This window comes from Formosa sp. Hel3_A1_48, from assembly GCF_001735715.1.
Classification (GTDB): domain Bacteria; phylum Bacteroidota; class Bacteroidia; order Flavobacteriales; family Flavobacteriaceae; genus UBA3537.
Map to the genome: position 1 here is coordinate 1,424,899 of NZ_CP017259.1, position 57,671 is coordinate 1,482,569.

Below are 57,671 nucleotides of genomic sequence, written 5' to 3' on the forward strand. Positions count from 1 at the left end.
AGCGGAACCATTACCCTGAAAGCGGAAGAGGGTGATGCTGTCGAAGTAGGTGCTGTTGTTTGTTTGATTGATACTAGCGCCTCAAAACCAGAAGGGATTCAGCCTGAGGTAAAAGAACCGTCTGCACCAGTTGCTGCTGCACCTGTGCCAGTAAATACCTCAAATACCACATATGCAAGTGGGGCCGCTAGCCCTGCTGCAAAGAAAATTTTGGCTGAGAAAGGAATTGATACTTCTGCAATTTTAGGGACTGGAAAAGATGGACGAATCACTAAAGAAGATGCTGTAAATGCAGTACCATCTATGGGTCAAAAAGTAGACGTAGATGGTCGTGGTGTTAAGCGATCCAAACTATCTATGCTGCGCAGAAAAGTTGCCGAACGATTAGTTTCAGCAAAAAACGAAACCGCCATGCTTACAACTTTTAACGAGGTTGATATGTCTCCAATCTTTGAGCTTAGAAAACAATACAAAGAAACGTTTAAAGAAAAACATGGTGTTGGTCTTGGCTTTATGAGTTTCTTTACTCTTGCAGTTGTTCGCGCCCTTAAGCTTTTCCCAGCTGTAAATTCAATGATTGATGGCAAAGAAATGATTTCTTACGATTTTTGTGATATCAGTATCGCTGTTTCAGGCCCTAAAGGCTTAATGGTTCCTGTGATTAGAAATGCTGAAAATTTATCATTCCGCGGGGTAGAAGCTGAAGTAAAACGCTTGGCTATTCGCGCCAGAGATGGTCAGATTACTGTCGATGAAATGACTGGAGGAACATTCACAATTTCTAACGGAGGAGTATTTGGTAGTATGCTTTCAACACCAATAATCAACCCTCCACAAAGCGGTATTTTAGGGATGCATAATATTATCGAACGTCCTGTAGCTGTAGATGGAAAGGTGGTCATCCGCCCTATGATGTATGTGGCCTTATCCTATGATCATCGTATTATTGATGGAAAAGAATCTGTAGGATTTTTAGTTGCAGTAAAAGAAGCCTTAGAAAACCCACAAGAGCATTTAATGAGTAATGACGTTAAAAAGGCATTGGAACTTTAATGCGCCTCTAACCAATTTGCACCCATATCTATTTCCACATCTAAGGGAACATTTAGTGTATGGGCACTCTCCATTTCCTCCTTGATTAATCTTTTGATGCGTTCTAGTTCAGGCATATAGACATCAAAAACAAGTTCATCATGAACTTGTAAAAGCATTTTTGATTTATAATTCCCATTTTTGAGTTTGTCGTGAATTCGAATCATTGCTATTTTAATGATATCAGCTGCACTGCCCTGAATTGGCGCATTTACAGCATTGCGCTCAGCTGCTCCGCGCACCACCGCGTTTCTTGAGTTGATGTCTTTCAAATACCTTCTGCGTTCAGAAATAGTTTTGACATAGCCGTTATCTCGAGCAAAATCTACTTGATCAGCCATGTATGCACGAAGTTTTGGATAGGTTGCATAGTAAGTATCTATAAGTGTCTTGGCTTCGGTTCTACTTAAATCCGTTTGATTACTTAGACCAAAGGCCGAAACTCCATAAATAATACCAAAATTTACAGTTTTGGCATTGCTTCGCTGCTCTCTTGTGACTTCTTCCAAAGGCACATTAAACACTTTTGAGGCCGTAGAGGCATGAATATCTTCCCCATTCTTGAATGCTTGAATCATGGTTTCCTCTTTGCTCAAGGCGGCAATTACTCGAAGCTCAATTTGAGAATAATCGGCAGCTAATAAAATGTGGTGTTCGTCTTTGGGGATAAAAGCTTTTCGCACTTGGCGACCACGCTCTGTACGAATGGGAATATTTTGCAAATTCGGATTGATACTACTTAAACGCCCTGTCGCAGCCACAGTTTGTAAATACTCAGTATGGATATGCCCTGTTTTGCTCAGAACTTGCTCTGGAAGAGCGTCTACATAAGTGCTTTTTAGCTTTGCTAATCCTCTGTATTCTAAAATGGCTCTAATAATTTCGTGGTCTTTTGCTAAGTAAGACAACACATCTTCTGCGGTGCTGTATTGACCCGTTTTAGTTTTTTTAGGTTTATCAACTAGTTTTAATTTCTCAAAAAGAATTACCCCCAGTTGTTTTGGAGAAGCAATATTAAAAACTTCTCCTGCTTTGTTGTAAATAGATTCCTCTAATGCACTAATATCCTTATCTAAATCTGAGGACAAGCCATTTAGAAAATCAACATTCAAACGAATGCCTTCCAACTCCATATCCGCCAATACCTTGATCAATGGAATTTCAATAGAATTAAATAAATTTAGTGTATTCGCATCGGACATTTCCTTTTTAAAATGTTGAGCCAATTGGAAGGTGATGTCGGCATCTTCTACAGCGTATTCTGCAACCTCTTTTACAGGTACCTCCCGCATTGTTTTTTGATTTTTACCTTTTTTACCTATAAGTTCTTCTATAGATTGTGGGGAATAATTCAGATAGGTTTCCGCTAGAATATTCATGTTGTGACGCATGTCAGGATTGATGAGGTAGTGGGCAATCATGGTATCAAAAAGCGGACCTTCAACAGATAGATTATATTTGCGCAAAACCTTGAGATCGTATTTTAAGTTTTGTCCAATTTTTTCACTAGTATCATTTTCAAAAAAGGGTCTTAACTTATCTATTAATAGCTGTGCTTTTAGCTGATCTTCAGGAAAAGGCACATAAAATCCTTTATGTGCTTCCCACGAAAATGCAATCCCAACTAGTTCAGCTTGCAAAGCATCTAAATGTGTAGTTTCTGTATCGAAACAAACCGATTTTTGTTTTTGAAGCTGTTCAAAAAACAAATCAAATGCAAGATCACTTTCAACAAATTGATAAAAATGAGATACAGATTTTAGAGATGCTCTTTTGAAACTAGGTTCAATACTTTCGTTGTCTTGTGGGGCATCAAAAAGTGAAAACTGTCCTGTACCTGCAGAGTTATTATTCTTGATTGGCACGGCTTGCTTTGTTGGTTTTTCCTCTTGATTTTTTGGTGTATCAGCTGCAAATGTTTTTCTGAAGTTTTCGATTAATCGTCGAAATTCTAGCTCTTGAAAAATAGCATTCACTTTGTCATGATCAGGCTTATCCAATTCAAAATTTTTAGCATCAAAGGCAACAGGGACATCAAGTAAAATTGTAGCTAATTTTTTTGAAAGTAGACCTAACTCGGCATTGGCTTCTACTTTTTCTTTCATTTTCCCTTTCAGTTCATGGGTGTTTTCAATCAATCCCTCCATACTGCCATAAAGATTGATAAATTTTTTTGCTGTTTTATCGCCTACACCAGGAAGTCCAGGAATATTATCTACTGCATCACCTTTCATCCCTAAAAAGTCGATTACTTGTAGTGGGTCTTGAACTTCAAATTTTGCCTTAACTTCCTCAATACCCCAAGTTTCATAGCCTCCGCCAAACATGGGGCGGTACATGAAAATATTGTCACTAACAAGCTGCGCAAAATCCTTGTCAGGAGTTACCATAAAGGTTTGAAAACCTTCTCTTTCTGCCTTTTTAGCCAGCGTCCCTATAATGTCATCAGCTTCATACCCTTCTTTTACCATAATGGGTATGTGCATGGCTTCTAAAATTTTGTAAATATAGGGGACGGCAACTTTTATACCTTCTGGCGTCTCATCACGGTTGGCTTTATAATCTGGAAACATTTCAATTCGGTCCGTGCTACCCCCTTTGTCAAAGCATACCGCTAAATGGTCGGGCCGTTCTCTTTTAATAACATCCAACAAGGAATTTGTAAATCCAAGAATTGCCGAAGTGTCCAGCCCTTTGGAGTTGATTCGCGGGTTTTTGATAAACGCATAGTATCCTCTAAAAATAAGGGCATAGGCGTCGAGTAGAAATAAGCGTTTTTGTTTATCCATAAGAAAGCCTAGGAGTTTTTATTGAAATAATCGGATTGAATGGTTTGATTTCTGCCATTTTGAAAAGCGGTTAAACTGAACCATTGATGAATAGAATAAGCCCCTATTTCACCCTGCTTATTTACGGCTATATAGCCTACTTGAAAATTTTTATAATCGCTATTTGGTTTTTGTACAATTCGTTTTATGGCTTCTTCACAGGCTTGCTGTGGAGTTTTCCCATGGCGCATAAGTTCTACGATTAAAAAACTACCTACAGTTTTTACGATTTCTTCTCCAAGACCAGTTGCTACAGCTCCACCAATTTCATTATCAACGAATAAGCCTGCACCTATTATTGGGGAGTCTCCAACACGACCGTTCATTTTGTAGGCTAAACCACTTGTTGTACAAGCACCAGAAATATCTCCTTGCTGGTCTATTGCTAACATGCCAATGGTGTCGTGATTTTCAATATTGATGATCGGCTTATATTGGCTTGTTTTTGCCCACTTTTTCCATGCTTTTTTTGAAGCGTCGGTCAGTAGATTTTCTTTTTTAAATCCTTTTGTGAGTGCAAATTTCTCAGCACCTTTACCGGCAAGCATAACATGCGGCGTATCTTCCATGACTTTTCGTGAAACTGAAACTGCATGGGTAATGTTTTGCATATAAACAACAGACCCCGTATTTCCCTCAGCATTCATAATACAGGCATCAAGGGTCACATTGCCATCTCTGTCCGGAAGTCCGCCTTTGCCTACAGTCTGTCCGTTTTCGTTTGCTTCTTCCAATCGGCAGCCATGTTCCACTGCATCTAAAGCACTGCCCCCTTTGGTTAGCACTTCCCAAGCTTTGGCTGTGGCAGATTGTACATTCCAAGTTGCAACAACCAAGGGGAGTTGAGCTTTTGATTTGTTTATATTTGCTTCCTCCGAAGAAGTTTCGACGCAACCTTTTAATGAGCCACCTATTGTGATGCCTAAGCCTGATAGTGATGCGTTTTTTATAAACTTTCTTCGTTTCATGGGTTAATCTTGAGAACTTAGCCCTTGTTTTTGAAGTGCTGCTTTTGTTTTGTAGGTGTAAAACAATAAGTATACAAAACATAAAACAGCAACCCAATAAGAGGATTGTATGCTGAAAATATCAGCTAGTTTTCCTTGAAGTGGAGGGATAATAGCCCCGCCTAAAATCATCATAATCAAAAAGGACGAGCCTTGAGCTGTATATTTGCCTAAGCCCGTAATACTTAGAGTAAAGAGGCAAGGCCACATTATAGAGCAAAATAATCCACCAGACAGTAGGGCGAAAAGTGCTATTTGTCCCGAAGCAAAAACGCCAATTATCATTCCGATAATTCCTAGGATACTGAAAAATTTGAGAGTGGCAATCGGATTGTCTTTAGCTAAGAAAAAACCACCAATTTGAACAGCAACACATAAGCTAAATAATAAAATTTCTGTACCAGAATACTTACCAAAGTTGACTAGAAGGATAACGCCAAAAGCAACATAAGGGACAAGAATCAGCAACCATTTTTTCAGCCCTTTACTGGGGTTAAATACGGAAATAGCTCCAACCCAACGGCCAATCATTAAACCACCCCAATAGAGCGAGATAAAGGGTGCAATTTCAGCATCATTCATAACTTTTAGCCCTAGAGGATTCAATTGGTTTACTTTATCTGCAACAGACTTAAGGAGTTCGCCCAAGTTACTCTGAATAGTAACCTCTACACCAACATAAGTAAATATAGCCAGCATCCCCAATACAAGCTGAGGGTATTTCATAGCTCCCCAGCCCTCTGGATTTTTTTTAGCTTTCACATTGGCAAACAATACACAGCCAATAACTGCTGCAAGTGCAATTACTAGCAGTAATAATCTTGTGTTTTCAACAGAATCTGTGTGTACACCCGAAGAAGTATAGGTATTGAAAATCAAACCAAAGCATAAAGCAATAAGGATTGTCAAGACAATAAGTGTGTTTTTTGCTTTTTTTGCAGGCTCAAATTCTTCCTCTGATTTTGTATTTGGCAATTTTTTAGAGAAGTAAAAAAGTGCAGCCGCAGCCAAGAATAATAGACCTACACCTAGATATAAAAACTGAACCGTGGTCAATTTTATTTCATTATTGGCGATCATTTGATTGAGCTCATCTCCTGAGAGTGGGGTCGATCCAAAAATAATTAACGCAATGACTATAGGCCCAATTGTAGTTCCGAATGAATTGACGCCTCCTGCTAAATTAAGGCGTTGCGACCCTTTGTCAACACTGCCCAAAGAAATTACAAATGGATTTGCAGCAGTTTGCTGCAACGAAAATCCTAAACCAACGATAAATAGCGCCACAAGCACAAGGTAAAATACTGGTGTATCTCCTTGTTCAGCACCATCTATAAAAGGGTACATCAGCAAGGCACCTAATGCTGAAATTAATAGCCCGTAGACAATTCCTGTTTTGTACCCCCAGTTATTTAAAACGTCTTTTTTAATACTACTCGACATTACAAAAAGAAAAAGTGCGCCCAAGTAATAGGCACCATAAAATGCAAAATCGACTAATTGAGATTGAAATTGGTCGATGTTGAAATAAGTTTTACAGAAGGGGATGAAGACGCCGTTTGATGCGGCAATAAATCCCCAGAAGAAAAATACAGTTACTAAAGTTGTTAATGCGGATTGGTTATTTTTTGCACTCATGAATTTTGGTTTGTTGTATTATAATTGATAAAAATCGCATAAACCTAGTAATAATGTGTTAATAGTTAAAGCGATCACATAATGCATTTAAACTGCGGTCCTTTTCATTAGTTAAACTAAAATATAATTTTATGTTTTGAGTCTTTAAAATATTAAAGTTCAAAGCTACCTGAAACGGAATCTATATTGATGTAATAAAATTAGTTTCTATCAAAAGTATTGATTTTTTTTGTCCTAAGTCATTAGTTGTGTTTAAATTATTATCGAAAATATGTTCATTGTTTTTTAGTTTCACAATTGTTAGTAACCAAATCCATCAACAATTGTGTAAATTTCCAAACTTGTTTATTGATAAATACTTAAACCTTAGCTATACTTCTGAACTGAGTGTTTATAAATTATTTTATTACTAATTATGTTAAGAAGTTTTATGCTATTTTTGAGGCATATTTTATAATATGGTTCGAATTTTAATTTTTGTAGGGATAGTTCTGACACTTGATTTTTATGCTCTTCAGAGTATTCGAAGTGTTTCAAAAAACACATGGCTTACTGTACTGTATGTGCTCTGTTCTTTATTCGTTTTAGGAAATATTATTTATCAGGCCATGAGTTTAAACCGCTCTTCTGGCGTAAACCACGGCTTCTATACTGCCTTCGCACTTTTTGTCTTGTTCTATGTGCCAAAATTTATATTAATAGCAGCTATGTTTGGCGAAGATGTATTTCGTCTTTTTGAAGGAATTTACAACACTGCTTTCTCAAAATCAAATACAGGTGATGCTTTTTTTAAGGCTAGAAGAGCATTTATTGGCAAGTTGGCTTTGGGTGTCGCAGCCATTCCATTTTTATCTATTTTATATGGCATTACAAAAGGAAAATACAACTATAAGGTCCTGAAATACACACTGTTTTATGACGATCTCCCACAAGAATTTGACGGCTACAAAGTCACGCAAATTAGCGATATACACAGTGGCAGCTTCGATGAGAAAGCCAAGATAGAATACGCAGTTGATTTAATTAACGAGCAAGCTTCGGATGTTATCATGTTTACTGGCGATTTGGTGAATAGTAAAACTTCTGAAATGCTGCCCTGGAAATCTGTATTTTCTAAACTAAGCGCTAAAGATGGAGTTTTTTCTGTATTGGGGAATCACGACTATGGCGACTACTTGCGTTGGCCTTCAGAAGAGGCCAAAATAAAAAATTTTCAAGATATGCTGACGCTTCAAAAAGATATGGGGTTTCAACTGCTTTTGAATGAATCTAAGTTCATTGAAAAAGATGGAGCACGTCTTGCTGTTATAGGCGTAGAGAATTGGGGGAAAGGATTTAAACAAAAAGGAGATTTAAAAAAGGCAACATCTCAGATATCTAAAGACGATTTTAAAATATTATTGAGCCACGACCCTTCTCATTGGCAATATGAAGTAATTGATGACAAGCTACATTACCAGCTTACACTTAGTGGGCATACGCATGGTATGCAATTTGGGATAGAAATACCTGGAGTGTTTAAGTGGAGCCCTATCAAATGGCGCTATAAATACTGGGCTGGGCTTTACCAGAATGCCGGTCAATTCCTTAATGTTAATCGCGGTTTTGGATTTTTGGCATTCCCTGGGCGAGTGGGTATTTGGCCAGAAATTACAGTTATTACATTAAAAAAGGGGGAAAAGCCGTTAAACAACCTGTAAAACCCTTAAATAAATCAAAAAAAAGCGTTGATTTAATTTTCTTTTTTTAATATTGTATTAGATGGCTAATAAAAAAGTTTACTTATCCATCTAAAATAAACGCAATATCATGTCCAAATTTGGAGAGTTAATAGACGTTGAGGTTCCTGTTCTTTTTGATTTTTTCACTGAATGGGATGAGGCATCTAATGCCATGCACGACGTGCTTCGAGATGTGGCTGCAGCTCTTGGAGATAAGGCTAAAGTCATCAAAATTGACGTTGATAAAAATCAAGCACTATCAGAAGCCTTGAGGATCAAAGGACTACCAACTCTGATAATTTATAAGTCTGGAGATATGAAATGGAGGCAAAGTGGAGAACTCGATGCCAACACTATCATTGGCCTTATGCAAAACCATATGTAGTTAGTCTTCAACGCTTATTCTTCAGGCCTTTCTTGGCCTTCCTCTTCGCCAGTAAACAAGCGTAAAAACCCATTAAATATTTCCATTTCTGTTTTGACAAATGCCTCGTCTTCATAAATGCTTATGGTGTCAACTAAGCTCTTATATCGTTCAATATCAAAGTATATGCTTTGGATGTGTTTTTCTTTATTTTCATCTGAAACTCCACTGAAATAATTTAAGCTTTCTTGATATTTTACCACAACTTCTTTGTAAAGCGCTCGTGCTTTGTCGTCTGCTTCAGTTTCGTAATATGCGCCAATAAAAGGTTCTAAGTAAACGTAATATCCAAATATATCTACAGGCATTTTTTGCATTGCCAAATCTGCGATTTCTTCTGCTTTTTCGAGTTTCTCTTCGTTGATTAGTTTTTCTATCAACCGCGCCATATGCCCTCTAAATGTCAAACTATTTCTACGGGTTTCAACATCGTGGTAAACGTCTGGATTTCCGCTGTTGCCCCATTCCCAATCTTTAACCAATTCATACATTTTCTCAGAATCGATTCGGCCCATATCATAGAGATTGTTTTTGTCAAGCGCTGTTTTTATAGGAACAAGTTTGTATGCAAACCCATCTAACTGCAGATAATCTTTCATCCAAATATAATCTTCATCACCAAAGGCACCTCCACTAAAGTATATGGGGCGTTCCCAATTGTTCTGAGCAATAATATCCAGCATTATCATGCGGTTTTTGTAAATCGCCTGATCCTTAATTTTGATATCAATGTAATCTACAATTTTCTCTGCATCTTTGGCTGCAACAACTCCATTTTCAAGTACGGCTTGTTTATTAACGGGAATTCGCACAAATTCGGTTGGGGCGTAATTTGCATTTAAATCTTGCTTGCGTTGTCCGTTCGTTTGGTAGCCTTGCTGTTCCAAAACATATCCGTATTTGGTTCGATCGTCGTCACTTGAAATAAAATCTAAAAATTGAACAATATCAAGAGTGTCTTTGGTCACAACTTCTTTTATGATGTAGTCCCGGGTACCCCATTTATATTTGTCGTGAGTGAGTTTGGAAGGAACAGGTTCGCTATTATATGCTTTTCGCTTCATTTGGTCGATGTACCAATCAGCACTCAAAAGACTTGTACAAACTACCCTAACATCTGTTCGAATTCCTTCAATTTCTTGTGCATACCAAAGCGGGAAAGTGTCGTTGTCACCAATTGTAAAAATAATAGCATTGGGCGCGCATGATTCAAGGTAATTTACAGCCATCGCGTGTGCTGTTTTTCTATTAGAGCGGTCGTGATCGTCCCAATTCTGGCTCAACAAAATACCTGGAACAGCCACAAGACAAAATAGACTTATCACTGGAGCAAGAAGTTTTGATTTAATGTGTATTTGTACCTTATCAAAAAGCGCAAAAACCCCAATACCTATCCAAAGCGCGAAAACATAAAATGACCCAACCAATGAATAGTCTCGTTCGCGCGGCTCAAAAGGACGAACATTGGTATAAACTTGTATAGCAATTCCTGTGAAAAGAAAGAACACCAACATTGTCCAAAACACCTTTTTATCTTTGCTAAACACAAAAAACAAGCCTATTAATCCCAATAATAAAGGGAGCAAATAATAGGTGTTTCTAGCTTTGTTGTTAAGAACATCGCTAGGAAGATTGTCTTGGGTAATGCCCAAGAGGTATTCATCAATAAAGTTGATTCCACTAATCCAATTGCCATGCATATCCATTTTTCCTTGAATGTCGTCTTGGCGCCCAGAAAAATTCCACATAAAATAACGCCAATACATATATCCAATCTGGTAATCTAAGAGGTAATAAATATTATCAATTAAAGACGGTTTTTCGATGTCTAAATAACGCCCATAGGTTCTTAAAAAATCATGATAACCTTCATAGTCTATTTCTCCTTTTGCAACAGATAATCTAAAATTAGCAACTAAGCTTCTAAATTCGTTTTGCATTTTGTATTCTGACTTTATAGAAAATTCTAAAGGGCCAGAGTATATCATGTAATTTTCTGCATGCTCACCGCTCCACATGCGCGGCAACAATGAGCCATGATCGCTATTATAATTTTGAATGGCGTTTTCATAATCATTAACGATAACATAACGCCCCGACTTTTCATCTTTTTCATATTTAGGCTTGTCATCAGTATATGGTTGGTTTTCATCTAAACCAGCGTATTGATCTGTAAATTGTGGTCCATAAAACAAATGTGTTTTTGGGTATTGTTCCAAATTGTAATAAGCCAACAACTCGCGCGCATTTGAAGGGTTGTTTTCATTAACAGGTACATTGGCATTTGCACGAATGGGTAGCATTAGCCAGGTGGTAAATCCAATAATGATAAATGTCACACACAACAATCCTGTGTTGAATACAATATATCCTTTTCTCTTGCTGTAATTCAGCCCAAAATAAATACTAAGAGTCAAAATGATAAACGCAATAATAGACCCCGAATTAAATGGTAATCCAATGTTGTTCACAAAGAAAATTTCCAGCACACTGAAGTATCTCAAAATATTTGGTGCCAGAAGCTTAAATACAAACAACAAAATGGCGACCACTGTTACGTTGGCAACGATAAAATTCTTTGGTGTAATCGTTTTATAATTCTTAAAAAAGTACAAAAGACCAATGGCTGGAATCGTAAGAAGCCCCATAAAATGCACCCCAAAAGAAAGCCCAACGATAAATGAGATTAATATAAGCCAGCGGTTTCCTTTTGGAGAATGCATCTCTTTTTCCCAGCGAAGCCCCAAATAAAACATTACGGCCATTATGAGGGTTGCCATGGCATATACCTCAGTTTCTACGGCATTAAACCAGAAAGAATCTGTAAAAGCGAAAGACAAGCTCCCAACAAAAGCAGCCCCTAGAATACCAATATCCTTATTTGTGTTAAATTCTTTAGCTTGGCCTATAATTTTTTGCAACAACAAAACAATAGACCAAAACATAAACAAAATGGTGAATGCACTTGCGGCAGCACTCATCATGTTAAGCACATAACCAATTTGAGATGGTTGTGATGCAAAAATAGAAAAAAATGCACCGAGCATTTGGAATAATGGTGCCCCGGGGGGGTGGCCGACTTCAAGCTTTGAAGAAGTTAAAATATACTCTCCGGTATCCCAAAAACCGACAGTTGGTTCAACGGTGAGGGCATAGGTCAAAAATGCAACGGCAAATGCAACCCACCCTAGAATTAGGTTCCATTGTTTGAAATTAGAATTTGCCATGGTTTAAATTTAGTTCATGGCGAATTTAATAATAAATCAATTAAGGCTAAATAATTTGAGCGATAGATTCACAACAAATAACCCTTTGAGTACTGCAATTTTCAAAATGAATCGAATCACAGGTCAATATTTTGGTATTTCTTTAAGTTTTTGAAATGATTTTCAAAGGCTAAAATTCCTTTTTTTGTCACGTTACACTTTGTTTTTGGGTAATTGTTTTCGAAACTTTTGGCTATAGAAATGTATCCGCTTTCCGCTAGTTTTTTCAGCTGAACACTTAAATTGCCTTGAGTGCTTTCTGTGATTTTTTTTAAATAATTAAAATCACAACTACTTACTTTCACGAGAACAGACATCACCATCAAACGAATGGGATTTGTCAATAGTTTATCAAGTGGTTCAAACATTGTTTTTACTTAGATAAAGAGATAACCCAGGGATAAAAAGCCCAAAAAAGGTAGCTGCGGCATTAATCAAAAGCACATTTATACTTGGTGAAATAGTGATCAAAACACTACAAGCAACTACGGCTATTCCACCAATTATAAGAGGAGTAAATCGAATTAGAAGTGCCGTTATAAGTAAAATAACTCCAAGAAGAAATAGAATTTCCTGAACAGGGTTTTGTTTTTTAAACACTGACATGATGACAAGTGTAATCCACGCTATATTAAAAACACCCCAAACTAGCTTTAGAGCACGCCCAATATGCGTTTCGTAGCCTATGCGCCCACCAATCTTTATATTGTAAACAATGGTAAAAATCATACCTACTACAGGAATAAGAGTCCAAAATAAAAGAGAAGAATAAGCCGTTTTCTGAATTAACTCAGGAAAAGAATAATGAATTATACTCATAATCGAAATAAGCAACCCCCAAAAAATAAAATTTATGGATGTTGGTTTAAGTTGTTCCTTAGTCTTATTAATAGCGTCATTAATAAGGTTTAATTGTTCTGAATGATTCATAATAAAATAGGTTTTAATTTTTCAAATATAAACTAGTTTATAAAATAAACCAAATAATTGATCAGCTAATTATTTTAAAAAATATTTGTGCAACCAAAGTTTTGTTCTAAATTTGCATCCTCATTAATAAATTGGCCCATGGTGTAACTGGCAACACGTCTGGTTTTGGTCCAGAAGAGTCTAGGTTCGAGCCCTAGTGGGCCAACAAGAAAAGCTTTAACTTCTGTTAAAGCTTTTTATTTTTAAAAAAAAACAATAAACCTTCACAAAAACTTGTAAAAACCGTCTGCAATCCCTTATATTTGCACCGTAGTAAGAAAAATAAATTGTGAGGGGACGGGAAGTCCCCTCTTTTTATACCAAATGTTTAGAGATAGCGTAAAAGAATTATTGGAGGAAGGGCTTGAAAACAGACCTGATTTGTTTCTCATTGATTTCGAAATTCTTGATGGAAACAAGATCCGTATTGTTATTGATGGCGACAAGGGTGTTTTAGTACAAGACTGTATGTATATAAGTCGTGCAATTGAACATAATCTTGATCGTGAGGAACAAGATTTTTCATTAGAGGTGTCCTCTGCAGGTGCGACAACTCCTTTAGTACATCAGCGTCAATATCAAAAAAATATTGGCCGTACGCTTAAACTCAAAACAATTGAAAATGAAAAGTTTGAAGCAGTTTTGACCGCTGCTGACACAAATGAAATTGTTTTGGAATGGAAGGCTAGAGAACCAAAGCCTATTGGAAAAGGAAAGGTTACTGTTCAAAAAACAGCCACCATTCCTTATCAAAACATTGACAAAGCACAAATAAAATTAGTATTTTAAGATAAGAACCACATTATGGAAAATTTAGCATTAATCGATTCGTTTTCGGAGTTTAAGGATGACAAACTCATAGACCGTGTGACCCTTATGGCCATTCTTGAGGATGTATTTAGGAATGCCTTAAAAAAGAAATTTGGTGATGACGATAACTTCGACATTATTATCAACCCAGATAAGGGTGATTTAGAAATTTGGCGCAACAGAATTGTTGTAGCTGACGGCGAGGTTGAAAACGAAAACCAAGAAATTTCTTTATCTGAAGCTCAAAAAATTGAACCAGATTTTGAAGTAGGTGAAGATGTTTCAGAAGAAGTAAAGCTATTTGATTTGGGAAGACGATCTATTTTGGCGCTTCGTCAAAATCTAATTTCTAAGATTCAAGAACATGATAACACCAATATTTACAAGCAATTTAAAGACCTTGAAGGAGAAATTTACACTGCTGAAGTGCACCATATCCGTCACCGTGCAGTTATTCTCTTGGATGATGAGGGGAACGAACTTATTTTACCAAAAGATAAGCAAATCCCATCTGATTTCTTTAGAAAAGGAGAGAATGTTCGTGGTATTATTGAAAGTGTAGAGTTGAAAGGCAATAAACCTAATATCGTATTGTCCAGAACAGCGCCAGCATTTTTGGAAAAATTATTTGAGCAGGAAATCCCAGAAGTATTCGACGGATTGATTTCTATTAAAAATGTTGTCAGAATACCAGGTGAAAAAGCTAAGGTTGCTGTCGACTCCTACGATGACAGAATTGACCCAGTTGGGGCATGTGTTGGGATGAAAGGTTCGCGTATCCATGGGATTGTTCGTGAGCTGGGTAATGAAAACATCGATGTTATCAATTACACCAACAATTTACAATTGTTTATCACAAGAGCTTTAAGCCCAGCGCGTGTTACTTCGATCAAGTTAGACGAAGAAACTAAAAGAGCCGAAGTTATACTTAAGCCTGAAGAAGTTAGTAAGGCCATTGGCCGTGGAGGACACAATATTCGTCTTGCAGGACGTCTTACGGGCTACGAAATTGATGTTTTCAGAGAAGGAGTTGAAGAGGATGTAGAACTTTCTGAATTCTCTGACGAAATCGAATCTTGGATTATCGAAGAGTTTGCGAAAGCCGGTTTGGATACTGCTAAAAGCGTATTAGAACAAGACGTCAAAGACTTGGTAAAACGAACTGATTTGGAAGAAGAAACTATTGATGACGTAATGCGAATTTTAAAAGAAGAATTCGAAGATTAAAATTTTAATTATATTGGCACCCAGATTGAATGATCTGGCCCAAATTTTAAAGAATAAAAAAACAACAAAGGCAATTTATGGCTGATATCATTAGACTAAGTAAAGTATTGAGGGAGTTGAACATCTCGATGGATCGTGCTATTGACTTTTTGGAGTCAAAAAACATAGAGATTGAGAAACGTCCAACAACCAAAATTTCTGCTGAAGTGTATCAACTTCTCTCAGGGGAGTTTCAAACTGATGCCAGCAAGAAAGTTGCTTCAAAAGAAGTTGGAGAAGCCAAACAAAAAGAAAAAGAAGCACTTCGTCAACAACGTGAACTTGAGCTAGAAGAGAAACTAAAGAAGGAAGAAGAGGCCAAAAAAGTTATTAAGGCCAAAACGACTTTTGAAGGGCCCAAAAAAGTTGGAAAAATAGATTTGAATCCAACAAAACCTCAACCCAAAAAAGAAGATCCTAAACCAGTCATACCTACTAAGGTAGAAACTGAAAAACCAGCTGAAGCAAAAGCAGCAAATGCTGTAGAAAACCCCACTAAGGATGTTTCTGCAGAACCAGAAACCGAATCAGGAACAGTAAAAACTCAGTACGCTAAGTTATCTGGGCCAAAGTCAACAGGTCAAACCATTGATCTATCCCAGTTTAATAAACCAAAAAAGCCAGCAGCGGCCAAAGATAAAAACCAATCAAACTCTGCTGATTCCAAAAAGAAACGAAAAAGAATTAGCAAGGTTGGAGGCCCAAATCAAGGTCAGAAATCTCGTTCCAACAGAGTAAGAAACCAATCTAAACCCCAAACGCCTAAGGTTGAGCCAACCGCAGAAGAAGTTCAAAAACAAGTACGAGAGACTTTAGAAAAACTTCAAGGCAAATCAACTAAGGGTAAAGGAGCCAAGTACAGAAGAGATAAACGTGACCAACACCGTCAACAAACGGAAAAGGACTTAGAGCAACAAGAACTAGAAAGTAAAACATTAAAAGTGACTGAGTTTGTCACAGCCAATGAAGTTGCTACAATGATGGATGTTTCTGTTACAGAAATTATTTCTGCATGTATGTCTTTAGGGATGATGGTTACGATGAACCAACGCTTAGACGCAGAAACTCTTTCAATTGTTGCTGAGGAATTTGGTTACACTGTAGATTTTGTTACTGCTGACATAGATGAAAACATCGAGGAAGTAGAGGACAAAGCAGAGGATTTATTAGAACGCGCGCCCATTGTAACCGTTATGGGCCATGTCGATCATGGTAAAACTTCATTATTGGATTACATTAGAGAGGAAAATGTTATTGCAGGAGAGTCAGGTGGGATAACACAGCACATCGGGGCCTATGGCGTGACTTTAAACTCTGGTCAAAAAATAGCATTTCTAGACACACCTGGGCATGAGGCTTTTACGGCGATGCGTGCAAGAGGTGCTCAAGTTACTGATATAGCCATCATTGTAATCGCCGCAGATGATAATATTAAACCCCAAACAAAAGAGGCTATTTCACATGCCCAAGCTGCTGGTGTGCCCATTATCTTTGCAATAAATAAAGTTGATTTGCCAACAGCAAATCCAGATAAAATTAAAGAAGGACTTGCCAACATGAACCTTATGGTTGAAGATTGGGGTGGTAAAATTCAGTCGCATGATATCTCCGCAAAAAATGGAGATGGGGTACAAGAACTTTTAGAAAAAGTGCTGTTAGAAGCAGAACTATTAGAACTCAAAGCTAACCCAGATAAACCCGCGGTGGGGACAATTGTTGAAGCCTTTCTAGATAAAGGTAGGGGCTATGTGTCTACAGTATTGGTGCAGGCAGGAACCTTGCGTGTTGGGGATTATGTGCTGGCCGGGAAAAATAGTGGAAAAGTCAAAGCTATGCACGACGAAAGGGGGCAAGAAATTTCTGAAGCTGGGCCCTCTACACCAATTTCAATATTAGGTTTGGATGGTGCGCCACAAGCAGGAGATAAATTTACAGTCTTTAAAGACGAACGAGAAGCCAAACAAATTGCCGCAAAAAGAACTCAATTGCAGCGAGAACAATCTGTTCGTACACAGCGTCATATCACCCTTGACGAAATCGGCAGACGTATTGCGCTTGGCGACTTTAAAGAGCTAAACATAATACTTAAGGGAGATGTTGATGGTTCTGTGGAAGCGCTTACCGATTCGTTCCAAAAACTATCCACTGAAGAAATTCAAGTCAACATTATTCACAAAGCTGTGGGTGCTATTACAGAGAGCGATGTTCTCCTCGCATCAGCTTCTGACGCTATCATTATTGGCTTCAACGTTCGCCCAATGGGTAACGCGCGACAAATTGCTGAAAAAGAAGAAATAGATATCCGTATGTACTCCATTATATACGATGCGATTAATGATTTGAAGGATGCTATGGAAGGAATGCTGTCCCCTGAGTTTAAAGAAGAAATTACAGGGTCTGCCGAAATTAGAGAAACCTTTAAAATTTCCAAAATTGGTACTATCGCAGGATGTATGGTCACCAATGGTAAAATTTATAGAAGCTCTAAAATCCGTATCATTAGAGAAGGTGTAGTGATTTATACCGGAGAACTGGCTTCATTAAAACGCTTTAAAGACGACGCAAAAGAAGTGTCCAAAGGATATGATTGTGGAATGCAAATCAAGAATTATAACGATATTCAGTTAGGAGACGTTTTTGAAGCTTTCCAAGAGGTTGCTGTTAAAAAGAAACTTTAGGCTAGATTTTTGTATTGATTTTTAACTTTTTTTAGGCGTAAAAATAAAGGCGTTTGGGTATTTCTTTTTAATTGCTATGAGAGCACGATCTGCTTCAATTTTTGTTCTAAAATCACCAACCCATATTTTATAATTTGGCGTCTCATATTTCATCTCTGAAGAATAGTCTGAGTAAAAAGAGCGAAATGATGAAAGCGCTTGTTCTGCGCCAGCTCTAGGCCCACTGTAAATTTGTATTTTATTAAAATTTATTTCTTTATTGGCTTCTTTTTTTAGCTCAATCAAGCGATCAATAGCTTCACTTTTGTAAATATTTACTGCACCTTCTTGTGCTAAAAGAGGACCTGAAAACAAGGCAATGATAAAAAATAGTTTCAAAAAATTTAGCTTCATAATTCAATGTTCATTTTACAAATGTAAATCAATAAATTTAAAACAAAAATCTAATATTATTTAGAATGGATATAAATTAAAATTTAGCATAATCTATCATTTCAATAATCGTCTTTATGTCTTATTTTTGCATAAATTTTTGTTAATAGATTTTTGATCTTATTTACATGAAAAAATTGCGCCAAAGTTTAGAAACCACTCCAAACGTTGATATGAAGCAGGAAAACATCCTTCAGCCCCTCTCGAAACTCATCCTTTTGAGCTTATTATTTTTATCTATTTTTTATTCACCACTACTTGCACAAGACGCTGACCCCGTTAAAGGGAAGTCGCTATTTAATGCTAATTGTGCAGCCTGTCATCAACTGGACAAAAAAATGACAGGACCAGCCCTTCGCTATGTCGAAAACCGACTTAGTGAAGACGAAGGTTTGGATCGCGAATGGTTGAATGCATGGATTAGAAATAGTGCTGCAGTGATAAAATCAGGAGACGCATACGCCAACAAAATTTATGCTGAGTACAATGGCGCCGCAATGACTGCTTTTCCTCAGTTTTCGGATGAAGATATTTCCAATATTCTCGCCTACACCGCACAAGATAAAGCAGTGCCTGTTGCAGTAACAGCCACCGCTGGAACAGCCCCTTCAACCACAGAAGGAGGTTTGTCAAAAGATGTCATCCTAGGAGCATTGGCAATCCTTTTTGCATTACTTGCACTTGGGTTATTTTTAGTTAACAAAACTCTAAGGAGGTTTGCCGTTGCAAATGAAGTTAAGATTCAAGAAGCCGTAAAGCGCCCATCACTTTGGAAAGCATTTCTGAAAAACCAATTTTTGTTACTGGTCACCGCAGTCTTCTTTTTGTTGTCCAGTGCTTATTTCGTATACGGATACTTTATGCAAGTGGGAATTGATCAAGGCTACGAACCTATTCAACCTATTCATTATTCGCACAAAATACATGCAGGAGACAATGGTATTGATTGTAAATACTGCCATTCCTCAGCACGTGTGAGTAAGCACTCTGGAATACCCTCGTTGAATGTGTGTATGAACTGTCACAAATCTATATATGAAGTAGCGCCATCAACGGCCACAGAAGAGTATAGTAAAGAATTTTATGATGGTGAAATCCAAAAGCTTTACGACGCTGTTGGTTGGAATGATGCAGAACAGAAGTACACAGGTAAAACCAAGCCTGTTAAGTGGGTTAGAATTCACAACCTCCCAGACTTTGCCTATTTTAACCATTCGCAACACGTTTCAGTAGCGGGCTTAGAATGTCAAACATGTCACGGACCTGTTGAGGAGATGGAAGTTATGTACCAATATTCACCACTGACTATGGGTTGGTGCATCAATTGTCATAGAGAAACAAACGTAAAAGTTAATGACAATGGCTACTACGAAAAAATTCATGAAGCACTATCAAAGAAATATGGCGTTGATAAATTAACAGCGGCCCAAATGGGTGGATTGGAATGTGGAAAATGCCACTATTAAACAATTAATAAAGATTTAAGTAACACTATAATATATGTCATCAAACAAGAAATACTGGAAAAGTGTTGAGGAGCTAAACCCGAACCAAAGCTCTGCCGTTGAGACGCTTAAACACAAAGAATTTGTAGAGGAAATTCCTGTGGATGAGTTTCTAGGAGACAAGCCCACTTTGGAATCTTCTGAAACAACGCGTCGTGATTTCTTAAAATACGTTGGGTTTAGTACCGCTGCAGCTTCCTTAGCTGCTTGCGAGGGGCCTGTGATAAAGTCTATCCCTTATGTAGTTCAACCAGAGCAAATCATTCCAGGCGTTGCAAATTATTATGCTACTGCTATATCAAATGGGTATGATTTTGCAAGCCTACTGGTTAAAACAAGAGAAGGAAGACCCATCAAGGTGGAGTCCAATTCACTAGCAAAAGCTAATGGCAGTATTAATGCAAGAGTTCAGGCATCTGTTCTGGACTTGTACGATAATCAGCGTGTTGCAGGACCTACCAAAGGTGGGGAAGCGATAACTTGGGACGCTTTTTACAATGAATTAGGACAAAAACTTGAGGCACTTAAAGATACGGGGAAACAAGTGGTTTTGTTGACTCAAACTTTTGCTAGTCCAAGTACATCTAAACTAATTTCAGATTTTCAAGACAGCTTCGCGAATACCGCTCATGTAGTTTACGATGCTATCTCCGAATCTGCAGCTGCAGACGCATACCAAGCTAAGTATGGCCGAAGGGGATTAGCAAACTATGATTTTTCGAAAGCAAAAACAATTGTTTCTATAGGAGCAGATTTTCTTGGAGATTGGCAAGGTGGTGGATTTGATGCAGCCTACGCTAAAGGACGCGTACCACAAAATGGAAGTATGTCTCGTCATATACAGTTTGAGTCGAATATGACACTTTCTGGAGCAAATGCGGATAAACGAGTACCACTAAAACCATCTCAGCAAAAACGTGCACTAGCAAGACTTTATGGAAAACTTACAGGAACTTCTGTAAATGTAACCTTGCCTGCGGGAATTGAATCTGCAGTAGATGCCGCTGCACGTGAAGTGTTGAAAGCAGGATCTAATGCTGTTGTTCTTACAGGAATTCAAGATTTGTATGCTCAAAGTTTAGTTTTGGGAATTAATGCATTTTTAAACAGTAAAGCATTCGACCCAAAGACCACAATTTTAACGCGTCAAGGGAATGATGCTGCCGTTGCAAAACTTGTAGCTGATATGAATTCAGGAAAAGTTGGTGCAGTAATAATGGCTGGTGTAAATCCAGCATATACTTTACCAAATGCAGCAGCCTTTATTGAAGGACTAAAAAAGACTGAATTATCGGTGACTTTTTCCATGAAAAACGACGAAACTGCATCTGCTTCTGAATTTGTAGCTGCGGCACCTCACTATCTCGAATCTTGGGGTGATTTAGAAACTAAATCAGGCCAATATGGGCTTATACAGCCAACAATTCGTCCATTGTTCGACACCAAACAATTTCAAGATGTTCTTCTGGTTCTCAGCGGAAGCACAAAATCATATAATGAATACACAAAATCATTTTGGATTTCGGACATTCTAAAAGGCGAATCATTTAATAACGCACTTCACGATGGCGTTTTTACTGCTTCTAGCTCTGCAACTGTTGACACCACAGCTGTCTCAGTCAAATCAATTGATGCGTCTGTTGCGGTCAGTGCTTTAGCAAAAGTGAAGTCTGCATCTTTTGAGTTAACTCTTTATCCAAAAACAGGGATGGGTGATGGACAACAAGCCAACAACCCTTGGCTACAAGAATTTCCAGATCCATTAACCCGTACAACATGGGATAACTATCTAACTGTATCTGCAGCAGATGCAAAGGAGTTAGGTTTTGAAAACACGAACGATGCTAATGGAGGCTTGAATGGAACCTATGCTGATGTAACCGTCAATGGAGTAACCGTTAAAGCACCTGTGATAATTCAACCAGGACAAGCAAGAGGAACTGTCGGACTATCTTTTGGGTATGGCCGTAGCGCTGGACTGAAAGAAGAAATGCAAACAGGAGTAAATGCCTATCCACTTTATCAAAATTTTAATTCCACTCCTTCAGTTTCTATAGAAGCTGCAGCAGGGAAACACGAATTTGCTTGTGTACAATTACACAATACATTGATGGGGCGTGGAGATATTATAAAGGAAACCACTTTAGAAATTTTCAACACTAAAGATGCAGAGCAATGGAACCCAACAGCGGTAGTTTCTTTAAATCACATTGAAACTCCAGTGAGTTCTCCAGATGTCGATCTTTGGGATGAGTTTGATCGTTCCATTGGGCATCACTTCAATCTTTCTATAGATTTAAATTCTTGTACGGGTTGTGGTGCATGTGTGATAGCATGTCATGCCGAAAACAACGTTCCTGTTGTAGGAAAAGAAGAAATCAGAAGAAGCCGTGATATGCACTGGTTGAGAATTGACCGCTATTACTCTTCTGATGAGACCTTTGAAGGGGATAACCAGACAAAAGATAATATAGCAGGATTAGGAAGTTCGCTAAGTACTTTTGGTGAAATGGAATTACCATCCGAAAACCCTCAAGTAGCCTTCCAGCCAATCATGTGCCAACACTGTAATCATGCACCATGTGAAACAGTTTGTCCAGTTGCGGCAAGTTCACACGGAAGACAAGGACAAAACCACATGGCGTACAACCGTTGTGTTGGGACGCGTTATTGTGCAAACAACTGCCCTTATAAAGTACGTCGATTCAATTGGTTCCTATATAATGGGAATGATGAATTTGATTATCACATGAATAACGACTTAGGGCGTATGGTCATCAATCCTGATGTAACGGTACGTTCGAGAGGGGTCATGGAAAAATGTTCGATGTGTATACAAATGACACAAAAAACAATTTTGGATGCCAAACGTGACGGTAGACCAGTAGATGTGAATGGCTTTAAAACGGCTTGTTCATCGGCTTGTGATAGTGGCGCTATTGTTTTTGGTGACATCAACAATAAAAAAGATGAGGTTACAAAACTTAAAGATGATGAGCGGGCTTATCATCTGTTAGAGCATGTTGGCACAAAACCGAATGTAGTCTATCAAGTAAAAGTAAGAAACACGAAAGAAGCATAACTAACAAAGAAATAAAATTAAACTATGGCGTCTCATTACGAAGCACCGATAAGAAGACCACTCGTAACAGGTGAAAAATCATACCACGATGTCACTCTTGATGTAGTTGCACCAGTAGAAGGAAAAGCAAATAAACAGTGGTGGATTGTGTTCTCTATAGCCTTAGCCGCTTTTGGCTGGGGTCTTGGGTGCATGATTTATACAATATCTACAGGAATAGGAACCTGGGGATTAAATAAAACTGTTGGTTGGGCATGGGATATTACTAACTTTGTCTGGTGGGTAGGTATTGGACATGCTGGAACACTTATTTCTGCAGTACTTCTTTTATTTAGACAAAAATGGCGTATGGCGATTAATAGATCAGCTGAAGCCATGACGATATTTTCTGTAATTCAGGCAGGATTATTTCCAATCATTCACATGGGCCGTCCTTGGTTGGCTTATTGGGTATTGCCTATTCCAAATCAATTTGGCTCACTATGGGTGAATTTTAATTCTCCTTTATTATGGGATGTATTTGCGATTTCCACATACCTATCGGTTTCATTAGTATTCTGGTGGACTGGATTATTACCTGATTTTGCAATGATTCGCGATCGTGCCGTTCGTCCTTTTCAAAAGAAAATTTATTCTTTATTGAGTTTCGGATGGTCAGGAAGAGCAAAAGATTGGCAACGCTTTGAAGAAGTATCCTTGGTCCTAGCGGGATTGGCCACACCACTTGTCCTTTCAGTTCACACTATTGTATCTTTTGACTTTGCCACATCTGTAATTCCAGGATGGCACACCACTATTTTTCCTCCATATTTTGTGGCGGGTGCTATTTTCTCTGGATTTGCAATGGTAAATACACTTCTTATAATTATGAGAAAAGTGTGTAATCTTGAAGATTATATCACAGTACAACACATCGAATTGATGAACATTGTAATCATGATTACAGGGTCAATTGTAGGTGTAGCATACATCACTGAGTTGTTTATTGCATGGTATTCTGGAGTAGAATACGAGCAATATGCATTCTTAAATAGAGCTACAGGTCCCTATTGGTGGGCATATTGGGCAATGATGTCTTGTAATGTATTCTCTCCACAATTTATGTGGTTTAAGAAATTAAGAACTAGCATCATGTTTTCATTTGCCATTTCTATTGTAGTGAATATAGGAATGTGGTTTGAGCGTTTTGTAATTATTGTTACATCGTTGCACAGAGATTATTTGCCATCCTCATGGACTATGTTTTCGCCAACGTTTGTAGATATTGGAATTTTTATTGGAACCATTGGTTTCTTCTTTGTGTTATTTTTACTTTATTCAAGAACTTTCCCAGTGATTGCTCAAGCAGAGGTAAAAACAATTTTGAAGTCTTCTGGTCAGCGTTATAAAAATATTAGAGAAGCTGGAGATAGTTTGGTTGGGACAGGTTCAGACGACCGTACATCCAAAAAGCCAAAAGCGACAAGAAAACCTAAAAAGAAAAAAGACTAAGTATGGGAGCATCAAAAGTTATTCATGCCTTGTATACAGACGATGATGTATTGATGTCTGCAGTGAAAACTGTAAAGGCAGCAAAGCACCACATCGAAGAAGTTTACACCCCCTTTCCAGTTCACGGATTAGATAAGGCTATGGGGCTTGCCCCAACTCGTATTGCCATTGCAGCATTTATGTATGGTTGTGTGGGGCTCACCGTTGCCATCACCATGATGAATTTTATTATGATTGAGGATTGGCCACAAAACATTGGCGGTAAACCAAGTTTCAGTTATATTGAAAATATGCCAGCCTTCGTGCCGATTATGTTTGAGCTTACTGTATTTTTTGCAGCGCATTTAATGGTAATTACATTTTATTTAAGAAGTCGAATGTGGCCATTCAAAAATGCTGAAAATCCAGATCCGAGAACAACAGATGACCACTTTTTGATGGAAATCTCTGTTCATGACAATGAGAAACAATTAAAAACGCTATTAACCAAAACAGGTGCAGTAGAAGTGCATGTTATTGAAAAAGAAGCACATTAGACCTATGAAAAGTGTATCCAAAATATTCATTCTAGTATTGATTGGTTCAACTCTTTGGTCTTGCCAAGACAACAGCAGACCGAACTATCAATTTTTCCCAAACATGTATGCGCCCGTTGGCTACGAAGCTTATGGTGAATACGAGGTTTTTCCAAATAGCCAAGAAGCATTAATACCTGTTGAAGGGACTATTGCCAGAGGATATTCGCTATATGATTATGAAAACACCAACGAGGGTTACGAAACCGCATTGAAAACCTTAAAATCCCCTTTAGAAGTGTCTGAAATTGACACTAAAAGGGGTAAGGAGCTCTATGATATTTACTGTGGAATTTGTCATGGGAATAAAGGAGCTGGCCAAGGAAAATTGGTAAAGCGTGAAAAAATATTAGGAGTACCAAGTTATGCAGATCGTGCGATAACAGCAGGAAGTATATACCATGTTATATATTATGGTAAAAATTCAATGGGCTCATACGCAAATTTGATTAACGAAGAAGAACGTTGGCAGGTTACAGCGTATGTAGAGTCGTTAAGAGCAAAATTATTAAAATAAAGAAAAGTAAAACATAAATAAAACATGTACACGTTTTCAAAAAGATTAAAAATTACATCTCTTGTTCTAATCATTGTTGGAGCAATTGGATGGATTTCGAGCTATAATTCATCTCATCACCTTAGCTTGGAAGATGTTAAGTTACTCTTGGCTGAAGAAGATGCACACCATGGCTCTTCTGAGACTCATGATAGTGCTGAGGCTCATGATGATGCTAAGGCTCATGCAGCAATGATTCATGCATCTATTGAAGATGATCACCACCAAGAAGAAGCCCACCACGGCGATGAGCACGCCGAACATGTTTTGCATCAAATGCACAATAGGCCTTATGCTGCATTGTATGTAGCAGCGTTTTTCTTTATGATGATTTCTCTTGGTGTTCTTGCATTTTACGGAATTCAGTATGCAGCTCAAGCAGGGTGGTCACCAGTACTTTTTAGAGTCATGGAAGCCATTACTTATTATCTATTGCCTGGTGCGCTTATCGTTTTGGGTATTGGTCTTTGGGCTGGAGATCATCTTTTTATATGGATGGATCCAGAGGTTGTTGCCCATGATGAACTTATTCAAGGAAAATCGGGTTGGCTCAACAAAACATGGTTTGCTATTAGAGGTTTAATATTTATTACAGGATGGAGTTTGTACCGTTATTTTTCCAGAAAATTCTCATTAGCACAAGATTTGGCTGATGTGAATGATAACAGCAACTTCAAGAAAAATTTTAGAATTTCAGCAGCGTTTCTTGTGTTCTATATATACACAGAATCCATGATGTCTTGGGATTGGATTATGAGTGTTGATCCACACTGGTTCAGCACATTGTTTGGGTGGTATGTTTTCGCAAGTATGTTTGTTAGTGGAATTACAGTAATCGCACTCATTACAATTTATTTAAAGGCAAAGGGCCTTATGGAATTTGTAAACGATAGTCACTTGCATGACTTGGCAAAGTTCATGTTTGCTATAAGTGTATTTTGGACCTATTTATGGTTCTCCCAATTCATGTTGATTTGGTATGCTAACATTCCAGAAGAAGTAACTTATTTTATCACAAGGATTGAAGATTACAAACTTCCATTTTTTGGTATGCTAATCCTAAATTTCATTTTTCCATTCTTGGTGCTTATGAACAGTGACTACAAGCGTGTGCCATGGTTTATTGTTATGGCAGGGATTGTGATTTTGTTTGGGCATTATATAGATGTATTCAATATGATTATGCCCGCTACTGTTGGTGACCGTTGGTTTATTGGTGTGCCGGAAATCAGTGCCGTTTTATTTTTCCTTGGATTGTTTCTATTGGTCGTATTTTACGCCCTTTCAAAAGCTCCATTATTGCCAAAAGGCAATCCATTTATTAAGGAAAGCGAACAGTTTCATTATTAATTTTTTAAAGATAGTATAGTACAATGACTGGCTTATTAACAATATTAATTTTACTAGGAATCACCATCGCGATATGGCAAATGGTCAAGATATTTGATTTAGCACAAGCTAATCGAGACACATCTCAAGTAGCTAACGACAAAGATAATTCTGTAAATGCATACCTTATGTTGGCATTTTTAGGATTCATTTATTTTATTACAATAATATCATTTGCGCTTTGGGGTGATTTACCTCTTGTATCTAATTCTGCTTCAGAACACGGACCAGAAATCGACCGATTAATGGTTATTTCTATGGTTGTTATTTTTATTGTACAGACAATTACCCAGTTTTTACTGCACTATTTTGCATTTAAGTACAAGGGAGAAAAAGGCAGAAAGGCCCTTTTTTATGCTGATAATGATAAGCTGGAATTTATATGGACTATTATTCCAGTGATAGTGCTAGCAGGACTTATCATGTATGGACTATTTACATGGAACGATATTATGAACGTTAATGAGGACGATGACCCACTTGTGGTTGAACTATATGCCCAGCAATTTAACTGGAAAGCACGTTATGCAGGGGCAGATAATGTCCTTGGAATGGCGAATGTACGTTTGATAAATCTAGACAATGCTAATATTTTAGGATTAGATGAATCTGACCCCAATGCTCAAGACGATATCATCACTACTGAGCTTCACTTGCCTGTAGGACGGCCAGTGTTATTCAAAATGCGTTCTCAAGATGTGTTACACTCTGCGTACATGCCACATTTCAGAGCTCAAATGAATTGTGTACCTGGAATGATTACTCAATTTGCTTTTACACCCACTGTAACTACTGCAGAGATGCGTCTGAATCCAGATATTTATCAAAAGGTAAAAAACATTAATAAAATTCGAAATGAGAATAGTAAAAAACTTCAAGCTAAAGGCGAAGAACCACTTGACCGTTACGAATTTGATTATCTATTGTTGTGTAATAAAATTTGCGGGAAGTCGCATTACAACATGCAAATGAAAATCATTGTTGAAACGGAAGAGGAGTACAATGAATGGATCAGCGAGCAAAAACAATTTAAAAACTCATTAGTTCAAAACTAATTTACTAATAAGCAACACCAAAAGATTATGTCAGCACATGTAGATAACCATACACACGAAGACGATCACGGACACCACCACAAAGAAACCTTTGTGACAAAGTATATTTTTAGTCAAGATCATAAAATGATTGCAAAACAATACTTGATCACCGGGATCATTATGGGAATTATTGGGATTTTGATGTCTTTATTGATGCGTATGCAAATTGCTTGGCCAGAAAAACCGAATGCAATTTTCGAAGCTTTACTTGGAAAGTGGGCGCCAGGCGGAGTAATGGATGCCGATATTTATTTGGCTTTAGTTACAATTCACGGTACTATTATGGTCTTTTTTGTTTTAACCGCAGGGCTTAGTGGAACTTTTAGTAACCTATTGATTCCATTGCAGATAGGCGCAAGAGACATGGCCTCAGGGTTTTTAAATATGGTTTCTTACTGGCTATTTTTTCTATCTAGTGTTATTATGGTTATTTCTTTCTTTGTCGAAACTGGACCTGCCGCTGCTGGATGGACTGTATACCCACCCTTAAGTGCACTGCCATTGGCTCAAGGTGGCTCAGGTGCAGGGATGACTTTGTGGCTTGTTTCGATGGCTATTTTTATTGCCTCTTCACTTCTTGGGTCACTAAACTATATTGTTACTGTTTTGAACCTTAGAACTAAAGGAATGTCAATGACAAGACTGCCTCTAACCATTTGGGCGTTCTTTATCACTGCCGTCATTGGTGTGGTTTCTTTCCCCGTTTTGTTATCAGCAGCATTGTTGCTTATCATGGACCGAAGTTTTGGAACCTCTTTCTTCCTGTCGGATATTTTTATTCAAGGTGAGGTGCTGCATTATCAAGGAGGATCACCTGTCTTATTTGAGCATTTATTTTGGTTCCTTGGGCATCCAGAAGTTTATATTGTATTACTTCCTGCTTTAGGGATTACTTCTGAAGTGATTGCAACAAATGCACGTAAACCAATTTTTGGATACAGAGCGATGGTAGCATCAATTATTGCAATTGCATTTTTATCAACAATAGTCTGGGGTCATCACATGTTCATCTCAGGGATGAATCCATTTTTAGGTTCAGTCTTTACTTTTACAACATTACTTATTGCCATCCCATCGGCAGTAAAAGCATTTAATTACATAACCACTCTTTGGAAAGGAAATCTCCAGTTGAATCCAGCAATGCTTTTTTCAATTGGTCTGGTATCAACATTCATAACAGGTGGACTAACAGGAATTATTCTTGGCGACAGTGCTTTAGACATCAATGTTCACGACACTTATTTTGTAGTAGCTCACTTCCATTTGGTAATGGGTATTTCTGCATTGTATGGTCTTTTTGCTGGGGTATATCATTGGTTCCCAAAAATGTTTGGACGTATGCTTAATAAAAATTTGGGATATATTCATTTTTGGGTAACTGCAGTTTGTGCCTATGGTGTATTTTTCCCAATGCATTTTATAGGAATGGCAGGTCTTCCAAGACGATACTATACAAACAGTAACTTTCCGCTTTTTGATGATACTCAAAACGTACAGATTTTGATTACAATTTTTGCTTTAGTAGCAGGATTGGTACAATTGGTGTTTTTATATAATTTCATACACAGCATGTTCTATGGAAAGAAAACAGTGAAGAACCCTTGGCGATCCAACACTCTAGAATGGACTGCTCCTATTGAGCATTTCCATGGCAACTGGGAAGGTGAAATCCCACATGTTCATCGTTGGGCTTATGACTACAGTAAACCAGGACATGATGAAGATTTCGTACCTCAAAATATTCCTCTTAAAAAAGGAGAAGAAGAACTACAACACTAATTGTTAGTTACTTACTAATATATTTAGAAAGCCTTTCTTACACGAGAAAGGCTTTTTCTTTATATTTGTTATTATGAATGAACACCTTGACCCATCAGACGAGAATTTATCATCTGAGGAACACGATATCGAAAAAGCGTTGAGGCCATTAACTTTTTCCGATTTTTCGGGACAGGAACAAGTACTTGAAAATTTACAGATATTTGTAAAGGCTGCAGTAGAACGAGATGAAGCACTGGACCACACTCTTTTTCACGGACCTCCAGGGTTAGGAAAAACTACTCTTGCTCACATCTTAGCAAATGAACTAGGTGTGGGTATCAAGGTTACTTCAGGGCCTGTTTTGGACAAACCAGGAGACTTAGCAGGCTTACTTACTAACCTAGAAGATCGAGATGTATTGTTCATTGATGAAATTCATCGGTTGAGCCCTATAGTTGAAGAGTATTTATATTCCGCTATGGAGGATTATAAAATTGACATCATGATCGAATCGGGACCAAATGCCCGCACTGTTCAAATTAATTTAAATCCATTTACCTTGATAGGTGCTACCACCAGATCTGGCTTACTGACAGCGCCAATGCGTGCTCGTTTTGGCATCAGCAGTCGCTTAGAATATTACTCTACTGAGCTTCTTTCAACAATTCTTCAGCGAAGTGCCCAAATCCTGAACGTACCAATTAGCTTTGAAGCAGCCATTGAAATTGCTGGGCGTAGTCGAGGTACACCTAGAATTGCAAACGCATTACTAAGACGAGTTAGAGATTTTGCTCAAATTAAAGGCAATGGAAAAATAGACATTGAAATAGCAAAATTTGGCCTTAAGGCACTCAATGTTGATGCCCATGGATTAGACGACATGGACAATAAAATTTTGACAACAATAATTGATAAGTTTAAAGGCGGTCCAGTTGGAATAACTACTATTGCCACGGCGGTTAGTGAAAGCCCAGAAACCATTGAAGAGGTTTATGAGCCCTTCTTGATTCAACAAGGATTTATCATGCGTACACCAAGAGGAAGAGAAGTTACTGAACTTGCCTATAAGCACCTTGGTCGTCAAAAAGGAGATTATCAAACAGGACTGTTTTAGACCATGTCAAAAAAGACACAGTACACTAACCTTATTAAAACCGAAGCAAAACGCCTCGGTTTTTTATCTTGTGGCGTCAGTAAGGCTGAATTCTTAGAAGAAGAGGCCCCTAAATTAGAGTCTTGGTTAAACCAAAATAAGCATGGAAAAATGCAATACATGGAAAACCACTTTGATAAGCGTTTGGATCCCACACTATTAGTTGAGGGGTCAAAGAGTGTGGTTTCGCTTACGTACAATTATTTTTCGGAGCAGCTTCAACACGATTCAGAAGCCCCAAAAATAAGCACCTATGCTTATGGTATGGATTATCATTATGTTATAAAAAATAAGCTGAATCAACTTTTAGAATTTATAAAAGAAGAGATTGGAGATGTTCACGGCCGTGCTTTTGTTGATTCTGCTCCAATTTTGGAAAAAGCTTGGGCTAAAAAATCTGGCTTGGGCTGGATTGGGAAACACAGTAATATGTTGACCCAAAAAGTGGGCTCTTTTTACTTTATTGCTGAACTTATTATTGATTTGGAATTAGAGCCAGATCATGCTGTGACCGATCATTGTGGAAGCTGCACTGCTTGTATTGATGCCTGCCCAACAGATGCAATCACTGAGCCTTACAAAGTGGATGGCAGCAAGTGTATTTCGTATTTTACCATCGAATTAAAAGAAAATATTCCAACAGAAATGGGGGGTAAACTAGATAACTGGATGTTTGGATGTGATGTGTGTCAGGATGTTTGCCCATGGAATCGTTTCTCTAAACAACACAATGAACCTCTTTTTAACCCCAAGCCAGAATTGCTTTCTATGACCAAAAAAGATTGGGAAGAAATTACACAAGAAACATTCAATAAAGTCTTTAAAAATTCTGCAGTAAAACGCACCAAATATAGCGGACTTACACGGAATATAAGATTTCTAAACCAGTAAGCAATCTATATTTTTATGAGTCAATTGCGTCTAACTTTGTATCTTTAACCCTTTAAATTTATTTTATGTCAAAACGCACAAGACACGACTTAGAAGCTTTAGCTTATCATGCCAAGCCAAACCCTGGGAAAATTCAAGTAGTTCCTACTAAAAAGTATGCCACCCAGCGTGATTTAGCTCTTGCGTATTCTCCTGGAGTTGCAGCGCCTTGTCTGGAAATTCAACAGAATCCAGCTGAAGCTTATAAATATACGTCTAAAGGAAATTTAGTTGCAGTTATTTCAAATGGAACAGCAGTTTTAGGTCTTGGGAATATTGGCCCAGAAGCGTCTAAACCTGTTATGGAGGGCAAAGGCCTTTTGTTTAAAATTTTTGCTGATATTGATGTTTTTGACATTGAAGTTGATACGGAAAATATTGATGAATTCATCAACACAGTTAAAAATATTGCACCCACTTTTGGAGGGATAAATCTTGAAGATATAAAAGCTCCTGAGGCTTTTGAAATTGAAAAACGTCTCAAAGAAGAATTGAATATTCCAGTGATGCATGACGACCAACATGGCACTGCTATTATCTCTGCTGCAGCTTTAATTAATGCTTTAGAGTTGGCAGAAAAACAAATTGAAGATGTTCAGATTGTAGTCAGTGGCGCGGGAGCTGCAGCGATTTCTTGCACCAGATTATACATGTCTTTTGGTGCCAAGCGCGAAAATATCGTTATGCTCGACAGCAAAGGGGTTATTCGTCAAGATCGCCCTTCACTTACTTCTCAAAAAGCTGAATTTGCAACGACTAAAAAGATAGATACTTTGGGCGATGCAATGCATAATGCCGATGTATTTATTGGTCTTTCTACATCCGATATTGTCACACCTAAAATGCTAAATTCTATGGCCAAAAATCCTATTGTTTTTGCTATGGCTAATCCTGATCCAGAAATCACTTATGACTTAGCTATAAAAACAAGAGAGGATATAATTATGGCTACAGGAAGAAGTGATACACCGAATCAAGTCAACAATGTTCTTGGATTCCCGTTTATATTTAGAGGCGCGCTAGATGTTCGCGCCACCACCATCAATGAAGCTATGAAAAAGGCTGCTGTAGTTGCCTTGGCAGAATTGGCCAAAGAGCCAGTACCTGAGCAGGTTAATATAGCCTACGGAGAAACTCGTCTAACTTTTGGAAGTGATTATATTATTCCTAAACCTTTTGATCCTAGATTGATTGCCAAAATCCCCCCTGCTGTAGCCAAGGCTGCAATGGATAGTGGTGTAGCCCAATTTCCTATTCAAGATTGGGAAAAGTACGAAGAAACCTTATTGGATCGAATGGGCGCGGATAACAAAATTGTTCGCTTATTGTTCAATAGAGCACGACTAAACCCTAAACGTGTTGTTTTTGCAGAAGCTGATCAATTGGATGTGTTGAAAGCAGCACAAATTGTGTATGAAGAAGGAATTGCACATCCTATTCTTTTGGGCAATAAAAAGCAAATAGAACGGCTTAAAGAACAGCTTGAATTTGAAGCAGATGTACCAATTATAGATCCAAAAGACGAAGATCATATCGAACAGAAGAACAAGTATGGTGAGGTGTTTTGGAAACAACAAGAACGCAGTGGTCAAACGCTTTTGTCAGCTCAGAAACTCATGCGCGAGCGAAATTATTATGCAGCAATGATGGTTAATGAAGGAGACGCCGATGCGTTAATAACGGGCTATTCAAGAAGCTATCCATCAATTGTAAAACCAATGCTAGATTTGATCGGATTAGCACCAGGATCAACCCGTATTGCAACCACCAATGTTATGATTACGCGCAGAGGACCATTATTTTTGAGCGACACCGCAATCAATATTAACCCAACTGCTCATGATTTAATCAAAATTACTCAAATGACTTCAGGGGTTATGAAAATGTTTGGAATTACACCTGTGATGGCGATGCTTTCATATTCTAATTTTGGCTCATCTAAAGACCAGACAGCGACCAAGGTTCGCGAAGCAGTTTCTTATTTACACCGTCGTCATCCTGACTTGTCGGTCGATGGTGAACTCCAGACAGATTTTGCGCTTAATAGCGATATGCTGAGAGCTAATTTTCCGTTTTCAAAACTCGCCAATAAAAAAGTAAATGCACTTATATTCCCCAATTTAGAATCGGCAAACATCACATATAAATTGTTGAAAGAACTCAACAAGGCGGAGTCAATAGGGCCTATTATGATGGGGCTAAGAAAACCAGTCCATATTATACAATTTGGCGCTAGCGTAGATGAAATTGTCAATATGACGGCGGTAGCAGTGATTGATGCACAACAAAAAGAAAAGAAGTGATTTTAAGTCCTTCTAATTTCTTCTCAGAATATACTATAATTTTAGTACATTTGAAATTCTAAGTTTTGTAACATGATCACTCACATAAGTGGAAAGTTAGTTGAAAAATCTCCAACAAATGTTGTGGTTGATTGTAACGGAATAGGCTATTTTATTCACATTTCACTTCATACATTTTCACAGCTAACAAACGATGAGCATGTTAAGTTACTCACCCATTTTCAGGTTAAAGAAGACGCACATCAATTGTATGGTTTTGCAACATCAGCTGAGCGTGAAATATTTAGACTTCTAATCTCTGTCAGTGGGATTGGAACAAATACAGCACGAACTATGTTGTCTTCATTGACGCCCAAACAAGTACGTGAAGGGATTGCCACCGAGGACGTCGCATTGATTCAATCGGTCAAGGGGATTGGTCTTAAAACAGCCCAGCGTGTTATCATTGATCTAAAAGATAAAGTCCTTAAAATTTACGATATTGACGAAACTGTTGCTCTTTCAAACAATACAAATAAAGATGAAGCGTTATCAGCACTGGAGGTCTTGGGATTTGCTAAAAAGCAATCGGACAGAGTTGTTGCGAAAATTATAGCGCAACAGCCCAACGCTACTGTAGAAATAATCATCAAAGAGGCTCTAAAAAATTTATAAAAATATTGAAAATTTTCAATCTTAAAATAAATCTCAACAGCTACGCTGTTTTAACTTTTCTCAGCTTAAGTAGTGTTTTATGGGCACAACATACCCCTGTTGTTCGTGATTCTACGTCGACCACATTTTCATTTAGAGATCTTAGTACACCAGACCCCAGTAGTGTTGTCTCTAAATACACTTATGATCCGATTACAGACCGCTATTACTACACCTCAAAAGTTGGTGATTTCAATATAAAATTTCCAGTAATTCTCACACCCCAAGAATTTCAAGCCTTGGTTCAAAGGGAGAATTTGAAAAGTTATTACAAGGAGAAGCTAGATGCTTTTGATGGCAAAAAGGAAGGATCAGAAGCTGCCAAGAGGAATTTAATTCCAGATTTGTACGTGAATTCCAAAGTTTTCGAAACAATTTTTGGCGGAAATGTCATTTCAGTTGTTCCTCAGGGATCTGTTGAAATGGATCTTGGGGTAATGTATACTAAACAAGAAAACCCCGCTTTTTCACCAAGAAATCAAAGTAATTTTACTTTTGATTTTGATCAACGTATTAGCCTTAGCTTGATGGGGAAGGTTGGGACTCGACTACAGGTCAATGCGAATTATGATACTCAATCAACCTTTGATTTTCAAAATTTATTTAAAATTGAATTTGACCCAACTGCAGCAGCAGCAGAAGAGCTCTCTAAAAATAATACAATTGGTGGAGGAGTAGCTAAGGCATCTGATTTAAAAAATAAAACCAATAACGGTAAATCTTATAGCGGCAATGAGGATACAATTTTGAAGAAGCTTGAGGTTGGTAATGTAAGCATGCCGCTCAACAGTTCACTTATAAGAGGCGCTCAGAGTTTGTTTGGGGTTAAGGCACAGTTACAATTTGGTAAAACAACAGTTACGGGGGTATTCTCAGAACAGCAATCCGAAACACGAAGTATTGTAGCTCAAGGAGGAGGCGCACTTCAAGAGTTTGATTTTTTTGGATTGGATTACGATGAAAACAGACATTTCTTTTTAGCTCAATATTTTAGAGACCATTACGATGAAGCTCTTGAAAATTATCCGTTTATAAACTCTCAAGTTCAAATCACAAGAATAGAAGTTTGGGTAACTAACAGAACTAACCAGACACAAAATGTTCGTAATATTTTAGCTCTCCAAGACTTAGGAGAATCCTCAAGAATTGGGTTAACTGTCCCGCCAGTTGATTTTATCAATGTTGGACCTAATGCATATCCAGACAATGCAAATAATGACTTTGACCCTAACACTATTGGCGAACCAGGATCACAACTTACAGAATCCGTTCGAGATATAGCAACTGCACAATCTGGATTTTTAACATCAGGAGTCAATGAAGGGTTTGACTACGGAAAACTGGAAAATGCAAGAAAATTAATTGAAGGAAATGAGTACAGGGTCAATACACAGCTGGGTTATATTTCACTTAACCAACGCCTTCAAAACGATGAGGTCTTGGCTGTCGCTTTTCAGTTTACCGTTGGAGGCGAAGTTTATCAAGTTGGTGAGTTTGCTAATGATGGTTTGAATGCTACTGAAGTTAGCACTGATTTAAACACGGGGAATGAGATTGTGAACAACCAAAGTCTTGTCCTTAAAATGCTAAAAAGCGCAGTGACCAATGTAGACCTACCTATTTGGGATTTGATGATGAAAAACGTCTATGACACTGGCGCATACCAATTGTCCCAAGAAGACTTTAAGTTAAATATTTTTTATAATGAAACCTCATCCTTAAATTTCATTACACCTGTAGATGGAACACCATTCCCCACTCCGGTTGCTAATCAAGACCCTATCAACGATATCCCATTGATTCGCCTTTTTAATTTTGACCGACTGAATTTTAATAATGATCCGCAGAACAATGGGGACGGTTTTTTCGATTTTGTACCTGGGATAACAGTGATTCCACAAAATGGAAAAATTATTTTCACTAAAGCGGAGCCTTTTGGTGCTTATTTATTTGAAACTTTAAGGTTGGATCCTTCCGAAAACTACCAGGCTGACGAAACGCTTCCTGGGGCGTACAATGCGAATCAGGCCAAATATGTATATAGATCTTTATATACGAGTACAAAAACAGCGGCCCTTCAAGATAGCGAGAAAAATAAGTTTCAAATTCGAGGACGTTACAAATCTAGTGGAGGCTCTGGGATTCCTATCGGAGCATTTAATGTCCCAAGAGGCTCGGTTAAAGTCACTGCAGGGGGGCGTGTGTTGGTTGAAGGGGTCGACTACACCGTGAATTATCAAATAGGAACGGTTCAAATATTAGACCCATCCCTTCAGTCGTCCAATACGCCAATTCAAGTCTCTGTTGAAAATAATTCTGTTTTTGGGCAACAAACAAGACGTTTTACAGGGTTTAACGTAGAACACCAATTCAATGAAAATTTCGTATTAGGGGCAACACTTTTAAATTTAAATGAACGCCCAATAACTCAGAAAGCAAATTACGGTACCGAGCCGATCAACAACACGGTTATAGGCTTTAATGGAAACTATTCTACAGAACTGCCCTTTATGACGCGAATGGCAAATAAACTTCCAAATATTGACACTGACGCAACTTCTAATTTATCACTGCGCGGAGAATTTGCTTACTTAAAGCCAGGCGCACCTAAAGGCACTGATTTTAATAATGAGGTAACTTCTTATATTGACGATTTTGAAGGCACCCAAAATGGGATTAGTTTACTCACACCACAATCTTGGTTTTTGTCAAGTCGACCAAAAGGATTAGGACGGTTATATGCACAAGGAAACGAAGATGACAACGGTTATCAAAATGGTTTTGACAGAGCTCTTTTGAATTGGTATACTATAGACCCAATTTTCTATAGTTCCCAACGCCCCGGAGAAATTTCAGATGACGATGTTTCAGACCTTTACACACGACGTATTTTTATTGATGAGCTATTTCCAGAAATTGATTTGGTAACAGGTCAATATACGGTAATTAACTCTTTAGATTTGGTTTATAGGCCCAGCGAGCGTGGGCCATACAATTACCAACAAGGCGCTGAAGACGGCATTTTAGATAACCCACAGAACAGTTGGGCTGGAATTTCAAGACAATTAACCTCTACTGATTTTGAACAAGCTAATGTAGAATATGTTGAGTTTTGGTTGATGGATCCCTTTTTAAATAATCCGTCAAATCCTGGAGGTAAATTGGTTCTTAACTTAGGGAATATTTCTGAGGACGTTATTAAGGACGGGAAAAAGCAATACGAAAATGGGTTGCCTAGTGATGGTGATGTAAGTTTGCTGCCTTCCTCTGTTTGGGGGACTGTATCTCCTCAAAATCAGTCCTTGATTTATGCTTTTTCGACTCAAGGGCAGGAGCGTAACAATCAAGATGTTGGGCTTGACGGTTATGATGATACTGAAGAGCGAAATACTACAGATGCTCGATTTACTTCGTTTTCGAATCTTGCCGATCCTGCAAATGATAATTATGCCTATTACTTAAACTCAAGTGGTGATATTTTTGAACGTTACAAGCGATACAATGGGCTTGAAGGAAACTCACCAGATATATTTACTGAAACTAACAGAGGATCTACCACACAACCCGATGTGGAAGATATCAATAGAGATAACACAATGAATACCATTGATAGTTATTACGAATACGAATTAGACATCACATCTTCGGCACTAAATAACCCAAATAGCCCATACATTGTTGACCGAAAATCGATTACAAATATCACGCTTCCAAATGGTTCTCAGTCGGGGGACATCAATTGGTATCAGTTTAGAATTCCACTTACTGAATTCACCAATGCTGTAGGAGGAATATCAGATTTTAGATCGATCCGCTTTACAAGGATTTATCTTAAAGAATTTACAGAAACAACAGTGTTGAGGTTTGGTACTTTTGATTTGGTGCGAAGCGACTGGCGACGATTTTTACAGTCTTTGGACAATGATTCAGATGCTGCTACTGCTTTGGAACCAACAGACTTTAGTGTCGGAATAGTTGGCATTCAAGAAAACGATGGCAGTTATGTTTCACCACCAAATGTTCAACGCGAGCAGCTTAATAACAACAACACTATTGTACGTCAAAATGAGCAGTCTCTTGTAGTTGATGTTTGTGAATTGGAGCCTCAGGACTCAAGAGCTGTTTTTAAGAACATCAATGTCGATATGCGCCAGTACAAAAAACTTAAGATGTTTATCCACGCGGAGGATGGTGAAGCGGATAGTTTTGAACAAGGCCAATTAGTTGCTTTTGTGCGTATGGGTAATGATTTTACACAAAATTATTATCAATTAGAATTGCCGCTTAGAAAATCATCTGGTGCGACTGGCGCCTCTGAATCTGAAGTCTGGCCTGAATACAACGAACTCAACATCCCTTTGGAATTTTTAGAAAAAATTAAAGCATTGGGGATTAGTCAAGGAACTTTAGTAAATGAAGACCCTACATTTTATGATATAATTGACGGGGAATTGCAAGAGACAGCTGTTGGGGAGTTTACTCCATTTTCTCTTGGTATTAACTCCACCCAATCTGAAGCGCCTTATGAGCAACGTATTGCAATTAAAGGAAACCCAAACTTTGGCGATATCCGCTCGCTTATGGTGGGGGTAAAAAATATTGGTTCTGCCGACCAATGCGCTGAGGTATGGTTTAATGAATTGCGCATTGCTGATATGGACAATGAAGGTGGCTGGGCAGCCATTATGAGTATGGATAGTAACATTGCAGATTTCATGAATGTCAATGCCACTGCAAAACGAAGCACCACGGGCTTTGGAAACATCGATCAAGGACCAAATGAGCGCAGTAGGGAAGATTTAAAACAATACGATTTTGTAACCAACATGAATGTTGGCCAATTATTACCCAAAAAATGGGGGCTTCAAATTCCATTCAATTACGGACAAAGTGAAACTTTAATTACTCCTGAATATGATCAACAGTACAAAGATTTAAAGCTTCAAAACCGCTTAGATGCCGCCGAAACAAATGAAGAGCGAGATCGAATTCGAATGCAGTCAGAGGATTACACTAAGCGCAAAAGCATCAACTTTATTGGGGTTAAAAAACAACGGACCGGAGATGCAAAACCTAGAATTTACGACGTTGAAAACTTAACACTCAACTACTCATACAATGAAATGAAACATCGTGATTTTGAAATTGAAAACTCTCTTGATCAGAATGTTCGCGTTGGGGCAAATTACGCCTATAGTTTCCAACCATTAAATTTTGAACCATTTAAGAAAAATGATTCTTTATTTACTGGAAAATACTGGAAAATTATTAAAGATTTTAATCTTAACTTATTGCCGTCAAACCTGACGATCAATTCCGATATTATTCGTCAATTCAATAGTCAAAAGTTTAGAGATGCTGATCTAGGAGCAAGTAATATTACGGTGGATGAGTTGATCCGAAGAAACTACACTTTTGATCTGGAATATACTTTAAACTATCAGCTCACAAATGCCTTAAGTCTTAATTTCACATCCTCTAACAATCACATTGTTCGGAACTATTTTATAAATGATGATTTGAACGGAGATCAGGACCCAAGCTTAGGAGTATGGGACCGTTTTTTCGACTTTGGGGACCCAAACCGGCATTCGCAACAATTGGGAATAAATTATGAATTACCGCTTTACAAAATTCCAACATTGAGTTTCTTGACTGCAAATTATTCGTACACAGGAGATTTTCTCTGGACCAAGGGATCAGACCTCTTCGGTCAACTCAACATAAATGGGCAGACTTATGATTTAGGAAATTCGATATCTAATGCAAATCAGCACAATCTCAATACCTCTTTTGATATGCGTAAGTTTTACCGCTATTTGGGATTAAAAACTTCTAGATCTTCGCGCCCATCACGTGTTCGGAACAGCTCCAGCACCAATTCTGGACGAACTGCATCAAAAAAGAAATTTAACATCAAAGACTTTGGGCTAGGATTACTGACGTCTATCAATAGAATGCAAGTCAACTATTCTGAAAGCAACAGTTCTTATTTGCCTGGCTATTTACCAACGCCTGGATTTGTTGGGACCATGAAGCCTACATTGGGCTACACTTTAGGGAGTCAGCGGGATGTTCGTATTGTTGCTGCTCAGAACGGCTGGCTTACAACATTCGATCAATTTAATCAGCAATATTCAGAAACACATAATGAAAACTTAGATTATGCCATAAATACCGAGCCTATATCAGACTTAAAAATCGATTTTACAGGGGGTAAAACTTATGCTACAAACTTTACAGAAAACTTTAATACCTCCGACACAAATGGTGATGGTTTAAGCAACACCTATAATTCACTAATTCAAAATACATTTGGGAATTTTAATATATCAACAGCGTTGATTCGAACAGCCTTTAGTCAAAGCGATGAATTCAATTCCGCTCCTTTTGAAGATTTCAAAAACAACAGATTGGTGATTGCCAATAGATTGGCTGAGGATTTTTACGGCAACACAGCTTATGCTACGGATGCTGAGGGATACCCCTTAGGTTTTGGTAAAAACAGCCAGTCTGTTTTGTTGCCTGCATTCTTGTCGGCTTATTCTGGAAAAAAAGCGAATAAAATTAGCCTAGATGCGTTCCGCGACATCCCAATTCCGAATTGGACTTTGAAATACACAGGGTTCATGAAAAATAAATGGTTTAAAAAACGTTTCAGGCGATTTTCCATTACGCATGGCTATAGATCTTCTTATACAATAAACCAGTTCCGTACGAATTTAGATTACAAAGCTGCTGATCCTAATTTGGATTATGCCTCTCAAAATTCAAATGTTTTAGATCAGTCTGGCAATTTCAAAGTTAAGACCCTGTTTAGTAATGTTAATTTGGTTGAACAATTTAGCCCCCTAATAAAAGTGGATTTCGAAATGAAAAACTCCATTAAGCTATCTACAGAAATCAAAAAAGACCGAAGCTTATCCATGAGCTTTGACAATAACTTGTTAACAGAAATCCAGGGGTATGAATATATTTTCGGATTAGGTTACCGCATAAAAGATCTACGTATCAGGTCGAAATTGGCGGGACCTCGAAAAATCATAAAGAGTGATTTGAATATGAAAGCCGATTTGTCTGTACGGAATAACAAGACAATAATAAGATATTTGGATTTAGACAATAATCAAGTGAGTGCTGGCCAAACAATATGGAGTTTAAAATACGCGGCTGATTATGCTTTTAGCAGCAATTTGACTGCTATATTTTATTTTGATTACGCATTCTCAGAATATGCAATATCTACGGCCTTTCCACAAACCACTATAAGGTCTGGATTTACTCTGCGATATAATTTTGGAAACTAATTTATACAATAACAATAGAAAAAATGAATGTACCTGATGAATTAAAATACACCAAAGACCATGAGTGGGTTAGCGCCAAGGGCGATATACTCACGATTGGGATTACTGATTTTGCTCAAGGCGAACTAGGGGATATCGTTTATGTTGAAGTAGATACATTGGACGAGATCCTCGAAGCTGAAGAAGTTTTTGGTACGGTTGAAGCCGTAAAAACTGTTTCTGATTTGTTCCTTCCAGTTGCTGGAGAAATTATTGAATTTAATGATTCGCTAGAAGATGAACCAGAAAAAGTCAATGACGATCCTTACGGAGCTGGCTGGATGATAAAGCTTAAATGTTCTAACCTAGCCGATCTCGAGGAGTTGATGTCTGCCGATGATTATAAAGCTTTAATAGGTGTTTAAAAAATCGCTGATCCACCTGTTGTCTATTGGTTATGCAATTTGCTTAGCCGTTGCGAGTTTGGTAGAAATAAACACTGAAGCCGCGTTCAGTATAAAGCATCAAGATAAAATTTTTCATTTTGCAGCCTACGCAGTGCTTTGCTTTTTGTTTTTTTTATCATTTTATTTGCTAGCACTAAACAAAAGTCTATTATATGCAGCCCTATTGGCCTTCACATTTGGCACAATTATTGAGCTTTTACAAAGTATAACGCCATACTCAAGAGTGTCTGATGTAGAAGATCTCTTTGCAAACACGCTTGGAATTTTGACAATGGTTATCATTTTGCGATGGAAAAAACAAACTGTTGTTAAAAAGCTCCAAACGTTTATGTAGTTTTATTTTTTTTAATTAATTTAACCCCCTTATTATAATACACAATGGAATCAAAGAAAAACCCAAAAGCAGATGTCAGTAGAAATGGCTCAATCTATTTCGCTGTTGGCTTGGCATTGATGTTGTTTTTAACGTACTCTACTCTTAATTACAAAACGTACGACAAATCTAATATCGACATTGGAAAACTTAATCTAGACGATGAACTTGACGAGGAAATCCCTATCATTGAACAAATTATTCCACCACCGCCACCACCTCCCCCTCCTGCGGCACCTGAAGTCATTGAAGTTGTAGAAGATGAGGAAGAAGTAGAAGAAACAGTGATCGAATCAACAGAAACTGATCAAGAGGAAGAGATCATGGAAGTCGAAGACGTTGAAGTCGAGGAAGTCATAGAAGATGTTGAGGTTCCTTTTGCTGTTATAGAGAATGTTCCAGAATATCCTGGATGCGAGCGCGGTTCAAACGCTGATAAAAGAAAATGCATGTCCGACAAAATCGCGAAGTTTGTTCAACGTAAGTTCAACACAGATTTAGCAGGCGACTTAGGGCTTTCTGGGCGCCAGCGAATAAGTGTCATTTTTAAAATTGATAAAAACGGAAATGTTACCGGTGTACGTTCAAGGGCACCACACCCTAGGTTAGAAAAAGAAGCAGCTAGAGTAATCAACATGCTGCCAAAAATGAAACCCGGTCGCCAAAGAGGAAAGCCAGTAATAGTACCTTATTCTTTACCGATTACTTTCCAAGTACAAGACTAGTCTGGTATAAATAGTATAAATTAAAATCCCGCCATTGGTGGGATTTTTTATTTCATGTATAGATAATTCTTGTCATAATCGATCACCGCGCTTCCATTCTTCAATACATCAGCCCCAATGATGACATCTACTGCAGCTAGATTTACAGCTTCAAATGCCGTATTGATTGGACTCAAATCTATCAATGCGATGATGCAGTTTTTCCATTGCCATTTGCCTAAATTTATTCGATTATTTTTAGATAGATTAGCATCAATATGTTCAGGACCAGCGCCTTTAGCTTTAATTGTTGTTTCTTTATAATCAAGCTTGTATTTTTTTGATAAATCTTTAGCTACAAAGGTTGTAGAAGCACCAGTATCCAAAATAAACCACCCTTTTACGCCATTAATTTTTGCAATAAGCTTGTAGTGGTTGCTTGAAGTAAAGTGAAGTTTTGTCTTGTGAAAATTATTTTCAGTTAAAATCTTCTCAATTGAGTGTTTATTTGTCAAGGCTGCTAAATATTTTAAACAAATATACTATACAAATCTGTACTTTTGTAGTATGATAATAACGGACACCCATACGCATTTGTATAGCGAATCATTTGAAGCAGACCAAGAACAGATGATTTCAAGGGCACTTCAAGCAGGAGTATCTCGTTTTTTTGTACCAGCCATTGACTCTACTTATTCAGAGGCAATGTATGCCTTGGAGCGCAAATACCCAAAACTTGTCTTTTTGATGACAGGGGTACACCCAACTCATGTAAAAGAAGATTATGAGGCCGAGCTAGAGCATGTTAAAAAAGCTCTGGAATCTCGAACATTTGTAGCCATTGGCGAGATTGGAATTGATCTGTATTGGGATAAGACAACTTTAAAACAGCAACAGGATGCTTTTCGGGCTCAAATCCAATTGGCGAAACATTATCAACTCCCAATAGTAATCCATTGTAGAGAAGCATTTGATGAAGTTTTTGAAATTTTAGAAGAAGAAAAATCAGAAGATTTATTCGGTATTTTTCATTGTTTTACAGGAACAATTGAGCAGGCACATCAAGCTATTTCTTACAATATGAAACTAGGAATCGGAGGAGTTGTGACTTTTAGAAACGGAAAAATAGATCAGTTTTTATCACAAATCGATCTTAAGCACATTGTTTTGGAAACCGATGCTCCTTATTTGGCCCCTGTTCCTTACAGAGGTAAACGAAACGAAAGTGCTTACATTATGGAGGTTTTAAAAAAACTATCTTTTATTTATGAAGAAAGTGAGGAGAACATTGCCAAAATAACCACTCAAAACTCAAGGGATATTTTTAAAGTATAATATCATGCGCGCAAACATATTATTGATCTACACAGGAGGTACCATAGGAATGATTAAAAATGCACAGTCCGAGGCGCTTCAAGCGTTCAATTTTGAGCATTTATTAAAAAGTATTCCCGAGCTCAAGCTAATAAACTGTTCAATTGACACCTTATCTTTTGATACTCCAATCGATTCGTCTAATATGAATCCTTTACATTGGATACATTTGGCTAAAACTATTGAAAATAAGTACACAGAATATGATGGGTTTGTAGTGCTTCACGGGAGTGACACTATGAGTTATTCGGCATCAGCCTTGAGTTTTATGCTTGAACATTTGAACAAGCCAGTGATTTTTACAGGGTCCCAATTGCCTATTGGGGATTTGCGCACAGATGCCAAAGAAAACCTAATTACCTCTATACAGTTGGCCAGTTTACAACAGAACAACACGCCCGTAATAAGAGAAGTTGGGCTTTATTTTGAGTATAAATTATACAGAGGCAATAGAGCTACAAAAATAAATGCTGACCACTTCGAAGCCTTTGCTTCCTATAATTTCCCACCCCTAGTCACATCGGGATTAAAGCTTCAGGTGCAACACGATTTATTGTTAAAAAATTTCACACAGGACAAATTGAAAGTTCATACGTCTTTAGACACTAATATTGCTTTAATTAAACTTTTCCCTGGAATTCAGCAGGCAGCATTAAAATCTATTTTAGAAACCCCAAATCTAAAAGGGGTAGTTTTGGAAACCTATGGCTCGGGTAATGCCACTACTGAAAAGTGGTTTTTAGATCTGTTAAGTAGTGCAATTTCTAAGGGCATTCACATCATTAATGTAACTCAGTGCTCAGGAGGAATGGTGCAGCTGGGGCATTATGAAACCAGCAAGCAGATGCGCGATATGGGGGTGATTTCGGCTAAAGATATGACTACCGAGGCCACTATCACAAAGCTGATGTATTTGCTTGGTAAAAGAGATGTAAAGGGAATGTTTCAATTGGTTTTTGAAACATCTTTACGTGGAGAATTAACCGAAAATTAAGAGAGTTTTACTTTCACAAGTAAACATTTTTTTATTTATTTGATCTCTTTTAAAAAAAGAAACTAGAGAGGTGGCCGAGTGGTCGAAGGCGCACGCCTGGAAAGTGTGTATACGCCAAAAGCGTATCGAGGGTTCGAATCCCTTCCTCTCTGCAATGCTTGGGATACAAATCTCTGTTATTCAAAAGGTAAGATTATAGAGGTTGTTAAAATAGATTCACAGTTAAATTTTATTTTTCTAGTGTATTTTTTTTTATATCTTTAGCAACCTATTAAAAACACTAATATTTATAAATTTAAGAATAGAACAATGAAAAAATTATTTCCAATTCTAGCTATCGCCCTAACGATGGCATTCGGGTCTGTATACGCAAGTACAAACACGAACATGAACACAACGACAACAACAATTGTTAGTCCAGTTCAAGATGATGCTTCTGCTGAACAAGTAGAGTCTTTAGGATTTCATCAAGAACTTAAGAAACGATTTATTGAAGGTGGTCCTGGATTCATGGGCATCGTTTTGTTATGTCTTATTTTAGGATTAGCCATAGCAATCGAAAGAATTATTTTCTTGAACCTCTCAACAACAAATACTAAAAAGTTAACTGAAGATGTAGAAGAAGCACTAGCTTCTGGGGGTGTGGAAGCCGCTAAAGAAGTATGTAGAAACACCAAAGGGCCAATTGCATCAATTTTTTATCAAGGTCTTGATCGTTCCAATGAAGATTTAGACGCAGCTGAAAAAGCCGTTGTTGCTTATGGTGGTGTTCAAATGGGACAATTAGAAAAGAACGTTTCCTGGATTTCATTGTTTATTGCTTTGGCGCCAATGCTTGGTTTTATGGGAACTGTAATTGGGATGATTCAAGCATTCGATAAAATTGAAGCTGCTGGAGATATGCAGCCATCGCTTGTTGCTGGAGGGATTAAAGTAGCACTTCTAACAACAGTATTTGGTCTTATCGTTGCAATTATATTACAGATTTTTTACAACTATATTATAGCAAAAATTGATAGCATTGTAAATAACATGGAAGACGCTTCTATATCATTGATGGATATACTTGTAAAGAACAAAAAATAACTCTACATAACTCATACTAAATCAAATAAATAATTATGGATTTACAAAAATTATTAAAGATTGTAGCTGCAGTTATAGGAGTCCTGTCTATCGTTTTTCTTATAAGTATCATCTCTACAGGTGATGATGCAATTAAAGCTGGAGAAGCCTCAACGAGTGTAAGTACTTTTATGTATGTAGCTTATTTTATATTAGCTGTTGCTGTTTTGGCCGTAGTGATTTTTACTGTCCTCAACTTGGTATCAAATTCAGTAGGATTAAGAAATACACTAATCTCAGTTGGTGCTTTTTTAGTGGTGGCTCTAATTTGTTATTTCATTGCTTCTGGAACAGAAACGGTTCTAAAAGACGGCTCTATCCTTACAGAAGGACAATCTAAGCTTGTTGGAGCGGGACTATATTTGTTCTATACTTTAGGGTTTGTTGCAGCTCTTACAATGCTGGTCTTCGGTATTAAAAAAACTCTTAATAAGTAATTATGGCTAAACGATCTGCACCAGAAGTTAATGCAGGCTCAATGGCCGACATTGCTTTTTTATTGTTAATATTTTTCTTGGTAACAACGACCATAGAAAAGGATTCGGGCATCAATCGAAAACTTCCACCAATGGAAGAAATAGAACCACCAATTATCAAGCAGAAAAATATATTCACGGTATTATTAAACGGAAAAGATCAATTGCTCGTTGAAGATGAACTCATGGAAATTGACGACTTGCGCGTTGCTGCCGTAGAGTTTTTGGATAATAATGGCGATAAAACATGCGATTATTGTCAAGGTAAAAAAGACCCCTCTTCGTCTGATAACCCTGATAAAGCAATTATATCTTTGAAAAACGAACGCGAAACATCGTATGCTGCATATATATCAGTACAAAATGAATTGGTTGCTGCTTACAATGTTTTAAGAAACAGACGCGCATTAGAAATTGGTCCAGGGCGAGGATTCAGAGATATGAATTTTGTAGAAATGCAAAAAAATTATAAAGATGCTCGATTTGTTGGAAACAAAGAGAAACTCAAAGCATTGATTGATCAAATCAAGTTAGAGTTTCCTCAAAAACTATCGGAGGTACAGTAGTAGTTTCACTATTTAAATAAAACAAAAGATGTCAAAATTTAAAAAGAAAAAAGACGGAGGACTTCCTGCAATTTCTACAGCTTCTCTTCCAGATATTGTATTCATGTTGCTGTTCTTCTTTATGGTTGCTACTGTGATGCGTGAGAACTCATTAAAAATACAAAATTCACTTCCCGTAGCTAATCAGGTTGAAAAACTAGACAAGAAAAATCCAGTGAGTTATATATACATGGGTAAACCAAGTTCAGGTTACGAAAAATTTGGATCAGAAGCCCGTATACAGCTCAACGATCAATTTGCCTCTCTATCTGAGGTTAGTGCATTTGTAAGCGCTGAAAGAGCTGCTTTGCGTGAGGAATTAATCCCTTTTTTAACGATAGCACTTAAGGTGGATCGAGAAGCAAATATGGGTATTGTTGGTGATGTTAAGCAAGAACTTAGAAAAGTTAATGCATTAAAAATAAACTATACAACTGGTGTTGGAGATGTTTCTTCTAATATGAATTAAATTTCACCAACTATTTTATTCATTTAAAAAAAGGCATTCAATATTGAATGCCTTTTTTTGTACATTTAATTTTTTGAATCTTTTCCTTATGAAATATACAATCATTACGGGCTTTTTTTTAATTCATTTTATGGGTCTTTGGGCACAAACCACTATTGGCGACTCTGACGCATTGTACAGAGAAGATCAATTTTATTTTGGACTTACCTATAATACATTTTCAGATACACCAAATAGTTTCAGTCAATCCGGATTTTCACCAGGACTTAAATTGGGGTTCATTAGAGATTTTCCCATCAACTCCAAACGTACAATTGCAATTGCCCTTGGATTAGGCTATGCGTTCAATACATATTCTGAAAATATTAAGATTACTAAATTGGCTGATGTTTTTCAGTATGAAATTGTAAATGCCAACTCGTTCAAGAAAAATAGATTTTCTCATCACGGGATTGAGATTCCACTCGAGTTTCGTTGGCGCACATCAAGTCCTCAAGAATATAAATTTTGGAGAATATACGCCGGGTTTAAGGCTAGCTATGTTTTTGCGTCAAATTACCTTTTTGAAAACAGTGCGGGGAGAACAAGATTAGACCATCTAAACCTTAATCCTTGGCAATATGGTTTGACACTTAGTTTAGGATACAACAATTGGAATGGATACTTGTATTATGGGTTAAATCCTATGTTTAGAGATGCCTATGTTGATCAAGATGAATTAGAATTAAAATCCGTTAAAATCGGTTTAATGTTTTACTTTTTGTAATCTAATATTAGAGCCTAATCTATTTATACACGCTAGTGAACTGGGACTCAATCAAATTACACATTTTAACACATAACAATTAGGCTAAAATTTAGTAATTTTGCGGACTAATTGTATAAGCATGAGCGTGATATTTCCGGAGCACAAAGGATTAAACCTACCTAAGCTAGCAGATGAGCTGTTGGACTATTGGAAAGAACATCAAATTTTTGAAGAAAGTATTTCGTCTCGGGAAGGCCAAACACCGTATGTATTTTTTGAAGGCCCGCCATCTGCTAATGGGCTACCAGGTGTTCACCATGTTCTGGCACGTGCCATAAAAGATATTTTTCCGCGCTACAAAACCATGAAAGGATTTCAAGTCAAACGAAAAGCTGGCTGGGACACACATGGGCTTCCAATTGAGTTGGGCGTAGAAAAAGAGCTAGGCATAACAAAAGAAGATATCGGCAAGACAATTTCTGTTGAAGACTACAATGCTGCATGTAGAAAAGCGGTAATGCGTTATACTGATGTTTGGAATGACCTTACCGAAAAAATGGGGTATTGGGTGAATATGGACGATCCTTATGTGACTTATGACCCTAAATACATGGAAAGTGTTTGGTGGTTGTTGAAAGAAATCTATACCAAAAACTTATTATACAAAGGCTACACCATTCAGCCGTATTCTCCCAAAGCCGGAACAGGGCTTAGCTCGCATGAGCTGAATCAACCAGGAACTTACCAAGATGTTACGGACACCACTGTTGTTGCTCAATTTAAAGCGCTACAGGAATCTCTCCCTGAATGCTTACAAAACCAAGGAGAAATTCATTTTTTGGCCTGGACAACAACTCCGTGGACACTTCCTAGTAATACGGCTCTAACTGTTGGTTTAAAAATTGAATATGTTCTTGTAAAAACGTATAATCAATATACATTTGAGCCTATAACTGTAGTTTTGGCGAAAGCTTTGATTGGGAAACAATTTTCTGGAAAATTTAGCCAAGTTGAATCTTTAGAGGAATTAGAGAACTACAATAAAGAAGACAAAACAATTCCTTTTTTAGAGATAAAATCTTTTCTTGGTGCGGATTTAGTAGGTGTTAAATACGAGCAACTGCTTCAGTATGCTTTGCCCAACGACAATCCAGAACATGCGTTTCGTATTATAGCAGGCGATTTTGTAACAACAGAAGACGGAACAGGGATCGTACATACAGCGCCTACATTTGGGGCTGATGACGCCATAGCTGCAAAGCAAGCAACACCTGAAATACCTCCACTTTTAGTTAAAGATGAAAGCGATAATTTGGTTCCTTTAGTAGATTTGCAAGGTCGTTTTCGAAAAGAAGTCAAAGACTTTGCTGGGCGTTACGTCAAGAACGAATATTATCACAAAGGTGAAGCGCCACAAAAATCTGTAGATGTAGAATTGGCGATCAAGCTTAAGATTGAAAATAAAGCTTTTAAAGTTGAAAAATACAAACACAGTTATCCAAATTGTTGGCGTACCGATAAGCCAATTTTATATTATCCTTTAGATTCTTGGTTTATAAAAATCAGTGAAGTTAAAAAACGCATGTTTGATTTAAATCAGACCATCAATTGGAAGCCAAAAAGTACGGGTGAAGGGCGTTTTGGTAATTGGCTTGCCAATGCCAATGATTGGAATCTTTCACGCTCGCGTTATTGGGGTATTCCATTGCCTATCTGGCGTTCTGAAGACGGAAAAGAAGAAATTTGTATCGGCTCTGTAAAAGAACTAAAAGACGAAATGCAAAAATCTGTGGCGGCTGGATTAATGGTTAAGGATATTTTTGATGATTTCATAGTCGATGACTATTCCGATCAAAATTATTCTAAAATAGATTTGCATAAAAATATTGTGGATTCTATTGTGTTTGTGTCCCCTTCTGGACAGCCAATGTACCGGGAAAGTGATCTCATAGACGTTTGGTTTGACTCAGGGAGCATGCCTTACGCTCAGTGGCATTACCCATTTGAAAACAAAAATCTTATTGATGAAAACAAGGCCTTCCCAGCAGATTTTATTGCTGAGGGAGTTGACCAAACACGTGGTTGGTTTTACACATTACATGCTATTGGTACTATGGTTTTTGACTCTGTGGCGTATAAAAATGTTGTCTCAAACGGATTAGTTTTAGATAAAAATGGGCAAAAAATGTCGAAACGTCTAGGCAATGCGACTGATCCTTTTGAAACATTGGCCACCTATGGACCCGATGCTACTCGTTGGTACATGATTAGTAATGCTAATCCGTGGGATAACCTGAAGTTCGATATTGAAGGAATTGAGGAAGTCAAGCGAAAGTTTTTTGGCACTTTGTTCAATACCTATTCCTTTTTCACCCTCTACGCAAACATAGATCAATTTAAATATACGGAAACTGATATACCACTAGCGGAACGTCCTGAGATAGACCGTTGGATCTTATCTGAGCTTAACACCCTCATTACAAAAGTAGATGAATATTATGCGGATTATGAACCTACAAAAGCCGCAAGAATAATATCAGAATTTACACAGGAATACCTCAGTAATTGGTTTGTTAGACTCAGCAGGAGACGTTTTTGGAAAGGAGATTATCAAAAGGATAAAATATCTGCTTACCAGACGTTATTCACTTGTATGCTTACTATTTCAAAACTAGGTGCGCCAATTGCTCCTTTTTATATGGATCGTTTGTATTTGGATCTTATTCAGCATACGGGCAAAGAAGCCTTTAAGAGTGTTCATTTAGCAGAATTCCCTAAGGCCAATACTGTGATGATCGACAAAGCTCTTGAAAGTAAAATGGCTCAAGCTCAATTGATATCTTCGTTAGTTTTATCCCTTAGGGCAAAAGAGAAAATAAAAGTACGTCAGCCCCTGCAAAAAATTATGATCCCTGTAGCGTCTGCTGAACAAAAGGAAGAAATATTGGCAATTTCTGACCTCATTAAGCATGAGGTTAATATTAAAGAAATCGAACTTCTAGAAGATGCCTCAGATATTTTAGTTAAACAAATTAAACCCAATTTTAAAGTATTAGGGCCTAGGTTTGGTAAGGACATGAGGTTTGTATCAACTGCTGTACAGAACTTGGATGCAGATGCGATAAAAGAAATTGAAAAACAAGGTCATTTAGAGGTTGAAATTAACGGAAAATTTAGTACATTGGAACTCAGTGATGTAGAAATTACATCACAAGATATTGAAGGTTGGCTTGTGGCTAATCAAGGTGCAGTGACCGTGGCACTGGATGTTACTATCACTGAATCCTTAAGAGAGGAAGGTATAGCTCGTGAGCTGGTGAATCGAATTCAGAATTTAAGAAAAGATTCAGGATTTGAACTCACAGACCACATAGATGTATTTTTAGTGCATGAAACGAGCATGCACAAAGCCATCCAAACCAATTTAGATTATATTAAAGTAGAAACACTAACACATACATTACACGAAGTTAATCAACTTGATGAGGGAATAGAGATAGATTTTGACGATATTTCCACCAAGTTATTTATTAAAAAACACAATTAAATACGCTGATTATGGAAAAAACTAACCGATATTCAGACAATGAACTTGAAGAATTCAAAGCCCTGATTCAAAAGAAAATTGAGAAGGCTCAGCATGATTTAGAACTTATTAAAAGCGCCTATATGAATGATTTAAATAACGGGACAGAGGATACCTCGCCAACATTTAAAGCATTTGATGAAGGAAGTCAAGTCATGAGTAAAGAATCTAATGCACAATTGGCTATTCGTCAGGAGAAATTCATTCGTGATTTAAGGAATGCACTTATAAGAATTCAAAATAAAACATACGGAGTTTGTCGAGTTACAGGTAAACTCATCAACAAAAAGCGTTTGGAGCTAGTACCTCATGCGACTTTAAGTATTGAAGCGAAGAATATGCAGCGATAGGATGTCAAAAAAGAATGTCCTTATTGTTATTCTTTTAGTTTTATTTGTAGACCAAGTCACCAAAATATACATCAAAACCCATTTTGAGCTTGGGCAGGAGCTTGTGGTTTTTGACTGGTTTAAAATTTTTTTTGTTGAGAATGACGGCATGGCATGGGGTGCTAAGCTCAGTGACTTTTCTGCTCATATTTCCGACAAAACAGCTAAATTAGTTCTCACATTATTTAGATTAGTTGCCCTTGCAGCAATTGGTTGTTGGCTGTATACAACTATTAAAAAAAAATCAGCTCATCATTTAATTTATGCTTTAGCATTGATTTTTTCGGGGGCACTTGGAAATATTATTGACTCTGTTTTTTATGGCGTTATTTTTGATGATAGTTTAGGTCAAAAAGCCTCTTTTTTTAGCGAAAACTATTACGGTTCTCTTTTTCATGGAAAAGTAGTTGATATGCTGCACTTTCCTATACTCAAAGGATATTTACCAAATTGGATACCTTTTGTAGGAGGAGAATATTTTACATTTTTTAATCCTGTTTTTAATTTTGCCGATGTAGCTATTAGCACAGGAGTTGGTCTTTTGTTGGTTTATAATCAGAGAAATTCAAGTTCAAAGTAAAACCTTAATTAAACTGATAAACCTGATTTGGCGTAATACAGTAGTCGAGTGGAATATCTTGTGTGCTTTTGTCTTCAATTTCATCCACAGCACCAAAAAATGAAAGCCCAATCTTAATCGCTTTGGGACAAGACTTCAAAAACAAATCATAAAACCCTTTACCATATCCAACTCGTTGTCCTTTTTGATCGAAAGCCAAAAGGGGTACAAATATGACTTGAAGTTGTGAATGTTGGATTTGAATGCCATTCTGAGGCTCCGGAATATTCCAAATATTTGGCTTAATGATAGTATTGTCGCTTAGTAAAAAATGCGTCATTTCACAGCTTGAAATATCACTTTTTGGAACGACAATATGTTTGTCTTTACCAAATAAAATACTCATAAGTGGCTCAGTTTCAACCTCTTTTAGTGGTTTGATTGTCAAAAATAGATGATAAAAAGAAGCTTCCCATATTGGTAGCTTTAGGGTTTGATTGGCAATTTTCAAACTCAGCCTATCAATTTCAGATTGGGTTAACGATTTTCGTTTGTGTTTGTAGATTGTTCTTAAATCGCTCTTGTTCATAAACTAAATTTTGTGGAGTAATGAAAAAGAGCATCCCCTTTGTAAACAATTGGATCTTCGTTAATATTAATAATATAACCAGCACAGTCAGCTTTTATTGATTGATTGAATTTGCCATAGGCATCTGTTATATATCCCAATACAGATTCTTTTTCAACTTTGGAGTTTAGCTTAATTGTGGGGCGGAACATCCCAGACGCTTTCGCTCTAATCCACTTACTGTCTTTGATGAAAACAATTTCTTTTTTAGGAGCTGAAACCTTAAATTTTGCACCTAACATACCAAGGTGATGTAAGATGCGCTTAGCGCCATTGACTCCCGTATTGGTTACTCTAGAATCGATATGGTACGATTTTCCGCCTTCGAAAAGTAAAATTGGTATATTTAGCTTATCGCATGCACTTCTAAAAGACTTCGGTATTTTTTTTGAGTAAACAACAAAAGGAGCTCCATATGCTTTTGCCCATTTTTTAAGTTTGGGAACGCCTGCTACGATTCTGACTTGTGGGGCATTGAACCGTCCAGCGCCTCCAGTGTGATGATCTATAATAAAATCAACTTGAGGGACAATTTCGGTCATGAGTTTATAAGCGACTTGACTAGCAAGTGAGCCTGTCTTTGAGCCAGGGAAAACACGATTCAAGTCACGGCCATCCGGAAGTTCTCGTGTTTTGTTTAAAAACCCAAAAATATTTAGTACTGGAATACAGATGATTGTTCCCTTTTTTGGTTTATTGATGCCCTTTGCTATGAGTTGCCTTAAAATTTCAACTCCGTTAACTTCATCGCCATGTATACCAGCGGTGAACAATACAACTGGACCAGGCTTTTTGGATCGATTAATAATTACGGGGACATCGACTCGAGTTCGCGTATGCAATTTTGCCACATGGAAGTTAATCTCTTTGGATTCACCAGCAGAAACAGCCTCACCTAAAATATGTAGTACAGAGTTATGTTGATTCATCAGCGTCTATTTCGTTCAATAAATGTAATGATGGCTTTTGCAATATTTTTTTCTGAGGCGCCTTCTATTCCCTCTAGGCCAGGAGTAGAGTTGATTTCCATTATCAATGGTCCTCGATTGGACTGCAAAAGATCAACACCACATATAGGAAGCTTTAGTTGCCGAGCAGATTTGATGGCAATTTTTAGTTCGGGCTCTGTCATTCGGTAATATTCAAAAGTTCCTCCGCGGTGTAAATTCGAGCGAAATTCTCCAGGCTTACCTATTCTTTTCATCGCACCTACAACTTGTCCGTCAACAATAAGTGCTCGAATGTCTATTCCTTTGGCTTCAGCTATATATTCTTGTACTAACGCTCTAGCTTGTAACCCATTAAAAGCCTCTAACACTGATTCAGCAGCATTTTTACTTTCGGCCAAAACAACACCAAGACCTTGAGTCCCTTCAAGCAGTTTTATAACTACTGGAGTGCCCCCAACATGTTCAATAACCTCCTCCACATCTTTTGAATAATTTGTAAAAACTGTCTTTGGCATATCAATGCCACCTTTGGATAGGTGTTGAAAACTTCTGAGTTTATCTCTTGAACGAATAATAGCATCAGAAGAAACAGTAGAAAACACGTTCATCATTTCAAATTGACGTACAACAGCACACCCATAAAAAGTGACCGATGCACCTATTCTTGGAATAATAGCGTCTACGTAATCTAAATACTTGTCTTTATAGTAAATTGTGGGTTTTTCTTTTTCAATAATCAAATCACAATTCAATGGATCAATCACCTCAACATCATGTGCTCTGTTTTCAGCTTCCTCAACTAATCGACGGGTGGAATATAAATTTTTATTTCTTGATAAAATGACAATATTCATGTGCTAAATATCACTAATTTTTGGACAAGATACTAAAAATGTGGAATCGATTTTTACTATACTAAGAATTAGTATACCTTTGGAATAATGACAAGTTCGAAGATTGAAATCCAACTACAAACACTCCCAGATACAGCTGGAGTATATCAATTTTTTGATGCCAAGGATACTATTCTGTATATTGGAAAGGCCAAAAACTTAAAAAAACGAGTTCGCTCTTATTTTAATAAAGAGCATGAGTATGGCAAGACCAATGTATTGGTTAAGAAAATTCGTGCAATTAAACACATAGTTGTAGCCTCAGAGACAGACGCATTGTTGTTGGAAAATAATTTAATTAAAAAATACCAACCGAGATATAATGTGCTTTTAAAGGATGACAAGTCTTACCCTTGGATTTGTATTAAAAAAGAACGTTTCCCTAGAGTGTTTTCAACTCGGCGAGTCATAAAAGATGGGTCTGAATACTTTGGGCCATATACAAGTATTAAAACGGTATATACTTTATTAGATCTTATCAAAGGTCTTTTTTCTTTGAGAACATGCAACTATGATTTGGCTGAGGATAAAATAGAAAACCAAAAATATAAAGTTTGTTTAGAATTTCATTTAGGGAATTGCAAAGGAGCTTGCGAGGGGAAAGAATTTGAAGCGGACTATTTGCAAAACCTTGCTTCTGTAAGAGAGATTTTAAAAGGGAATTTCAAGAACTCACTTTCTGTTTTTAAAAACCAAATGAAAACGTTGTCAGCAGACTTGAGGTTTGAAGAAGCCCAAGTTCTTAAAGAAAAGATTTCCATTTTAGAAAACTATCAATCAAAGTCAACTATTGTGAATCCAAAAATTAGCGATGTTGAGGTCTATAGTATTGTAAGTGATGAGCGTTATGCATATGTTAATTTTTTACAAGTTTCCCATGGCGCTATCATTCGTGCCCATACTATGGAATTAAAGAAAAAGCTGGACGAACCAGACCCCGAACTTTTGAGTCTAGCCATTACAGAAATTAGATATCGCTTCAAACTTCAGTCTGATGAAATTTATGTGCCTTTTAAGGTTGATTTATCCACAAATTTAAAAGTAACCATTCCGAAGCTTGGTGATAAAAAACATCTTTTAGACTTGTCTTTACGTAATGCAAAGTATCAGCGTTTAGAACAGCTAAAACAGATTAAAATTACAGATCCTGATCGGCACACCAAACGTATTATGAACCAAATGAAGTCCGATCTTCGTCTTGACAAAGCGCCAACACACATTGAGTGTTTTGACAATTCAAACATTCAGGGAACACACCCTGTGGCAGCTTGCGTAGTTTTTAAAAATGGAAAACCAAGCAAGAAAGAATACCGACATTTTAATATAAAAACTGTTGAAGGACCTGATGACTTTGCATCAATGACTGAGGTTGTATACCG

At 37.5% G+C, this 57,671-nt stretch carries 44 protein-coding genes and 2 tRNA genes (2 of these 46 only partly in view); 35 read left to right on the plus strand and 11 right to left on the minus strand.

Annotated features, from left to right (window positions below):
- Positions 1–1,053: the 3' portion of a 2-oxoglutarate dehydrogenase complex dihydrolipoyllysine-residue succinyltransferase gene (gene odhB / locus FORMA_RS06505; RefSeq protein WP_069675470.1), read on the plus strand. 156 nt of this gene lie to the left of the window's left edge; the window shows 1,053 of its 1,209 coding nt (coding positions 157–1,209); its start codon lies off the left edge, out of view; its stop codon occupies positions 1,051–1,053.
- Here odhB and polA read toward each other — a convergent pair.
- The 3 genes from polA to FORMA_RS06520 are packed head-to-tail and all read right to left on the minus strand — an operon-like array spanning position 1,050 to position 6,565.
- The gene (polA, locus tag FORMA_RS06510; RefSeq protein ID WP_069674898.1) at positions 1,050–3,881 is read right to left on the minus strand and encodes a DNA polymerase I; all 2,832 of its coding nucleotides are present in this window, start codon (positions 3,879–3,881) and stop codon (positions 1,050–1,052) included. The two genes, odhB and polA, sit on opposite strands and share 4 nt — an antisense overlap.
- 8 nt (positions 3,882–3,889) lie before the next feature.
- On the minus strand, positions 3,890–4,888 hold the full coding sequence (locus FORMA_RS06515) for a N(4)-(beta-N-acetylglucosaminyl)-L-asparaginase (protein ID WP_069674899.1): 999 nt from the start codon (positions 4,886–4,888) through the stop codon (positions 3,890–3,892).
- Positions 4,889–4,891: 3 nt separating this feature from the next.
- On the minus strand, positions 4,892–6,565 hold the full coding sequence (locus FORMA_RS06520) for an MFS transporter (protein ID WP_069674900.1): 1,674 nt from the start codon (positions 6,563–6,565) through the stop codon (positions 4,892–4,894).
- Positions 6,566–7,023: 458 nt separating this feature from the next.
- Between FORMA_RS06520 and FORMA_RS06525 the strand changes: the two genes are divergently transcribed.
- Together FORMA_RS06525 and FORMA_RS06530 are read left to right on the plus strand one after the other, a co-directional pair.
- Positions 7,024–8,265, plus strand: coding sequence for a metallophosphoesterase (locus tag FORMA_RS06525; protein WP_069674901.1), 1,242 nt, complete (start codon positions 7,024–7,026; stop codon positions 8,263–8,265).
- A 109-nt stretch (positions 8,266–8,374) separates the two neighbouring features.
- Positions 8,375–8,671 carry a thioredoxin family protein gene (locus tag FORMA_RS06530; RefSeq protein ID WP_069674902.1) on the plus strand — a complete coding sequence of 99 codons (297 nt, stop codon included), beginning with the start codon at positions 8,375–8,377 and terminating at the stop codon, positions 8,669–8,671.
- Positions 8,672–8,685: 14 nt separating this feature from the next.
- Here the strand turns inward: FORMA_RS06530 and FORMA_RS06535 are convergent, their stop codons facing one another.
- From FORMA_RS06535 to FORMA_RS06545, 3 genes are all read right to left on the minus strand, one after another.
- On the minus strand, positions 8,686–11,937 hold the full coding sequence (locus tag FORMA_RS06535) for a glycosyltransferase family 117 protein (RefSeq protein WP_069674903.1): 3,252 nt from the start codon (positions 11,935–11,937) through the stop codon (positions 8,686–8,688).
- A 116-nt stretch (positions 11,938–12,053) separates the two neighbouring features.
- Positions 12,054–12,344, minus strand: coding sequence for a winged helix-turn-helix domain-containing protein (locus tag FORMA_RS06540; RefSeq protein ID WP_069674904.1), 291 nt, complete (start codon positions 12,342–12,344; stop codon positions 12,054–12,056).
- Positions 12,337–12,906, minus strand: coding sequence for a hypothetical protein (locus FORMA_RS06545; RefSeq protein ID WP_069674905.1), 570 nt, complete (start codon positions 12,904–12,906; stop codon positions 12,337–12,339). The genes FORMA_RS06540 and FORMA_RS06545 overlap by 8 nt, the downstream gene beginning before the upstream one ends.
- A 132-nt stretch (positions 12,907–13,038) precedes the next feature.
- Between FORMA_RS06545 and FORMA_RS06550 the strand changes: the two genes are divergently transcribed.
- From FORMA_RS06550 to infB, 4 genes are all read left to right on the plus strand, one after another.
- Positions 13,039–13,111 (plus strand) — tRNA-Gln (locus FORMA_RS06550).
- Between the two features lie 158 nt (positions 13,112–13,269).
- Positions 13,270–13,734, plus strand: a complete 465-nt coding sequence (rimP, locus tag FORMA_RS06555) for a ribosome assembly cofactor RimP (protein WP_069674906.1) — start codon at positions 13,270–13,272, stop codon at positions 13,732–13,734.
- Between the two features lie 15 nt (positions 13,735–13,749).
- Positions 13,750–14,982, plus strand: coding sequence for a transcription termination factor NusA (gene nusA / locus FORMA_RS06560; RefSeq protein WP_069674907.1), 1,233 nt, complete (start codon positions 13,750–13,752; stop codon positions 14,980–14,982).
- 77 nt (positions 14,983–15,059) lie between these two features.
- The gene (gene infB, locus FORMA_RS06565; protein ID WP_069674908.1) at positions 15,060–17,699 is read left to right on the plus strand and encodes a translation initiation factor IF-2; all 2,640 of its coding nucleotides are present in this window, start codon (positions 15,060–15,062) and stop codon (positions 17,697–17,699) included.
- A 21-nt stretch (positions 17,700–17,720) separates the two neighbouring features.
- Here infB and FORMA_RS06570 read toward each other — a convergent pair whose 3' ends face one another.
- Positions 17,721–18,092 (minus strand): SPOR domain-containing protein, encoded by a 372-nt coding sequence (locus FORMA_RS06570; protein WP_069674909.1) that lies wholly within the window; start codon positions 18,090–18,092, stop codon positions 17,721–17,723.
- 212 nt (positions 18,093–18,304) lie between these two features.
- Between FORMA_RS06570 and FORMA_RS06575 the strand changes: the two genes are divergently transcribed.
- The 16 genes from FORMA_RS06575 (at position 18,305) to FORMA_RS06650 (ending at position 43,517) form a co-directional block, all read left to right on the plus strand.
- Positions 18,305–19,597: a cytochrome c3 family protein gene (locus FORMA_RS06575; protein ID WP_069675471.1), complete on the plus strand. Its 1,293-nt coding sequence runs from the start codon at positions 18,305–18,307 to the stop codon at positions 19,595–19,597.
- Between the two features lie 34 nt (positions 19,598–19,631).
- Positions 19,632–22,718 (plus strand): TAT-variant-translocated molybdopterin oxidoreductase, encoded by a 3,087-nt coding sequence (locus FORMA_RS06580; protein ID WP_069674910.1) that lies wholly within the window; start codon positions 19,632–19,634, stop codon positions 22,716–22,718.
- 24 nt (positions 22,719–22,742) lie between these two features.
- Positions 22,743–24,209, plus strand: coding sequence for an NrfD/PsrC family molybdoenzyme membrane anchor subunit (nrfD, locus tag FORMA_RS06585; protein ID WP_069674911.1), 1,467 nt, complete (start codon positions 22,743–22,745; stop codon positions 24,207–24,209).
- 2 nt (positions 24,210–24,211) lie between these two features.
- Entirely contained in the window at positions 24,212–24,745 is a 534-nt protein-coding gene (locus FORMA_RS06590; RefSeq protein WP_069674912.1) for a DUF3341 domain-containing protein, read from the plus strand.
- A gap of 4 nt (positions 24,746–24,749) precedes the next feature.
- A complete protein-coding gene (locus FORMA_RS06595) occupies positions 24,750–25,301 on the plus strand; it encodes a c-type cytochrome (protein WP_069675472.1) in 552 nt (183 codons plus the stop codon).
- A 24-nt stretch (positions 25,302–25,325) separates the two neighbouring features.
- A complete protein-coding gene (locus FORMA_RS06600; protein ID WP_069674913.1) occupies positions 25,326–26,690 on the plus strand; it encodes a quinol:cytochrome C oxidoreductase in 1,365 nt (454 codons plus the stop codon).
- Positions 26,691–26,713: 23 nt separating this feature from the next.
- A complete protein-coding gene (locus FORMA_RS06605; protein WP_069674914.1) occupies positions 26,714–27,784 on the plus strand; it encodes a cytochrome c oxidase subunit II in 1,071 nt (356 codons plus the stop codon).
- A 27-nt stretch (positions 27,785–27,811) separates the two neighbouring features.
- Positions 27,812–29,605, plus strand: a complete 1,794-nt coding sequence (locus FORMA_RS06610) for a cytochrome c oxidase subunit I (protein ID WP_069674915.1) — start codon at positions 27,812–27,814, stop codon at positions 29,603–29,605.
- A 73-nt stretch (positions 29,606–29,678) separates the two neighbouring features.
- Complete coding sequence (ruvB, locus tag FORMA_RS06615) at positions 29,679–30,701, plus strand: Holliday junction branch migration DNA helicase RuvB (RefSeq protein WP_069674916.1); 1,023 nt, start codon at positions 29,679–29,681, stop codon at positions 30,699–30,701.
- Between the two features lie 3 nt (positions 30,702–30,704).
- Complete coding sequence (queG, locus tag FORMA_RS06620; protein WP_069674917.1) at positions 30,705–31,631, plus strand: tRNA epoxyqueuosine(34) reductase QueG; 927 nt, start codon at positions 30,705–30,707, stop codon at positions 31,629–31,631.
- Between the two features lie 65 nt (positions 31,632–31,696).
- The gene (locus FORMA_RS06625; RefSeq protein ID WP_069674918.1) at positions 31,697–33,973 is read left to right on the plus strand and encodes an NADP-dependent malic enzyme; all 2,277 of its coding nucleotides are present in this window, start codon (positions 31,697–31,699) and stop codon (positions 33,971–33,973) included.
- Positions 33,974–34,045: 72 nt separating this feature from the next.
- Entirely contained in the window at positions 34,046–34,627 is a 582-nt protein-coding gene (ruvA, locus tag FORMA_RS06630; RefSeq protein ID WP_069674919.1) for a Holliday junction branch migration protein RuvA, read from the plus strand.
- A gap of 5 nt (positions 34,628–34,632) precedes the next feature.
- A complete protein-coding gene (gene sprA / locus FORMA_RS06635) occupies positions 34,633–41,973 on the plus strand; it encodes a T9SS outer membrane translocon Sov/SprA (RefSeq protein ID WP_069674920.1) in 7,341 nt (2,446 codons plus the stop codon).
- Between the two features lie 23 nt (positions 41,974–41,996).
- A complete protein-coding gene (gcvH, locus tag FORMA_RS06640; protein WP_069674921.1) occupies positions 41,997–42,377 on the plus strand; it encodes a glycine cleavage system protein GcvH in 381 nt (126 codons plus the stop codon).
- Positions 42,370–42,753: a VanZ family protein gene (locus FORMA_RS06645; RefSeq protein ID WP_069674922.1), complete on the plus strand. Its 384-nt coding sequence runs from the start codon at positions 42,370–42,372 to the stop codon at positions 42,751–42,753. The genes gcvH and FORMA_RS06645 overlap by 8 nt, the downstream gene beginning before the upstream one ends.
- A 44-nt stretch (positions 42,754–42,797) precedes the next feature.
- Positions 42,798–43,517: an energy transducer TonB gene (locus FORMA_RS06650; RefSeq protein WP_069674923.1), complete on the plus strand. Its 720-nt coding sequence runs from the start codon at positions 42,798–42,800 to the stop codon at positions 43,515–43,517.
- Positions 43,518–43,564: 47 nt separating this feature from the next.
- On the opposite strand, the gene FORMA_RS06655 is transcribed toward FORMA_RS06650, so the two are convergent.
- Positions 43,565–44,011: a retropepsin-like aspartic protease gene (locus FORMA_RS06655; protein ID WP_069674924.1), complete on the minus strand. Its 447-nt coding sequence runs from the start codon at positions 44,009–44,011 to the stop codon at positions 43,565–43,567.
- 52 nt (positions 44,012–44,063) lie between these two features.
- Here FORMA_RS06655 and FORMA_RS06660 point away from each other — a divergent pair, with 52 nt between their 5' ends.
- The 11 genes from FORMA_RS06660 to FORMA_RS06710 all read left to right on the plus strand — a co-directional run bounded on the left by FORMA_RS06660 (position 44,064) and on the right by FORMA_RS06710 (position 53,842).
- Positions 44,064–44,831 carry a TatD family hydrolase gene (locus FORMA_RS06660; RefSeq protein WP_069674925.1) on the plus strand — a complete coding sequence of 256 codons (768 nt, stop codon included), beginning with the start codon at positions 44,064–44,066 and terminating at the stop codon, positions 44,829–44,831.
- 4 nt (positions 44,832–44,835) lie between these two features.
- Positions 44,836–45,864 (plus strand): asparaginase, encoded by a 1,029-nt coding sequence (locus FORMA_RS06665; RefSeq protein WP_069674926.1) that lies wholly within the window; start codon positions 44,836–44,838, stop codon positions 45,862–45,864.
- 64 nt (positions 45,865–45,928) lie between these two features.
- Positions 45,929–46,016: transfer RNA gene (locus FORMA_RS06670), tRNA-Ser, on the plus strand.
- Positions 46,017–46,173: 157 nt separating this feature from the next.
- A complete protein-coding gene (locus FORMA_RS06675; protein WP_069674927.1) occupies positions 46,174–46,950 on the plus strand; it encodes a MotA/TolQ/ExbB proton channel family protein in 777 nt (258 codons plus the stop codon).
- Between the two features lie 35 nt (positions 46,951–46,985).
- Positions 46,986–47,426 (plus strand): hypothetical protein, encoded by a 441-nt coding sequence (locus FORMA_RS06680; RefSeq protein ID WP_069674928.1) that lies wholly within the window; start codon positions 46,986–46,988, stop codon positions 47,424–47,426.
- Between the two features lie 2 nt (positions 47,427–47,428).
- On the plus strand, positions 47,429–48,031 hold the full coding sequence (locus FORMA_RS06685) for an ExbD/TolR family protein (protein WP_069674929.1): 603 nt from the start codon (positions 47,429–47,431) through the stop codon (positions 48,029–48,031).
- Positions 48,032–48,059: 28 nt separating this feature from the next.
- Positions 48,060–48,539, plus strand: a complete 480-nt coding sequence (locus FORMA_RS06690) for an ExbD/TolR family protein (protein WP_069674930.1) — start codon at positions 48,060–48,062, stop codon at positions 48,537–48,539.
- A gap of 88 nt (positions 48,540–48,627) precedes the next feature.
- A complete protein-coding gene (locus FORMA_RS06695; protein ID WP_069674931.1) occupies positions 48,628–49,305 on the plus strand; it encodes a porin family protein in 678 nt (225 codons plus the stop codon).
- 121 nt (positions 49,306–49,426) lie between these two features.
- A complete protein-coding gene (gene ileS / locus FORMA_RS06700) occupies positions 49,427–52,834 on the plus strand; it encodes an isoleucine--tRNA ligase (RefSeq protein WP_069674932.1) in 3,408 nt (1,135 codons plus the stop codon).
- 11 nt (positions 52,835–52,845) lie between these two features.
- On the plus strand, positions 52,846–53,223 hold the full coding sequence (locus FORMA_RS06705) for a TraR/DksA family transcriptional regulator (RefSeq protein ID WP_069674933.1): 378 nt from the start codon (positions 52,846–52,848) through the stop codon (positions 53,221–53,223).
- 1 nt (position 53,224) lies between these two features.
- Positions 53,225–53,842 carry a lipoprotein signal peptidase gene (locus FORMA_RS06710; RefSeq protein ID WP_069674934.1) on the plus strand — a complete coding sequence of 206 codons (618 nt, stop codon included), beginning with the start codon at positions 53,225–53,227 and terminating at the stop codon, positions 53,840–53,842.
- A gap of 4 nt (positions 53,843–53,846) precedes the next feature.
- On the opposite strand, the gene FORMA_RS06715 is transcribed toward FORMA_RS06710, so the two are convergent.
- Genes FORMA_RS06715 through rimK form a run of 3 tightly spaced genes read right to left on the minus strand, consistent with a single transcriptional unit; the run spans position 53,847 to position 56,253 of the window.
- Positions 53,847–54,410 (minus strand): 5-formyltetrahydrofolate cyclo-ligase, encoded by a 564-nt coding sequence (locus FORMA_RS06715; protein ID WP_069674935.1) that lies wholly within the window; start codon positions 54,408–54,410, stop codon positions 53,847–53,849.
- Positions 54,407–55,378, minus strand: coding sequence for a succinylglutamate desuccinylase/aspartoacylase family protein (locus FORMA_RS06720; protein ID WP_069674936.1), 972 nt, complete (start codon positions 55,376–55,378; stop codon positions 54,407–54,409). The genes FORMA_RS06715 and FORMA_RS06720 overlap by 4 nt, the downstream gene beginning before the upstream one ends.
- Positions 55,378–56,253 (minus strand): 30S ribosomal protein S6--L-glutamate ligase, encoded by an 876-nt coding sequence (gene rimK, locus FORMA_RS06725; RefSeq protein WP_069674937.1) that lies wholly within the window; start codon positions 56,251–56,253, stop codon positions 55,378–55,380. Before rimK ends, FORMA_RS06720 begins: the two co-directional genes overlap by 1 nt.
- Before the next feature lie 87 nt (positions 56,254–56,340).
- Here rimK and uvrC point away from each other — a divergent pair, with 87 nt between their 5' ends.
- A protein-coding gene (uvrC, locus tag FORMA_RS06730) for an excinuclease ABC subunit UvrC (protein ID WP_069674938.1) crosses the window boundary here: on the plus strand, positions 56,341–57,671 show its 5' portion. Its footprint extends 466 nt past the window's final position; 1,331 of the gene's 1,797 nt are visible here — the first part of the coding sequence; it begins with the start codon at positions 56,341–56,343; its stop codon lies off the right edge, out of view.

Coding starts and splice junctions, on each gene's coding strand:
- gcvH (WP_069674921.1), top strand. CDS start 41,997: ATGAATGTACCTGATGAATTAAAATACACCAAAGACCATGAGTGGGTT.
- nusA (WP_069674907.1), top strand. CDS start 13,750: ATGGAAAATTTAGCATTAATCGATTCGTTTTCGGAGTTTAAGGATGAC.
- FORMA_RS06575 (WP_069675471.1), top strand. CDS start 18,305: ATGAAGCAGGAAAACATCCTTCAGCCCCTCTCGAAACTCATCCTTTTG.
- FORMA_RS06530 (WP_069674902.1), top strand. CDS start 8,375: ATGTCCAAATTTGGAGAGTTAATAGACGTTGAGGTTCCTGTTCTTTTT.
- FORMA_RS06525 (WP_069674901.1), top strand. CDS start 7,024: ATGGTTCGAATTTTAATTTTTGTAGGGATAGTTCTGACACTTGATTTT.
- FORMA_RS06605 (WP_069674914.1), top strand. CDS start 26,714: ATGACTGGCTTATTAACAATATTAATTTTACTAGGAATCACCATCGCG.
- FORMA_RS06545 (WP_069674905.1), bottom strand. CDS start 12,906: ATGAATCATTCAGAACAATTAAACCTTATTAATGACGCTATTAATAAG.
- FORMA_RS06690 (WP_069674930.1), top strand. CDS start 48,060: ATGTCAAAATTTAAAAAGAAAAAAGACGGAGGACTTCCTGCAATTTCT.
- FORMA_RS06680 (WP_069674928.1), top strand. CDS start 46,986: ATGGATTTACAAAAATTATTAAAGATTGTAGCTGCAGTTATAGGAGTC.
- FORMA_RS06695 (WP_069674931.1), top strand. CDS start 48,628: ATGAAATATACAATCATTACGGGCTTTTTTTTAATTCATTTTATGGGT.
- nrfD (WP_069674911.1), top strand. CDS start 22,743: ATGGCGTCTCATTACGAAGCACCGATAAGAAGACCACTCGTAACAGGT.
- ruvB (WP_069674916.1), top strand. CDS start 29,679: ATGAATGAACACCTTGACCCATCAGACGAGAATTTATCATCTGAGGAA.
- polA (WP_069674898.1), bottom strand. CDS start 3,881: ATGGATAAACAAAAACGCTTATTTCTACTCGACGCCTATGCCCTTATT.
- ileS (WP_069674932.1), top strand. CDS start 49,427: ATGAGCGTGATATTTCCGGAGCACAAAGGATTAAACCTACCTAAGCTA.
- FORMA_RS06600 (WP_069674913.1), top strand. CDS start 25,326: ATGTACACGTTTTCAAAAAGATTAAAAATTACATCTCTTGTTCTAATC.
- FORMA_RS06610 (WP_069674915.1), top strand. CDS start 27,812: ATGTCAGCACATGTAGATAACCATACACACGAAGACGATCACGGACAC.
- rimK (WP_069674937.1), bottom strand. CDS start 56,253: ATGAATATTGTCATTTTATCAAGAAATAAAAATTTATATTCCACCCGT.
- queG (WP_069674917.1), top strand. CDS start 30,705: ATGTCAAAAAAGACACAGTACACTAACCTTATTAAAACCGAAGCAAAA.
- FORMA_RS06590 (WP_069674912.1), top strand. CDS start 24,212: ATGGGAGCATCAAAAGTTATTCATGCCTTGTATACAGACGATGATGTA.
- FORMA_RS06595 (WP_069675472.1), top strand. CDS start 24,750: ATGAAAAGTGTATCCAAAATATTCATTCTAGTATTGATTGGTTCAACT.
- FORMA_RS06705 (WP_069674933.1), top strand. CDS start 52,846: ATGGAAAAAACTAACCGATATTCAGACAATGAACTTGAAGAATTCAAA.
- FORMA_RS06675 (WP_069674927.1), top strand. CDS start 46,174: ATGAAAAAATTATTTCCAATTCTAGCTATCGCCCTAACGATGGCATTC.
- FORMA_RS06710 (WP_069674934.1), top strand. CDS start 53,225: ATGTCAAAAAAGAATGTCCTTATTGTTATTCTTTTAGTTTTATTTGTA.
- FORMA_RS06715 (WP_069674935.1), bottom strand. CDS start 54,410: ATGAACAAGAGCGATTTAAGAACAATCTACAAACACAAACGAAAATCG.
- FORMA_RS06665 (WP_069674926.1), top strand. CDS start 44,836: ATGCGCGCAAACATATTATTGATCTACACAGGAGGTACCATAGGAATG.
- ruvA (WP_069674919.1), top strand. CDS start 34,046: ATGATCACTCACATAAGTGGAAAGTTAGTTGAAAAATCTCCAACAAAT.
- FORMA_RS06625 (WP_069674918.1), top strand. CDS start 31,697: ATGTCAAAACGCACAAGACACGACTTAGAAGCTTTAGCTTATCATGCC.
- FORMA_RS06660 (WP_069674925.1), top strand. CDS start 44,064: ATGATAATAACGGACACCCATACGCATTTGTATAGCGAATCATTTGAA.
- infB (WP_069674908.1), top strand. CDS start 15,060: ATGGCTGATATCATTAGACTAAGTAAAGTATTGAGGGAGTTGAACATC.
- FORMA_RS06540 (WP_069674904.1), bottom strand. CDS start 12,344: ATGTTTGAACCACTTGATAAACTATTGACAAATCCCATTCGTTTGATG.
- FORMA_RS06580 (WP_069674910.1), top strand. CDS start 19,632: ATGTCATCAAACAAGAAATACTGGAAAAGTGTTGAGGAGCTAAACCCG.
- FORMA_RS06570 (WP_069674909.1), bottom strand. CDS start 18,092: ATGAAGCTAAATTTTTTGAAACTATTTTTTATCATTGCCTTGTTTTCA.
- FORMA_RS06650 (WP_069674923.1), top strand. CDS start 42,798: ATGGAATCAAAGAAAAACCCAAAAGCAGATGTCAGTAGAAATGGCTCA.
- FORMA_RS06685 (WP_069674929.1), top strand. CDS start 47,429: ATGGCTAAACGATCTGCACCAGAAGTTAATGCAGGCTCAATGGCCGAC.
- FORMA_RS06535 (WP_069674903.1), bottom strand. CDS start 11,937: ATGGCAAATTCTAATTTCAAACAATGGAACCTAATTCTAGGGTGGGTT.
- FORMA_RS06720 (WP_069674936.1), bottom strand. CDS start 55,378: ATGAATCAACATAACTCTGTACTACATATTTTAGGTGAGGCTGTTTCT.
- FORMA_RS06515 (WP_069674899.1), bottom strand. CDS start 4,888: ATGAAACGAAGAAAGTTTATAAAAAACGCATCACTATCAGGCTTAGGC.
- rimP (WP_069674906.1), top strand. CDS start 13,270: ATGTTTAGAGATAGCGTAAAAGAATTATTGGAGGAAGGGCTTGAAAAC.
- FORMA_RS06520 (WP_069674900.1), bottom strand. CDS start 6,565: ATGAGTGCAAAAAATAACCAATCCGCATTAACAACTTTAGTAACTGTA.